50 protein-coding genes and 3 tRNA genes (2 of these 53 running past the window's edge) are annotated in these 57,019 nt (G+C 72.8%); 28 read left to right on the plus strand and 25 right to left on the minus strand.

Annotated features, from left to right (window positions below; translation table 11 throughout):
• The 4 genes from CFP65_RS11410 to CFP65_RS11430 all read right to left on the minus strand — a co-directional run.
• Positions 1-4: the beginning of a L,D-transpeptidase gene (locus CFP65_RS11410; protein WP_158702138.1), read on the minus strand. The gene continues 1,076 nt to the left of window position 1, outside the view; 4 of the gene's 1,080 nt are visible here — the first part of the coding sequence; its start codon is at positions 2-4; its stop codon lies off the left edge, out of view.
• A gap of 150 nt (positions 5-154) precedes the next feature.
• On the minus strand, positions 155-1,558 hold the full coding sequence (locus CFP65_RS11420; RefSeq protein ID WP_104816002.1) for a glutamate decarboxylase: 1,404 nt from the start codon (positions 1,556-1,558) through the stop codon (positions 155-157).
• A 119-nt stretch (positions 1,559-1,677) separates the two neighbouring features.
• Positions 1,678-3,216 (minus strand): cell wall metabolism sensor histidine kinase WalK, encoded by a 1,539-nt coding sequence (locus CFP65_RS11425; protein ID WP_254552344.1) that lies wholly within the window; start codon positions 3,214-3,216, stop codon positions 1,678-1,680.
• Positions 3,209-3,886, minus strand: a complete 678-nt coding sequence (locus CFP65_RS11430; protein ID WP_104816003.1) for a response regulator transcription factor — start codon at positions 3,884-3,886, stop codon at positions 3,209-3,211. The genes CFP65_RS11425 and CFP65_RS11430 overlap by 8 nt, the downstream gene beginning before the upstream one ends.
• A 166-nt stretch (positions 3,887-4,052) precedes the next feature.
• Between CFP65_RS11430 and CFP65_RS11435 the strand changes: the two genes are divergently transcribed.
• The 3 genes from CFP65_RS11435 (at position 4,053) to CFP65_RS11445 (ending at position 6,984) form a co-directional block, all read left to right on the plus strand.
• Complete coding sequence (locus CFP65_RS11435; RefSeq protein WP_104816004.1) at positions 4,053-4,721, plus strand: hypothetical protein; 669 nt, start codon at positions 4,053-4,055, stop codon at positions 4,719-4,721.
• A gap of 332 nt (positions 4,722-5,053) precedes the next feature.
• Positions 5,054-6,205: a glycosyltransferase gene (locus CFP65_RS11440; RefSeq protein WP_254552345.1), complete on the plus strand. Its 1,152-nt coding sequence runs from the start codon at positions 5,054-5,056 to the stop codon at positions 6,203-6,205.
• A complete protein-coding gene (locus CFP65_RS11445; protein ID WP_104816006.1) occupies positions 6,202-6,984 on the plus strand; it encodes a polysaccharide deacetylase family protein in 783 nt (260 codons plus the stop codon). The genes CFP65_RS11440 and CFP65_RS11445 overlap by 4 nt, the downstream gene beginning before the upstream one ends.
• A gap of 15 nt (positions 6,985-6,999) precedes the next feature.
• Here CFP65_RS11445 and CFP65_RS11450 read toward each other — a convergent pair whose 3' ends face one another.
• Positions 7,000-8,430, minus strand: coding sequence for an FGGY family carbohydrate kinase (locus tag CFP65_RS11450; protein WP_104816007.1), 1,431 nt, complete (start codon positions 8,428-8,430; stop codon positions 7,000-7,002).
• A gap of 189 nt (positions 8,431-8,619) precedes the next feature.
• Entirely contained in the window at positions 8,620-8,913 is a 294-nt protein-coding gene (locus CFP65_RS11455) for a hypothetical protein (protein WP_104816008.1), read from the minus strand.
• A gap of 279 nt (positions 8,914-9,192) precedes the next feature.
• On the opposite strand from CFP65_RS11455, the gene CFP65_RS11460 reads away from it, so the two are divergent.
• Both CFP65_RS11460 and CFP65_RS11465 read left to right on the plus strand, forming a co-directional pair.
• Positions 9,193-9,265, plus strand: a tRNA-Asn gene (locus CFP65_RS11460).
• A 40-nt stretch (positions 9,266-9,305) separates the two neighbouring features.
• A tRNA-Asn gene (locus CFP65_RS11465) sits at positions 9,306-9,378 on the plus strand.
• A gap of 100 nt (positions 9,379-9,478) precedes the next feature.
• Here CFP65_RS11465 and CFP65_RS11470 read toward each other — a convergent pair.
• Positions 9,479-10,243 (minus strand): serine protease, encoded by a 765-nt coding sequence (locus CFP65_RS11470; RefSeq protein ID WP_104816009.1) that lies wholly within the window; start codon positions 10,241-10,243, stop codon positions 9,479-9,481.
• 248 nt (positions 10,244-10,491) lie between these two features.
• Positions 10,492-11,358 (minus strand): serine protease, encoded by an 867-nt coding sequence (locus CFP65_RS11475; RefSeq protein ID WP_158702139.1) that lies wholly within the window; start codon positions 11,356-11,358, stop codon positions 10,492-10,494.
• Positions 11,359-11,713: 355 nt separating this feature from the next.
• On the opposite strand from CFP65_RS11475, the gene CFP65_RS11480 reads away from it, so the two are divergent.
• From CFP65_RS11480 to CFP65_RS11520, 9 genes are all read left to right on the plus strand, one after another.
• A tRNA-Ile gene (locus CFP65_RS11480) sits at positions 11,714-11,787 on the plus strand.
• A 415-nt stretch (positions 11,788-12,202) separates the two neighbouring features.
• The gene (locus tag CFP65_RS11485) at positions 12,203-14,290 is read left to right on the plus strand and encodes an alpha-galactosidase (RefSeq protein WP_104816010.1); all 2,088 of its coding nucleotides are present in this window, start codon (positions 12,203-12,205) and stop codon (positions 14,288-14,290) included.
• A gap of 161 nt (positions 14,291-14,451) precedes the next feature.
• Positions 14,452-15,354 carry an ABC transporter ATP-binding protein gene (locus CFP65_RS11490; RefSeq protein WP_104816011.1) on the plus strand — a complete coding sequence of 301 codons (903 nt, stop codon included), beginning with the start codon at positions 14,452-14,454 and terminating at the stop codon, positions 15,352-15,354.
• Positions 15,355-15,405: 51 nt separating this feature from the next.
• Positions 15,406-16,149 carry an ABC transporter permease gene (locus CFP65_RS11495; protein WP_104816012.1) on the plus strand — a complete coding sequence of 248 codons (744 nt, stop codon included), beginning with the start codon at positions 15,406-15,408 and terminating at the stop codon, positions 16,147-16,149.
• A gap of 41 nt (positions 16,150-16,190) precedes the next feature.
• Complete coding sequence (locus CFP65_RS11500; protein ID WP_104816013.1) at positions 16,191-17,546, plus strand: sensor histidine kinase; 1,356 nt, start codon at positions 16,191-16,193, stop codon at positions 17,544-17,546.
• Between the two features lie 46 nt (positions 17,547-17,592).
• A complete protein-coding gene (locus CFP65_RS11505; protein ID WP_104816014.1) occupies positions 17,593-18,237 on the plus strand; it encodes a response regulator transcription factor in 645 nt (214 codons plus the stop codon).
• Positions 18,238-18,526: 289 nt separating this feature from the next.
• Positions 18,527-18,901: a hypothetical protein gene (locus tag CFP65_RS11510; protein ID WP_104816015.1), complete on the plus strand. Its 375-nt coding sequence runs from the start codon at positions 18,527-18,529 to the stop codon at positions 18,899-18,901.
• 238 nt (positions 18,902-19,139) lie between these two features.
• A complete protein-coding gene (locus CFP65_RS11515; RefSeq protein WP_104816016.1) occupies positions 19,140-19,841 on the plus strand; it encodes a class F sortase in 702 nt (233 codons plus the stop codon).
• Between the two features lie 44 nt (positions 19,842-19,885).
• Positions 19,886-20,320, plus strand: a complete 435-nt coding sequence (locus CFP65_RS11520; protein ID WP_104816017.1) for a hypothetical protein — start codon at positions 19,886-19,888, stop codon at positions 20,318-20,320.
• Here CFP65_RS11520 and CFP65_RS11525 read toward each other — a convergent pair.
• Positions 20,317-21,063: a sirohydrochlorin chelatase gene (locus tag CFP65_RS11525; RefSeq protein ID WP_104816018.1), complete on the minus strand. Its 747-nt coding sequence runs from the start codon at positions 21,061-21,063 to the stop codon at positions 20,317-20,319. The two genes, CFP65_RS11520 and CFP65_RS11525, sit on opposite strands and share 4 nt — an antisense overlap.
• A gap of 162 nt (positions 21,064-21,225) precedes the next feature.
• On the opposite strand from CFP65_RS11525, the gene CFP65_RS11530 reads away from it, so the two are divergent.
• From CFP65_RS11530 to nirD, 4 genes are all read left to right on the plus strand, one after another.
• Positions 21,226-23,382, plus strand: coding sequence for a molybdopterin oxidoreductase family protein (locus CFP65_RS11530; RefSeq protein ID WP_104816019.1), 2,157 nt, complete (start codon positions 21,226-21,228; stop codon positions 23,380-23,382).
• Between the two features lie 143 nt (positions 23,383-23,525).
• Positions 23,526-24,866, plus strand: a complete 1,341-nt coding sequence (locus CFP65_RS11535) for an NAD(P)/FAD-dependent oxidoreductase (RefSeq protein WP_104820797.1) — start codon at positions 23,526-23,528, stop codon at positions 24,864-24,866.
• Positions 24,867-24,937: 71 nt separating this feature from the next.
• On the plus strand, positions 24,938-27,547 hold the full coding sequence (gene nirB / locus CFP65_RS11540; protein WP_104816020.1) for a nitrite reductase large subunit NirB: 2,610 nt from the start codon (positions 24,938-24,940) through the stop codon (positions 27,545-27,547).
• A 24-nt stretch (positions 27,548-27,571) separates the two neighbouring features.
• On the plus strand, positions 27,572-27,925 hold the full coding sequence (gene nirD, locus CFP65_RS11545; RefSeq protein ID WP_104816021.1) for a nitrite reductase small subunit NirD: 354 nt from the start codon (positions 27,572-27,574) through the stop codon (positions 27,923-27,925).
• A gap of 126 nt (positions 27,926-28,051) precedes the next feature.
• On the opposite strand, the gene CFP65_RS11550 is transcribed toward nirD, so the two are convergent.
• Both CFP65_RS11550 and CFP65_RS11555 read right to left on the minus strand, forming a co-directional pair.
• A complete protein-coding gene (locus CFP65_RS11550) occupies positions 28,052-29,002 on the minus strand; it encodes an SGNH/GDSL hydrolase family protein (protein ID WP_254552346.1) in 951 nt (316 codons plus the stop codon).
• Between the two features lie 20 nt (positions 29,003-29,022).
• Positions 29,023-29,967, minus strand: a complete 945-nt coding sequence (locus CFP65_RS11555; protein WP_104816022.1) for a proteasome assembly chaperone family protein — start codon at positions 29,965-29,967, stop codon at positions 29,023-29,025.
• An 865-nt stretch (positions 29,968-30,832) separates the two neighbouring features.
• Here CFP65_RS11555 and CFP65_RS11560 point away from each other — a divergent pair.
• Entirely contained in the window at positions 30,833-31,552 is a 720-nt protein-coding gene (locus tag CFP65_RS11560) for a GNAT family N-acetyltransferase (RefSeq protein ID WP_104816023.1), read from the plus strand.
• 97 nt (positions 31,553-31,649) lie between these two features.
• Here CFP65_RS11560 and CFP65_RS11565 read toward each other — a convergent pair whose 3' ends face one another.
• The 6 genes from CFP65_RS11565 to CFP65_RS11590 form a co-directional block, all read right to left on the minus strand.
• Positions 31,650-32,165, minus strand: coding sequence for a ribonuclease domain-containing protein (locus CFP65_RS11565; protein WP_104816024.1), 516 nt, complete (start codon positions 32,163-32,165; stop codon positions 31,650-31,652).
• A gap of 153 nt (positions 32,166-32,318) precedes the next feature.
• The gene (gene ppdK / locus CFP65_RS11570) at positions 32,319-35,027 is read right to left on the minus strand and encodes a pyruvate, phosphate dikinase (protein ID WP_104816025.1); all 2,709 of its coding nucleotides are present in this window, start codon (positions 35,025-35,027) and stop codon (positions 32,319-32,321) included.
• Between the two features lie 564 nt (positions 35,028-35,591).
• Complete coding sequence (gene dusB / locus CFP65_RS11575; protein WP_256387269.1) at positions 35,592-36,986, minus strand: tRNA dihydrouridine synthase DusB; 1,395 nt, start codon at positions 36,984-36,986, stop codon at positions 35,592-35,594.
• Between the two features lie 401 nt (positions 36,987-37,387).
• Positions 37,388-38,257, minus strand: a complete 870-nt coding sequence (locus CFP65_RS11580) for a DUF4097 family beta strand repeat-containing protein (RefSeq protein ID WP_104816026.1) — start codon at positions 38,255-38,257, stop codon at positions 37,388-37,390.
• Positions 38,257-38,901: a response regulator transcription factor gene (locus tag CFP65_RS11585; protein WP_104816027.1), complete on the minus strand. Its 645-nt coding sequence runs from the start codon at positions 38,899-38,901 to the stop codon at positions 38,257-38,259. The genes CFP65_RS11580 and CFP65_RS11585 overlap by 1 nt, the downstream gene beginning before the upstream one ends.
• Complete coding sequence (locus CFP65_RS11590) at positions 38,889-40,118, minus strand: sensor histidine kinase (RefSeq protein WP_104816028.1); 1,230 nt, start codon at positions 40,116-40,118, stop codon at positions 38,889-38,891. Before CFP65_RS11590 ends, CFP65_RS11585 begins: the two co-directional genes overlap by 13 nt.
• A 134-nt stretch (positions 40,119-40,252) precedes the next feature.
• On the opposite strand from CFP65_RS11590, the gene CFP65_RS11595 reads away from it, so the two are divergent.
• On the plus strand, positions 40,253-40,789 hold the full coding sequence (locus tag CFP65_RS11595) for a hypothetical protein (protein ID WP_104816029.1): 537 nt from the start codon (positions 40,253-40,255) through the stop codon (positions 40,787-40,789).
• Between the two features lie 143 nt (positions 40,790-40,932).
• On the opposite strand, the gene CFP65_RS41785 is transcribed toward CFP65_RS11595, so the two are convergent.
• Both CFP65_RS41785 and CFP65_RS11605 read right to left on the minus strand, forming a co-directional pair.
• Positions 40,933-41,061 carry a hypothetical protein gene (locus CFP65_RS41785; protein WP_256387270.1) on the minus strand — a complete coding sequence of 43 codons (129 nt, stop codon included), beginning with the start codon at positions 41,059-41,061 and terminating at the stop codon, positions 40,933-40,935.
• A gap of 544 nt (positions 41,062-41,605) precedes the next feature.
• Entirely contained in the window at positions 41,606-42,472 is an 867-nt protein-coding gene (locus CFP65_RS11605) for a helix-turn-helix transcriptional regulator (protein ID WP_104816031.1), read from the minus strand.
• A gap of 200 nt (positions 42,473-42,672) precedes the next feature.
• Here CFP65_RS11605 and CFP65_RS11610 point away from each other — a divergent pair, with 200 nt between their 5' ends.
• Positions 42,673-44,166 (plus strand): MFS transporter, encoded by a 1,494-nt coding sequence (locus CFP65_RS11610; protein WP_104820800.1) that lies wholly within the window; start codon positions 42,673-42,675, stop codon positions 44,164-44,166.
• Between the two features lie 219 nt (positions 44,167-44,385).
• Complete coding sequence (locus CFP65_RS11615) at positions 44,386-44,973, plus strand: NADAR family protein (protein WP_104816032.1); 588 nt, start codon at positions 44,386-44,388, stop codon at positions 44,971-44,973.
• A gap of 188 nt (positions 44,974-45,161) precedes the next feature.
• Here CFP65_RS11615 and CFP65_RS11620 read toward each other — a convergent pair whose 3' ends face one another.
• Positions 45,162-46,544, minus strand: coding sequence for a glycine--tRNA ligase (locus tag CFP65_RS11620; RefSeq protein ID WP_104816033.1), 1,383 nt, complete (start codon positions 46,542-46,544; stop codon positions 45,162-45,164).
• 202 nt (positions 46,545-46,746) lie between these two features.
• Between CFP65_RS11620 and CFP65_RS11625 the strand changes: the two genes are divergently transcribed.
• The 4 genes from CFP65_RS11625 (at position 46,747) to CFP65_RS11640 (ending at position 50,180) form a co-directional block, all read left to right on the plus strand.
• Entirely contained in the window at positions 46,747-47,748 is a 1,002-nt protein-coding gene (locus CFP65_RS11625) for a metal ABC transporter substrate-binding protein (protein WP_254552347.1), read from the plus strand.
• Between the two features lie 226 nt (positions 47,749-47,974).
• Positions 47,975-48,793, plus strand: a complete 819-nt coding sequence (locus CFP65_RS11630; protein WP_104816034.1) for a metal ABC transporter ATP-binding protein — start codon at positions 47,975-47,977, stop codon at positions 48,791-48,793.
• Positions 48,790-49,728 (plus strand): metal ABC transporter permease, encoded by a 939-nt coding sequence (locus CFP65_RS11635; RefSeq protein ID WP_371682404.1) that lies wholly within the window; start codon positions 48,790-48,792, stop codon positions 49,726-49,728. The genes CFP65_RS11630 and CFP65_RS11635 overlap by 4 nt, the downstream gene beginning before the upstream one ends.
• Positions 49,729-49,763: 35 nt before the next feature.
• On the plus strand, positions 49,764-50,180 hold the full coding sequence (locus CFP65_RS11640; RefSeq protein ID WP_104816035.1) for a Fur family transcriptional regulator: 417 nt from the start codon (positions 49,764-49,766) through the stop codon (positions 50,178-50,180).
• Between the two features lie 82 nt (positions 50,181-50,262).
• Here the strand turns inward: CFP65_RS11640 and CFP65_RS11645 are convergent, their stop codons facing one another.
• The 4 genes from CFP65_RS11645 to leuA all read right to left on the minus strand — a co-directional run bounded on the left by CFP65_RS11645 (position 50,263) and on the right by leuA (position 54,785).
• The gene (locus CFP65_RS11645) at positions 50,263-51,093 is read right to left on the minus strand and encodes an isoprenyl transferase (protein ID WP_104820803.1); all 831 of its coding nucleotides are present in this window, start codon (positions 51,091-51,093) and stop codon (positions 50,263-50,265) included.
• Positions 51,094-51,098: 5 nt separating this feature from the next.
• Positions 51,099-51,845: a DNA repair protein RecO gene (gene recO, locus CFP65_RS11650; RefSeq protein WP_104816036.1), complete on the minus strand. Its 747-nt coding sequence runs from the start codon at positions 51,843-51,845 to the stop codon at positions 51,099-51,101.
• 274 nt (positions 51,846-52,119) lie between these two features.
• Entirely contained in the window at positions 52,120-52,587 is a 468-nt protein-coding gene (locus CFP65_RS11655) for a TerB family tellurite resistance protein (RefSeq protein ID WP_371682405.1), read from the minus strand.
• 407 nt (positions 52,588-52,994) lie between these two features.
• Positions 52,995-54,785, minus strand: coding sequence for a 2-isopropylmalate synthase (gene leuA, locus CFP65_RS11660; RefSeq protein WP_104816038.1), 1,791 nt, complete (start codon positions 54,783-54,785; stop codon positions 52,995-52,997).
• 331 nt (positions 54,786-55,116) lie between these two features.
• Here leuA and CFP65_RS11665 point away from each other — a divergent pair, with 331 nt between their 5' ends.
• Both CFP65_RS11665 and CFP65_RS11670 read left to right on the plus strand, forming a co-directional pair.
• On the plus strand, positions 55,117-56,136 hold the full coding sequence (locus CFP65_RS11665) for a M4 family metallopeptidase (RefSeq protein WP_104816039.1): 1,020 nt from the start codon (positions 55,117-55,119) through the stop codon (positions 56,134-56,136).
• 116 nt (positions 56,137-56,252) lie between these two features.
• On the plus strand, positions 56,253-56,525 hold the full coding sequence (locus CFP65_RS11670; protein ID WP_104816040.1) for a protealysin inhibitor emfourin: 273 nt from the start codon (positions 56,253-56,255) through the stop codon (positions 56,523-56,525).
• A 12-nt stretch (positions 56,526-56,537) separates the two neighbouring features.
• Here the strand turns inward: CFP65_RS11670 and era are convergent, their stop codons facing one another.
• A protein-coding gene (era, locus tag CFP65_RS11675) for a GTPase Era (RefSeq protein WP_104816041.1) crosses the window boundary here: on the minus strand, positions 56,538-57,019 show its 3' portion. The gene runs 448 nt beyond the window's last position; the window shows 482 of its 930 coding nt (coding positions 449-930); its start codon lies off the right edge, out of view; it ends in the stop codon at positions 56,538-56,540.

Genomic DNA, 57,019 nt, shown 5'->3' on the forward strand with positions numbered 1-57,019 from the left:
GCATGGTTCCTCGTGGGATAGGGGGCTCGGGCGTCGGCCGGCGGCGGACGACCCGCAAAAGCTCCATGCTAGGCAGGCCCGTGCAAGGCCCGTCAGGGCCGAAGGTCCTGTGAGCCCGGCCACCAACCACGACGGAGACCGTCAGTGGGGCCCCTCAGTGGTGGAAGCCTGGGCGCGGCTGCACCCCCAGCTCCTGCAACGGCGCGGGCTGGCGGCCGAGTTCGGGCAGCAGCCGGGCCAGGTCGGCGAGCAGCAGGTCGGCCAGGTCGCGGGAGAAGCCGTTGCGGCAGACGATCCGCAGCACCGAGAGGTCGGTGCGGTCGGCGGGGAAGGTGTAGGCGGGCACCTGCCAGCCGCGCTCGCGCAGCCGCCGGGAGACGTCGAACACGTCGAAGGGCTGCCCCTCGGCCACCGTGAAGGCGAAGACCGGCAGTTGGTCGCCCCGGGTGAGCAGCCGGAAGCAGCCGAACTCCTCGATCGAGGTGGCCAGGTAGCCCGCCACGTCCCGGCAGGCCTGCTGCACCGCGCGGTAGCCGGCCCGGCCGAGCCGGAGGAACGTGTAGTACTGGGCGACCACTTCGGCCCCGGGGCGGGAGAAGTTGAGCGCGAAGGTGGGCATCTCGCCGCCCAGGTAGTTGACCTTGAAGACCAGCTCCTCGGGCAGCGCCTCCTTGTCCCGCCAGAGCGCCCAGCCGACCCCGGGGTAGACCAGGCCGTACTTGTGGCCCGAGGTGTTGATCGAGGCCACCCGGGGCAGTTGGAAGTCCCAGACCAGGCCCGGGTCGAGGAAGGGCGCGACCATCCCGCCGGAGGCCCCGTCCACGTGCACCGGGATGTCCAGGCCGGTGCGCTCCTCGAGGCCGTCCAGCGCGGCGCAGATCTCGGCCACCGGCTCGTAACTGCCGTCGAAGGTGGAGCCGAGCACCCCGACCACCCCGATGGTGTTCTCGTCGCAGAGGGCCGACGCCCGTTCCGCGTCCAGGTGGTAGCGCTCACCCTCCATCGGTGCGAGCCTCGGCTCGACCTCCCAGAAGTTGCAGAACTTCTCCCAGCAGACCTGGACGTTGATGCCCATCACCAGATTGGGCCGGGCCCCGGCCACGTACCGGTCCGCGTTGCGCCGCATCCAGCGGCGCTTGAGCGCCATGCCGGCCAGCATGCAGGCCTCGCTGGAGCCGGTGGTCGAGCAGCCGATCACCTGGGCCTGGTCGGGGGCGTGCCAGAGGTGGCCGAGGATCGCCACGCAGCGGCGCTCCAGCTCGGCGGTCTGCGGGTACTCGTCCTTGTCGATCATGTTCTTGTCGAGGCACTCGGCCATCAGCTTCTCCGCCTGCACCTCCATCGAGGTGGTCACGAAGGTGGCCAGGTTGAGCTTGGCGTTGCCGTCCAGCATCAGCTCGTCGTGGATCAACTGGTAGGCGGTGCCGGGCGGGATCGGCCCGTCGGGCAGCTGGTGCAGCGGCGGCGAGAGCCGCATCGACCCGAGCGGGTCGGCCGCGCCGAGCAGCGGGGGGACGTCGAGTCGGTGGTCGCGCGCGTCGCCGTGGTGCAGTGGCATCCGGTGAGCCCCTTCACGTCTGCCGTACGTGTCCTGGAAGCCCCGACAGCCGCCGGGGCTTCAGACTTCCACGCCGACCGGGCCGGCGGGCCGAGACCCGCCGTCCGCCGCACGGCGGGTCAGGCGAGCGGCAGGCGGGCCACCAGCCGGGCGCCGCGCGGGGCCTCCTCCGCCGTCAGACGGCCGCCCAGGCAGCCGGCCAGTTCGCGGGCGATGGCCAGCCCCAGGCCGGCCCCGCCCTCCTCGCGGCTGCGGGCGTCGTCGAGCCGGGCGAACCGCTCGAAGACCCGCTCGCGGTCGGCCGCGGGGATGCCGGGGCCGTCGTCGGTGACGGTCAGCACGGCCAGGCCGTCGGCCACCCGCAGGTCGAGCCCGACCCGGGTCTCGGCGTACCGCTGGGCGTTGTCCAGCAGGTTGGTCACCAGGCGGCCGAGCCAGAGCGGGTTGGCGAGCACGGTGACCGGCGGGCCCGGTGGGGTGGTGGCCGCCACCGGGTGGGGGTCGCCGCGGCGGGCCTCGGCGAGTTCGCGGACCAGCTCGGTGAGGTCGACGGGGGTGACGGGGGCCGGTTCGGCGGCGTCCAGCCGGGCGAGCAGCAGCAGGTCGGCGGCCAGCGCCTGCAGCCGGGTGGTGTCCTCCAGCGCGCCGGTGACCAGTTCGGTCCACAGGGCCGGGTCCGGGTGGGCCAGGGCCACCTCCAGCTGGGTGCGCAACACCGTGATGGGGCTGCGGAGTTCGTGCGAGGCGTCGGCGATGAACCGGCGCTGCCGGGCGCCGGCGGCCTCCAGCCGGTCGAGGGTGGCGTTCATCGTGGCGGCCAGCCGGGCGATCTCGTCCTGACTGGCCGGCACCGGCACCCGGCGGTGCAGGTCACGGTCGGTGATCTCGGCCACCTCGGCCCGGATCGCCTCCACCGGCCCGAGCGCCCGCCCGGTCACCCGCCAGGTGACCAGGGCCACGGTGAGCAGCAGCAGCGGCACCCCGACGGCCAGCGAGGCCGTGGTGGTGTCGTCCACCGCGTCCGCGTCGCGCAGCGAGGTGCCCGCGAAGACGGTGACCAGCCCCTGCGGGGTCCCGGTGGTGACCTCGACCACCCGCTGGCGGTGCTCGCCGTGCGGCAGCCCGGTGTCCCAGGTGGAGCGCTCGGTGCCGGTGCGCACCGGCCGCTTGGGGCTCAGCGCGGGGCGGCCGGCCAGGTTGGGGCTGGCCGCCAGCACCCGGCCGTCGGCGCCCACCACCTGGTAGAAGTCGGCCCCGTGCGCGGGCGGCGGCAGCGGGTCGAACCGCCCGGCGGCGGCCAGCGCGGCCACCGCGGTGGCCTGCTGCCCGGCGGCGCTCTCGGCGTTCTCCCAGAGGTTGGCGTCCAGCAGCCCGACCAACGCGACCGAGGCCGCCCCGAGCGCCACCGCCACCACGGCCGTCGCCCCGAGGGTGGCCCGCCCGCGCACCGACCTCGGCAGGCACCGCCGCAGCCCCGGCAGCTGCCCGAGCCACGAAGCCACCCGCCCGCACCACGCGGTCACCCGCCCCAGCCGCCGACCGGCCCGGCGGGCGGCCGACCGCAGCCGGTACCCGAGCACCGTCAGCCCGTACGGCACCCCGCGCACCCCGCGCACGGCGCGCCCGAGCGCTCCCGCTCCCGCTCCCGACTCAGCCACCGTCCACCGCCAGCCGGTAGCCGGCGCCGCGGACCGTCTCCACCGCCGCCCGCCCGAACGGCGCGTCGATCTTCCGCCGCACCGCGCTGACGTGCACCTCCACCAGGTTCAGCTCGCCCTCGAAGGCCGAATCCCAGACCTGCTCCAGGATCTCCCGCTTGGGCACCACCTCCCCGGCCCGCCGGGCCAGGTACTCCAGCACCGCGAACTCCCGCGAGGTGAGCCGGGCCTCGACCCCGCCCCGGGTGCAGAGCCGCCGGGCCGGGTCGATCACCAGATCGCCGAACTCCATCGTCTGCGGGGCCCGCCGCCCCGTCCGCCGGACCAGCGCGCGCAGCCGGGCGAGCAGCACCACGTACGAGAACGGCTTGGAGAGGAAGTCGTCCGCCCCGGTGTCCAGCGCCTCGGCCTCGTCGTACTCGCCGTCCTTGGCGGTCAGCATCAGGATGCCCGCCTCCACCCCGGCCGCCCGCAGCCGGGCGCAGACCCGGTAGCCGTTCAGCCCGGGCAGCATGATGTCGAGCACGATCGCGTCGTAGTCCTGCTCGGTGGCCAGCCAGAGCCCCTGCGGGCCGTCGTGGGCCACGTCCACGGTGAAGCCCTCGGCCTCCAACCCCCGCTGCAGGGCGGCGGCCAGCCGCCGTTCGTCCTCGACCACCAGTACGCGCATGGGGACAAGGGTCGCAAACCGAGCGACCGGGCGGCTGAAGAGGTCTTCAGCTCCCTTCAGCGCAGCTTCAGCTTCGCGCCCGCATGCTCTGCTCTCGGCCGGGCGCGGTGCCCGGCCGGTACGAGTCTCGGCCGGGCGCGGTGTCCGGCCGGTACGAGGAGCACAGATGTCCCAGTCCTTCCCGCCTCCCCCACAGCCCGAGGCCCCGTCCTCCGGCGGCGCCGGCCCGCGCAAGCGGCTGGCCCGCCTGGTGCCCCGGCGGCGCGGCGCCCGCTGGGCGGCGCTGGCCGCCGCCGTGGTGATCGTCGGCGGCGGCGTCGCAGCGGTCGCCGTCGCCGAGCACCACCACCGCGCCGAGCAGGGCGGCGCCTTCGCCGCCGGCCACGGCAAGCGCACCGCCGCCGCCTGCGGCGCCGGTCGGCAGCACCAGGGCGGCCACGGCGAGCACGGCCGGGCCGACCAGGGCGCCGAGCACGGCAAGCGCGGCGAGCGCCTCGGCATGAACGGCGCCGCGGCCTGCGCCCCGGGCCACCGCCCGGCCGGCACCGCCAAGCCCGCCCCCGGCACCGGCAGCGCCGGTCAGCTCGCCCCCGCACCGCTGCCCGCCCTCCCCGCCGACCAGGCCGCCGCCAAGGCCGCGGCCGCCGTGCCCGGCGGCAAGGTGGAGAGCCTGTCGGCCGTCGGCCAGCAGGGCGGCGGCAGCGCCTGGCTGGCCGTGGTGCTCGGGCCGGACGGCGTCCGGCACCGGGTGACCCTGGCCGGCGCCGACGGCACCCCGACGAGCAACATCGTCACCGAGCAGACGCCTGCCGGTGGCCCGGCTGTCACCCACTAGGCGGACCCTGTACCGGGCCGGCTCCGAGGGGATCTCGGAGCCGGTCCCACACCGGCCTCGATGGCCTCATCTTCCGCGCCCCGCACCATAGTTCGGACTCGTACCACCACGCACCTCACCGCACCGCGCACAGCCGTTCCCGCGTACCACCGATCTCGGCGTTCGGGGGCCGAGAGTCCATGGCCAGGCCCTTCCGCCGCGCTGAAGCCCCGAGAAGGAGCCTGATGCCATCACGACGGACTCGGATCACCCTGGTGTCGGCCAGCGTGGGAGCCGGACACGACGGGGCCGCCCGGGAACTCGCCAGGCGCCTCGGCGAGTTGGGGTACGCAGTGGACAGTCACGATTTCCTCGATCTGCTCCCGCCCGGCATCGGCCGACTGCTGCGCGGCAGTTACGCCTTCGAGCTGAAGGTCGCGCCCTGGGCCTGGGGCGGGCTGCTCCGTGCGCTGGAGCGGCACCGCTCGTTCGGCGGGCTGGTCGGCCGCCTGTTCGCCCGCGCGGCGGCCCGCCGCACCCGGGCCGTGATCGGCCCCGACACCGCCGCCGTGGTCTCCACCTACCCGCTGGCCAGCCAGGCGCTCGGCGGGCTCCGCGCCGAGGGCGCGATCGGCGTGCCGGTGGTCACCTTCCTCACCGACATGTCGGTGCACCCGCTCTGGATCGGCGCCGGGGTCGACCTGCACCTCGCCCTGCACCCGGTGGCCGCCGCCCAGGCCCGGCGGCACGGCGCGGCGGCCGTCGAGGTCTGCGGCCCACTGGTCGGCCCGGCCTTCCGGCCGGCCCGCTCGGCCGAGGAGCGGCAGGCCGAGCGGATCCGCTTCGGCCTCCCGCCGGACCGCCCGGTGGCCCTGGTGGTGGCCGGCTCCTGGGGCGTCGGCGAGGTGGAGCAGACCGCCCGCGAGATAGCCGCCTCCGGCCTGGCCGTCCCGGTCACCCTCTGCGGCCGCAACTCCGCCCTCCTGGCCCGCCTGCTGCGCGGCGCCACCGGCATCCCGCTCGGCTGGGTCGAGGACATGCCCGCCCTGCTGCGCAGCGCCGACCTGGTGGTGCAGAACGCGGGCGGCCTCACCTCCCTCGAAGCCCTAGCCAGCGGCGTCCCCGTGCTCAGCTACCGCTGCCTCCCCGGCCACGGCATCACCAACGCCGCCGCCCTCCACGAGGCCGGCCTGGCCACCTGGGTCCCCACCCCGGCCGCGCTCCCCCAGGCCCTCCGCGCCGCCCTGGCCGCCGGCAACGCCACGGCCACCCTCGCCGTCGGCAGCACCGGCCCGAGCAGCGACCGAGCCACCAGCCAGGGCCCGAGCACCGCGCCCACGGCCGCGTCCCTGCCCACGGCCGCCCCGAGCCCCATCGGTGCCCCCGCCCCGACCGCAGGCGACTGGCCGCCGGCCATCACCGCCGACCGGCACCTCGCCCGCCTCGTCGGGCCCGCCCGTTCCTCCGCCACCCAGCTCGGCCGAGCCCTCAAGGAGGCCGCGTGACCACCACGCTCCCGTCCACCAGGCCCCAGCCCCAAGCCCGCACCCTCGCCCGGGCCGCCGCGCGGCCCCGGGCACTCGTACTCGCCACCGGCGGGCTGGCCGCCGGGCTGGCGGTGGCGCACAGCCTGCCCGCGCTCACCTCGATCGGGCCGCTGCGCCCGCACCTGGCACCGGGCCTGAGCGGGGCCGGCCGCCGCGACCACGTGGCGCTCACCTTCGACGACGGGCCCGACCCCCGCTCGACCCCGCTCTTCCTCGAGGAGCTGGAGCGGGCCGGCGTCCGGGCCACCTTCTTCCTGCTCGGCCGGATGCTGCTCCGCGCCCCGGGCCTCGGCCGCGAGCTGGTGGCGGCCGGTCACGAGGTGGCCGTGCACGGCCTGCGGCACCGCCCGCTGCTGATCCGCTCGCCGCGCGCGACCCTCGACGACATTGCCCGCGCCCGCGACCTGGTCGCCGACCTGACGGGCCAGCAGCCCCGCTGGTACCGCCCGCCCTACGGGGTGCTCAACCTCACGGCCCTGGCCGCCGCCCGCCACCTCGGCCTCGCCCCGGTGCTCTGGACGCACTGGGGCCGCGACTGGACGGCCAAGGCCACCCCGGAGTCGGTGCTGCGCACGATCACCCGCACGCCGTTGAGCGGCGGCACCCTGCTGCTGCACGACTCCGACTGCACCTCGGCCCCGGGTGCCTGGCGCTCGACCCTGGGCGCCCTGCCCGGCGTCCTCGACGCCTGCGCGGCCCAGGGCCTACGCGTCGGCCCGCTGCGCGAGCACCTCTGACGCGCCGCTCCGGGGTCAGGCGGTCTCCGGGTGTGTCTGCACCCGGATCGTCGCGTACTGCTGCCGGACGGCCTTGCCGACCGCCGCCGAGTGGTACTGGTCGGGCTCCACCGTGACGGCCTCCTGGAGCTCCCAGTGCGGCGGCTCGACGGTGCCGGCCAGCGCCCAGGCGGCCTGCCGGGCGGCGCCGCGGGCCGCGTAGTCGCCGGCGGGCGGTATCACCACGGGCAGGTCGAAGAGCAGCGGCGCGATCTCCCGGACGGCGGCCAGCCGGCCGACCGCGCCGAGTAGGAAGACCCTCCGCAGCGGCACGCCCTGGGCCCGCAGCACGTCCAGCGCCTCGGCGATGTTGCAGAGCATGCCCTCCACCGCGGCCCGGGCCAGGTGCTGGGGCGCCATCGACTCGGCCCGCAGACCGGTCAAGGTGCCTGCGGCGCTGGGGAGTTTGGGGGTGCGCTCGCCGTCCAGGTAGGGCAGCAGCACCATCCCGTACGAGCCTGGGGTGGACTGCAGGGCCAGCTCACTGAGCCCGGCCAGGTCGGTGCCGAGGATGCCGGCCATCGAGCGCAGCACCTGGGCGGCGTTGAGGGTGCCGACCATCGGCAGGTGGTGGCCGGTGGCGTCGGCGAAGGAGGAGACGGCGCCGGTCGGGTCGACCACGGGCTGGTCGTGCACCGCGAAGACGGTGCCGTTGCCGCCCAGCGAGACCACGGCGTCGCCGGGGGTGAGGCCGAGGCCGAGCGCGGCGGCCATGTTGTCGCCCGTCCCGGCGGAGATCAGCAGGCCCTCGGGGGTGTGCCCGGCGGGCTCGTTGGGGGCCAGCACGTCCGGCACCCGGAGCTGGTGGCCGAGCGCGAGCTCGATCAGGTCCTGCCGGTACTCGCCGGTGACCGGCGACCAGTAGCCGGTGCCGGAGGCGTCGCCCCGGTCGGTGGTGCGGCGCTTGGGGTGGCCGAGCAGCTGCCAGACCAGCCAGTCGTGCGGCAGCAGCACCTCGGCGATCCGCTTGGCCGAGACCGGCTCGTGGTCGGCCAGCCAGCGCAGCTTGGCGATGGTGTACGTCGGCGCGGGCACCGAGCCGATCGCCCGCACCCACGGCTCGGGGCCGCCGAGCGCGTCGATCAGGGCGGCGGCCGAACCGGCCGAGCGCGGGTCGTTCCAGAGCAGCGCCGGGCGCACCAGCACCCCGCCCGCGTCCAGCCCGATCAGGCCGTGCTGCTGGGCGGAGACGCCGATCGCGCGGACGCTCTCCAACAGCCCGCCGGTGGCCGCCTCGCCGAGCGAGTGCAGCCAGTTCTGCGGATCGGTCTCGGTGGCTCTGGCGTCCGGGCCCTCCTGCACCGGGTGCGGAGCACGGCCGTCGCGCAGCACGGCGCCGGTGTCGGCGTCGCACGCGACGATCCTGGTGCGAGTGGTCGAGCTGTCGATGCCCGCGACGATGGCCATGCCGAGATCATGCCTCAGCACGGGGCCCGGATGTCGGCGGGTCGGGCAAGTGTTGCCCACTCGGTACCGGCGGGTAGCTCCCGCCGGTACCGAGCCGACCCGACCCGTCGCGGTCAGTGCCGGACGGCACGCCCGCGGCCCGGGCCGGGCCGGGCACCCTCGTGCCGCCCGGGCCGGGCACCCTCGCGGTCAGGGCCGGACGGTGCCCCAGCTGTCGTCCTCGGCGTGCTGGCGGTTGAACAGTGCGACCCGGTCGGTGACCGCGTTCGGCAGCCGGTCACCGACCTTGTCGGCCACCGCTCCGGCGGCCTTGCCGGCCACCGCACCCACCTGGTGCCTGGCCTTGCCGGCCGCGTCCTGCACCCGGGGGTCCTGGGCGATCTGCCGGGCCGTCTTGGAGATCTGCTCGTACCGCTGCCGCCCCGCCCGGGCGCCCAGCACGTAGCCGATCCCGACTCCGACGACCAAGCTCAGCTTCCACATGCTCGGCTTCCACCCTTCCTTGCGGACTCTGCCGCATTGCCCTACCCGTCCGTCCCGGCGGCGAACCACCGGGCCGCTGGCGGGTCCGGGCCACGCGCTCCCCCCGCCGTCCCCCAGCATCCCCGCCAGGCCCGCCGCCCGCCCACCGGGCGCGCCGAGCGGGGGTCGAGCAGGTCAGCCGGGAAAGCGATTGGCGGAGCACCCCCCTGAGTGCGCTAATGTATGTCCCGCAGCGAGCGCCGCAGGGCCGGGTGACCGACCCCCACAGCACCAGCTCAATCCCCCATAGCTCAATTGGCAGAGCAGCCGACTGTTAATCGGCAGGTTATTGGTTCGAGTCCAATTGGGGGAGCTCGGAAGGTCCACGTGGCCTTCCGGTGCTGCGCGTTCGATCCCCCATAGCTCAATTGGCAGAGCAGCCGACTGTTAATCGGCAGGTTATTGGTTCGAGTCCAATTGGGGGAGCTTCACCCTGTGAGGGGTGAGTTGCGCAGAGCGAAGGCCCTCCGGTCACCGGAGGGCCTTCGTGTTTCCCGGGCCTCCCCGGGCCCCTCGGGCCGGGGCCTCAGGCGCCGGTGGCCTGGCGGTAGAGCTCGGCCACCCGGCGGTCGAAGGTGATGCTGTACGAGGTCTGGTCGGTCGCCCCGCCCTGCTCGTAACCGCCGATCACGCCGACCACCTGGCCGGACTTGGTCAGCCAGGGGCTGCCGCTGGTGCCGTCGGTGTAGCCGTGGCAGTCGAACCGCTCCTGGGTGTCGCTGAACCGGCTGGTCCGGACGGAGCAGGTGATCGGGGTCTCGCTGGTGCTCGGATAGCCGGTGACGGAGACCCGCAGACCGAAGCCCTGGTCGGTGGCCAGCTCGTTGCCCCCGAGCACGTCCTGGATCTGCCGGCCGTTCCGGGCGTCCACGGTGATGAAGGCCACGTCGTACTCCGGGTCCTCGGAGGCCGTCCAGTGCGGGTCCACGAAACTCCCGGTGGCCGTCCAACTCCCGTACGGCGCCTGACCGTTGCGGTAGCCCGGCACGAAGACCAGGTCGTCGAGCCGACCGTTGACCGAGGTGTAGACGCAGTGCGCGGCGGTCACCAGAAGGTTGTGCCGGGGGCTGTCCACCACGCTGGCCGTGCAGCCGCGCTCACCACCCAGCTCGCCGAGGAAGAGGGTGCCGATCCGGTCGTCCGCCCCGCCCGCCTCGGCCGGCCGGGAGGTGGGCATGCCGTCCGGCCCGGCAGTGCCCGCGCCGGAGCAGCCGGCGAGCAGCGCCAGGGCGGCGGCCGTGGCCGCGCCGAGGCGGGCGGCCCGGCGGCCGAGGGACCGTACGCACGCCATCCGCCGCTCCTCCCTCCTGCCGCGCCGCCGGTCGACGCGTGCGGAGGCAAGGTCTACCAGCCGGGCCGCCCCGGGCGCCAGCCTCGGGCGCCCACCGGCCCGGAAGCCACCCCGCAGGTGCCCACCGGGGCGCCCGCCCGGCCCAACCCCGCAGGTGAGAGCCGGTCAGCCGCCGGCCAGGCAGACGGCTCCAGGCGATCCGCGGCTTCAACGCCGACCCGGCGCGCGGCGTCAGCCGATCCGCAGCTTCAGCCGGTGGCCCGGTCGTAGAGCTGCTGCACCTCGTCGCCGAAGTAGCTGCTGTACGAGGTGTCGGGGCTGTCCCCGCCCTCCTGGTAGCCGCCGATCACGCCCACCACCGTGCCGGTGTGGGTGTTCGGGTCGAGGTCGGTGATCCAGGGGCTGCCGCTGGTGCCGCCGGTGTAGTCGGGGCAGTCGATCCGCAGCTGGGTCGGGCTCTGCTCGGTGGTGTTGTTGACGCAGGTGATCGGCACGTCGCCGCTGCTCGGGTAGCCGGTCACCCGGACCGGCAGCCGGTAGCCCTTGTTGACACCCAGGGCGTTGGCCCCGAGCACCTGCTGCACCTGCTTGCCGCCCTGGGCCTGCACCACCGCGAAGGCCACGTCCAGGTCCGGGTTGCCCTGCTCCGACCAGCTCGGGTCCACCGTGATCGAGACCAGCGGCCAGACCCCGTTCGGGGTGTCGCCGTTGCGGTATCCGGGGATGAAGACGAGATCGCTGCGCTGGCCCGCGATCGGGTCGTAGACGCAGTGCGCGGCCGTGATGATCAGGTTGAGCCCGGCGCTGTCCACCACGCTCGCGGTGCAGAAGTGGTCGCCGTCGGCGTTGTGCGTGAAGACGGCCCCGACCAGGCCGTTGGTCGGGGTGGCCTTGGCCGTCCTGGTCGTGCCCGCGTGCTTGGCGATCGCGCTCAGGATCCGATCCCGGGACCACCCGTGCGCGTCCCCCGAGGCGCTCGCCCCGGATTTGCTCGCCACCGGCGCCGCGCTGGGCGGGCCCCCGGCCGCCCCCGAGCCGCACCCGGCCGCCCCGAGGGCCAGCACCCCGGCCAGCAGCCCGCTCGTCCAGCCCCGCACCACCGCTCGGCCCGCCATCCGCGCCACCGCCTCCGTCTCTCCGGCCCAAGCCGACGCCCCCAAGCCTCACCCGCCCGGGACGGCCCCGCACATCGACACCCCGGAGGCTCTTCGAGTGACCGGAACACCCGCCAAGGGATTATGAGTCCCTTGGCCCGCTCTCCGGCCGACCGCGCCGACGGCCCGGCGGGGTGGCGGCCCGGCGGCTCGACCCGAGGCCCGGCCGACCGCACCGGCCGACCGTCGGCGGCCTCACGCCCCCCGGATGCGCCCCCGGCGCGCACCACGGCTGATCGACCGGCTATGCTGCCGGGGACGGCCCTGAGGGGCCGTCTGCTGCTGCATCGGCTCGCGCCGCGCTGCACGGCGAACCGGGGCGGTAGCTCAGCCGGTTAGAGCAGGGGACTCATAATCCCTTGGTCGTGGGTTCGAGTCCCACCCGCCCCACCTCATGCCCGACGGGCCGTCAGCCGCCCGAGCCGTGCGCTCGCCCTGCCGCCCCCTCGGGGGCGCCGCTCTTGCCGGGAACACCTCACACTCCCTGGCGCAGATTCTAGAGCAGCCGAGCCTCCGGACCCCCTCCGCCGCCCCGGATTTCACCCCTTCGGGGCCCCCTGCGCGCGCTCCGGCCATCGGTGGCTCGATTTCAACACAATCCGCCAACAGCCAACAGAAGTCCCCGCACAAGCCTGTTGGTTATGTGACATGTGCCATTACACTCACCCATCAGCGCCTCCGGTCGAACCCCCACTCGGCCAGCTGACCTGTGCTCTCTTTCCCCGGATTCTCCCGGCTCCTCCACCTGTGCGTTCCTGTTCGACCCCGGCGCTCCCCCACTCGTACGCGTCCCCGGAGTCACTCCATGCGCGCTTCACGCGGCAGAGCCGCCCGCCTGCCCAGCATCCTGCTGGCCCTCTCGATGGCCCTCCCCGGCCTCGGCGCCCTCTCCCTCACCGCGGCCTCCCCGGCGGCCGCCCTCGGCAACGGCACCGCCCTCACCCCGCCGATGGGGTGGAACTCCTGGAACGCCCTGGGCACCCAGGTCAACCAGCAGCAGGTCGTGCAGACCATCGACTTCATGTCGGCCAACGGCCTGGTCGCCGCCGGCTACGACACCGTCACCATCGACGACGGCTGGTCGATGCTCTACCGCACCGACCAGAGCAGCTGGTTCAAGCGCACCGCCGACGGCGCGATGCAGCTCTACGACAACAGCGGCAACCCGGTCAGCGGCACCGACGGCACCGGCAACGACCCGACCTCGGGCCACCTCCAGCCGGACCCGCGCACCTTCCCCGGCCAGACCGTCAACGGGCAGACGCTGAACGGGATCCAGTACCTCTCCTGGTACGCGCACAGCAAGGGCATGAAGCTCGGCCTCTACGCCACCGACACCTACGAGACCTGCCAGATGCACCCCGGCAGCCTCGGCCACGAAGCCACCGACGCCACGGACTTCGTCTCCTGGGGCGTCGACTACGTGAAGTACGACGACTGTCCGTACGGCCCGCAGATCATCGGCCCGGACGGCCACAACTACTACACCCAGGGCGTGGGCAAGGAGCTCACCAAGTCGATCTACGCCCGCACCCAGGCCTTCCAGCGGGCGCTGGACGCGGCCTCCGCCGCCCAGGGCCGCCCGAAGGTCACCCTCAGCGTCTCGGCCCAGCCGGTGCACAGCGGCGTGCCGTACCTGCTGGAGGCGAACGACCCGGCCCGGACCGACCCGGTGATCCAGGCCGCGGGCACCCCCGCCTTCCAGTCGCCCGGCTACGCGCCGACCGGCGTCTGGTGCGGCCAGGTGGCCAACCTCTGCCGGATCGGCGGCGACCGCGACAGCGAGCTGGACGGCGTGCTGTACAACGGCCAGCTGCAGACGGCGCTCCGGTACCCGGGCAACGTGCACCCGGGCAGCTGGAACGACATGGACATGATGTTCACCGGCTGGAAGTACGCCTACGGCCTGTACGGCGTGACCGACAACTGCACCTGCCACAAGCCCTTCACCGACGACGAGTCGCGCAGCGAGCTGTCGATCCTCTCGATGATGGCCGCCCCGCTGATCTCCGGCGCCGACCTGCGCACCGCCGCCCAGACCCAGGTGAGCCAGAACGGCTACAGCTGGTCCACCGGCATCGACGCCGACAGCCTCTCCTTCCTGAAGAACCGCGACATGATCGCGATCGACCAGGACGCGCTGGCCAAGCCCGCCACCCTGGTCGGCGCCGCCCCGCGCAGCTCCACCGCGCCGGTGGTGCTGCGCCGCCCGCTCGCGGGCGGCGACACCGCCGTGCTGCTGGTCAACCAGGACCCGAACAACTGGCAGACCGTCACCACCACGCTGGCCGCGGCCGGCCTGACCGGCCCGGGCTACTCGTACAAGGAGACCTGGACCGGCGCCACCGGCACCACCACCGGCACCATCGGCGGCGGCTGGGTCGCCCCGCACGGCGTCGCGCTCTACCGCCTGACCCCGCTGGCCACCACCGTCCCGGCCACCGTGATCAACGACGGCAGGTACCACGGCCTGGCCGCGGGCGGCACCGCCGGCCTGGCCCTGGAGGCCTCCGGCACCTGCTCCGCCGCGGTCGGCCAGAACGCCGACGTCAACACCTGGTGGTCGGACCACACCTCCGAGCAGTGGACCTTCACCACCAACCCGGACGGCACCGTCCGGATCAGCGACAACTGCAACACCGGCACCCAGCAGCACACCGTGCTCGCCGCCGGCACCCAGCCCGGCAACAGCGCCTACCTGCTCAACTACTCGCCCGGCAACCCCTGGCAGGAGTGGAAGGTGGTGCAGAACAGCACCACCGGCGCGCTCACCATCACCAACGTGGCCACCGGCCTGGTGCTCGACGCCAACGGCACCGCCACCGGCACCACCGTGGTGACCAACAACGCCAACCCGGCCGCGCCCGGCCAGTCCTGGACGCTGCTCTCCTAGCACCGGCGGCCCACGAGGGGGGATCAACCGATCGGTTGATCCCCCCTCCACCGTTGCCGCCACCAGGTGGAGCCCACCGGTCGATGCCCGCACCCCGGCCCGCGCGGGAATCTTGAGGCAGCGGAGGGGAACGGCCCCACCGGGCGGGGAGCGAGGACGAGATGGCGGTCATCGAGGTGACGGGGTTGCGCAAGGCCTACGGGCGGCGCACCGTGCTCGACGGGGTGGAGTTCGACGTCGAGGAGGGCGAGATCTTCGGCCTGCTCGGCCCGAACGGCGCCGGCAAGACCACCACGGTGGAGTGCTGCGAGGGCCTGCGCCGCCCGGACGCCGGCACCGTCCGGGTGCTCGGCCTCGACCCCGTCCGGGACGCCCGGCAGCTGCGCCCGCTGGTCGGCGTCCAGCTCCAGCAGGCCCAACTCCAGGACAACCTGCGGCTGGTGGAGGCGCTGGAGCTCTACGCCTCCTTCTACCCCCGCCCCCGCCCGATCGGCGAGCTGCTGGAGCAGTGGGGCATCGCCGACCACGCGCAGACCAAGTTCGGCAAGCTCTCCGGCGGCCAGCGCCAGCGGCTCTTCATCGCGCTGGCCCTGATCGGCCGCCCCGAGGTGGTCTTCCTGGACGAGCTGACCACCGGCCTCGACCCGCAAGGGCGCCGCGACACCTGGGAGTTGGTCCGCCAGGTGCGCGAGGAGGGGGTCACCGTGGTGCTGGTCTCGCACTTCATGGACGAGGTCGAGGCGCTCTGCGACCGGGCCGCCGTGCTGGACGGGGGCCGGATCACCGCCCTCGGCACCCCGGGCGAGCTGGTCGCCCGCTCGGGCGTCGGCAGCGAGCTCAGCTTCCGCACCCACGAGGCGCTCAGCGCCGCCGAACTCCGCCTGCTGCCCGGCGTCTTGGCCGTCACCGAGCAGGACGGACGCACCGTGATCACCGGCACCGGCACCTTCGCCGACGAGGTCACCGGCCTGCTGGCCCGCCGGGGCGTGGTCGTCACCGGCCTGCGCGTCCACGAGCACACCCTGGACGACGCCTACCTGGCCCTGACCAACCGCCGGCGCTGACCGGCCCACCAGCGCCGGCCACCCTCTCCTTCCAGTCTCCCGGAGCCCGCCATGACCACCACCGCCCTGCGCCGCCTCGCCCTGACCGAGACCAAGCTCTTCCTCCGCGACCCCGTCGGCGCCTTCTTCAGCCTGGCCTTCCCGGTCGTCCTGATGGGCATCCTCGGCGCCATCCCGGCCATGCGCCGGCACACCGCCGAGCTGCACGGACACAGCGTGCTCGACCTCTACGCACCGATCCTCGCCGTCTTCGCCCTGCTCACCCTGGCCATGAACGGCCTGCCCCCGCTGCTGGCCGGCTACCGCGAGAAGGGCGTGCTGCGGCGGCTCTCGGTCAGCCCGGTCCGGCCCGCGCTGCTGCTGGGCGCGCTGCTCCCGCTCTACCTAGGCGTCGCGGTGGTCTCGCTGATCCTGGTCACCATCGTCGGCCAGATCTGCGGGGTCTCACTGCCGCAGGCGATCCCCTCCTTCCTGCTCGCCTTCCTGCTCTCCGCAGCCGCCCTGTTCGGCCTGGGCCTGCTGGTCGCCGCCGTGGTGCCCACCGGCAAGGCCGGCAACGCGATCGGCGCCACCCTCTTCTTCCCGCTGATGTTCTTCTCCGGCATCTGGATCCCCCGCGACTCGGGCCCCGGGTGGCTGCGCCGGATCGGCGACTTCACCCCGAGCGGCGCCGCCGTCCAGTCGCTCCAGGACGCCTGGCAGGGCCACTTCCCGCACGGAGTGGATCTCCTCACACTGGGGGTGTTCGCCCTCGTCACCGCAGGTGCGGCTGCCAAGCTGTTCCGGTGGGAGTGACCGAAGTGCCCCGAGGGGTCGATGTGACGGGTGAGGCCGAAATGATCAGCGTCCCCGCCGAGACCGGTTTGCCTGCCGAGACCAGTGTGCCTGTAGAGACCGGCGTCCCCGCCGAAACCGGCGCCGGCACCGAGACCCAGCGGCTCGACAGCTGGCAAGGCCGACTGGACCGGGCCCTCGGCCCGGTCGGGTACGCCTGCTGGGCGGTGGCCACCATCCTCGCCACCGCCCTCCCCTCCCCCCACGCCCGGCCGTTGACCACCACACTCCCGGTGGCCGCGGCCGCGCTGGCGTTCCTGCTGGCCCGCACCGCCCTGGACCGCTTCCCGGCCGCCGCCGGCCGCACCCGGTACAGCCTGCCGCTCTTCCTCGGCCTGCTGACCACCACCCTCCTACTGGTGCTCTGCGACCCCTGGTTCGGCTTCTTCAGCTTCGCCGGCTACGTGCACGCCGCGCGCTACCTGCACGGACCGGCCCGGCTGCTCGGGGTGGCCCCCGCCATCCCCGCCTCCATCTCGCAGACCGGCAGCCGGATCCCGAGCAGCGGCCCGCAGCTCGGCGGCTTCCTCGCCGTCCTCACCCTCAACCTCACCGTGATCGGCGTGATCAGCGCCCTCGCCAGCGTCAACGCCCGCCTCAGCCTGCGCCGCCAGCAGGCCAACGCCGAACTCACCGAGGCCAACCGCCGGTTGACCGAGACCCTGGCCGAGAACGCCGGCCTGCACGCCCAACTCGTCGCCCAGGCCCGGGAGGCCGGCATCATCGACGAACGGCAGCGGCTGGCCCGGGAGTTGCACGACACCGTGGCCCAGGGCCTGGCCGGGATCGTCACCCAGCTCCAGGCCGCCGACCAGGCCCGCGAACAGGGCTCCCCCGCCGAACAGTGGCAGCGCCACCTCGACAACGCCGCCCAGCTGGCCCGGCAGAGCCTCACCCAGGCCCGCCGGGCCGTCCACGCGCTGCGCCCGGAGGAGCTCGACCGGGCCGACCTGGTCCAGGCCCTCGCCGAACTCACCGAACGCTGGGGCGAGTTGCACCAGATCAGGGCCGGCTTCACGGTCACCGGCGAGGCCCGCCCGCTGCACCCCGAGGTCGAGGTCACCCTGCTGCGCACCGCCCAGGAGTCGCTGGCCAACGTGGCCAAGCACGCCGAGGCCGGCCGGGTCGGCCTGACCCTCTCGTACATGCCCGAGCTGGTCACCCTGGACATCCGCGACGACGGGGTCGGCTTCGACCCTCGCCGCGAGCCCGCCTCCCGCGCCACCGGCGGCGGCTACGGTCTGGGGGTGATGCGCACCCGGGCCCAGCTGTTGGCCGGCCGCCTGGAGATCGAGACCGAACCGAACGGCGGCACCACCGTCTCGGTCGCGCTGCCCGCCCTCGCGCGGGCCGAATGACCCCGCCGACCGGCACGGGGACCAACCAGCACGGGGAGAGACCGAGTTGACCATCAGAGTACTGATCGTGGACGACCACCCGATCGTCCGGGACGGGCTGCGCGGGATGTTCTCCGCCGCCCCCGGCTTCGAGGTGGTCGGCGAGGCGGGGGACGGCGCCGAGGGGCTGGTGCTGGCCGAGTCGCTGCGGCCGGACGTGGTGCTGATGGACCTGCGGATGCCCCGGATGGACGGCGTCTCCACCATCAAGGCGATCACCGAGCGCGGGCTGCCCTGCCGCGTCCTGGTGCTCACCACCTACGACACCGACAGCGACGTGCTGCCCGCCGTCCGGGCCGGGGCCACCGGCTACCTGCTCAAGGACGCCGGCCGCGAGGAGCTCTTCCACGCCGTCCGCTCGGCCGCCGCCGGCGCCTCGGTGATCGCCCCCACGGTGGCCGCCAAGCTGCTCGGCCAGGTCCGCGCCCCCGCCGAGGAGTCGCTCAGCCCCCGCGAGCTGGAGGTGCTCGTCCTGGTCGCCGGCGGCCACACCAACCGGGAGGCCGCCGCCGAGCTCTTCATCAGCGAGGCCACCGTGAAGACCCATCTGCTGCACATCTACGGCAAGTTGGGCGTCAAGGACCGCGCCTCGGCGGTGGCCGCCGGCTACGAACAGGGCCTGCTCGTCCCGGGCGGTGACCGCCGCCCCTGAGGCTACGCTCCGTCACCTTCCGCTCCGACGGCCCGGCCGCCCCCAGCACCCCCGCGACACGCCCGGCCGGGCCCGCCGACCACCCCAACGGCCGAAGCCGCACCGCCCACCGAGGTACCCGGCCGTCACCTGACGGCCCTTCGACTCCGGCCCACCGCCCGTCCTCCGGAAGGACCCCGACGGGTGGCGGCCGTCCACCGCGTGACGGACGGTGATGGAGGCGCGACCACGAACCCTCCGCCGGCGAAGGGCCGGCAGTCGTCCGTCGCCGCCGGAAGGACCCAAGCAGATGCGTTTCGATCGCTCCCTCCTCGCCGCAGCGGCCGCGACCGCCGTCCTGGCCCTCGCCTCCCCCGCCGCCCACGCCGAAGCCCAGCCCGTCCGCACGGTCGCCGACGGCCAGCCCGGCTGGCAGGACTCCCAGTCCGGCAAGGAGGAGCCGAAGAAGCTCGAGAAGTCCGAGGGCAGGGGCGAGGGCAAGGCCGAAGAGGTCGCCGAGGAAGCCCCCTGGCACAAGGACAAGAAGCCCCACGGCGGCGTCCACACCGGCGGCGGCGGCCTCGCCGTCTCCACCAGCGGCCTCGCCACCGGCGGAGCCCTCCTCGCCGGCGGCCTCGCCGTAGGCGCCTACTCCCTCCGCCGCCGCGGCAACTCCACCCCCTGACGCCCCACCCCACCGGACGGGCGCGGCCCCCTGTGTCCCGCGCCCGCCCACCGGCGGTCGGCCTCCCCGGTTCGGGTACCGCCCCGTCAGGTGACGGCCCACCGGCACTCGCCTTCGCCGGCTCAGCCCTCAGTCGCCCGGTCACCAGCGTCCCCGCTGCGGCGCGCCCTCCTGTGACCTCACGCCACTCGGACCGGCCCCGGCGCCCCGCCGGAGCGCACCCCACCCCAGGAGCGTCATGACCACCGAGCCCGGCAGCCCCGGCAAGCCCTTCCGCTGGGCGGTCGGCGCAGCGCTCCTCGGCCTGCTGGTGATCTACCAGTCGGTGGACGCCACCCCCGGCCAGCCCCCGGTGGCCGCCGCGCTGGCCCCGATGTCCCCCGCCGGCCCGGCCGCCCAGGCCCCTGCGCCGGCCGCCGCCCCCGGCGCTCCCACCGCTCCCGCCACGAAGCCGAAGCCCGCCACCCCGGCCCTCCCCCGCTCGCGGCCGACCCGGCTCCGCGTGCCCCAACTCCTCATCGACGCCCCGTTCGCCGAGCTCGGCCTCACCCCGGCCGGTGCCCTGGAGGCCCCCGCCCCGGACGACAAGAACCTGGTCGGCTGGTACCGCGACGGCGCCACCCCTGGCGAACGCGGCAGCGCCGTCGTCGCCGGCCACGTCGACACCCGCACCGGGCCGGCCGTCTTCCTGCTGCTCCGCCTCCTCACCCCGGGCAGCACCGTGGAGATCACCCGCGAGGACGGCACCGTCGCCAGCTTCCTGGTCGACTCCACCCAGACCTTCCCGAAGAACGCCTTCCCGGACGCCCAGGTCTACGCCGACACCCCCGACGCCCAGCTCCGCCTGATCACCTGCGGCGGCGCGTACGACAAGAAGGCCAAGGACTACACCGAGAACGTGGTGGTCTTCGCCCACCTCCAGTCCTCCCGGCCGGCCTGAAAACCCTTGTCGCCCCAGCCAGGTCGGCCCGTAGGGTGCGCCCCATGGCCCTCACGCACCTGAACCTCACCTCCGGCCGCACGGTCGACCTCAGCCGCATCTCCTTCTCCTCGACCTACTCCGGCCTCATCGAGGGCTACCCCTGCCGCCGCCTGAACGACGCCAAGCTCACCCACCTGCTCACGGCGGCCCGACGGGACTCCGCCCTCCCGGCCCACCTGATCGAGCCCGTCCGCCACCTCCCGGACGTCCCGGCCCCGGGCGGCCCGTTCGGCCCGGTCGAGGAGTTGCCGCCGGTGATCTGCACGGCCACCCTGTACTCCAACCCGGTGGACCCGGACCTCGACACGGTGGACCACTACTCGGGCCTCACCGTGGTCTGGTTCCAGGACACCCTCACCGTCCCCACCCACGAGGACACCGAGCACCCCCTCCTCGGCCTCCCCTGGGACGACCTCGCCACCGACCTGGAGCTCTAGGGCTTCTCACCCGCCCTGGCGCCTCCGGTGCGGGCCACCGCACGCACCCCCGCCGCGTACCGCTCCAACAGCACCCGCACCACCGCCGGATGCGCCCCCAGCGGGGCCGCCGTCACCCCGCTCCCGGCCGCCGCCGCCAACCGGGCGAAGTCCCCTGGCGCGGTGAAGTACCCGGCGACGGCCGCTCCCCCGCTCGCCACCTCCGCGACCCGCGGGCCCGCCCCGGCCACGTACCCGGGCGTCACCGCGACCCCGAGCCGCCGCGCCAGCAGCCGGGCCTGCGCCCGGACGTCCTCCGCCGCGGCCGGATCCCGCGAACCGGCGGCGGCCAGCACCACCGGTTCACCGGCCCAACCCGCCTCCCACAGCCGATCGGCCAGCGCCTCCGCGAGCAGCGGGTCCGGCCCGAGCGGCGGCGCGACCACGCCCCGGACCTGCGGTGCGCCGGCCAGGGCGGCCGGCAGGTCCACCCCCGCGTGGTAGCCCCGGCTGAGCAGCAGCGGGACGAGCACCGCCGACCCGGCCAGCCCGTCCAGCACTTCGGCCAACAGCGGACCGTCCAGGCCCAAGTAGGCCAGCCGTACGTCGAGTTCGGGTCGCGCGGCCCGGACGGCCGCCGCCACCTCCCGGGTCGTGCCGGCCGCCGCCGCGTCCCGTGAACCGTGCGCGACGAGCACCAGGGCCGGCCGCCGCGCCGCGTGCAACACCCGGGGCCGTGCCCCGCCGAGGGATACCAGGGTCATACCCCCCTACCCTCCCGGCCTCCTGTTTCCCACCCGTTGCGCCCGGATCACGACTGTCACCCGGCCCCCTCACACCGGCCCCCACTGCCGGTGAGCCGCGCGTACGCCCCCCGTAACCGCCGCACACCCGCTCCGGTAACAGCCTGCCCGCAGGGTGGCTCCATGGACGCCCCCACCACCGCCCAGAGCGCCTCCTCCGCCACCGCCCCGAACACCTCCGCCGCCCGGCACGCCTCCGCCACCTCCGCCACCGACACCCACTGCCCGTACTGCGCCCTCCAGTGCGGCATGGCCCTGCGCCCGGCCACCGGCCCGGGCCCGCACCCGGTGCCGCTCACCGTGGTCGAGCGGCCCGCCTTCCCGGTCAACCGGGGTGCGCTCTGCGGCAAGGGCGCCAACGCGGCGGCCGTCCTGGACGGGGCGGCCCGGCTGACCACGCCGCTGGTCCGCCGCTCGGGCGTGCTCACCCCGGCGAGCTGGCCGGAGGCGCTGGACCGGATCGCGGAGGGGCTGCGCGGCACCGCCGAGGCCCACGGCCGGGACGCCGTCGGGGTGTTCGGCGGCGGCGGGCTGACCAACGAAAAGGCCTACCTGCTGGGCAAGTTCGCCCGCACCGTGCTCGGCACGGCGACCATCGACTACAACGGCCGGTTCTGCATGTCCTCGGCGGCGGCGGCCGGGGTACGGGCCTTCGGCCTGGACCGGGGGCTGCCCTTCCCGATGGCGGACATCCCGCAGGCCGGCTGCGTGGTGCTGGTGGGCGGCAACCCGGCCGAGACGATGCCGCCCTTCGTCCGGTACCTGCGCGAACTCCAGCAGAACGGAGGCCGGTTGATCGTGGTCGACCCGCGCCGGACCCGGACGGCCGAGCTGGCCGACCTGCACCTGCAGCCCCGCCCGGGCACCGACCTCGCCCTGGCGCTGGGCCTGCTGCACCTGATCGTCGCGGACGGCCGCACCGACGAGGAGTTCATCGCCACCCGCACCACCGGCTGGTCCCAGACCCGGGCCGCCGCGATGGCGCACTGGCCCGAACACGTGGAGGCCGTCACCGGCGTGCCGCTACCCCGACTCCGCGAAGCCGCCCGGGTGTTCGGCGAGGCGACCACAGCCATGGTGCTCACCGCCCGCGGGCCGGAGCAGCACGCCAAGGGCACCGACACGGTCAGCGCCTGGATCAACCTCTGCCTGGCCACCGGCAACATGGGCCGCCCGTACGCGGGTTACGGCTGCCTGACCGGCCAGGGCAACGGCCAGGGCGGCCGGGAGCACGGTCAGAAGGCCGACCAGCTGCCCGGCTACCGCAAGTTGACCGATCCGGCGGCCCGCGCCCATGTCGCGGCGGTCTGGGGCGTGGACCCGGCGAGCCTGCCGGGGCCCGGCCCGAGCGCGTACGAGCTGCTGGACTCGCTCGGCAGCACCGTCCGGGCGCTGCTGGTGGCCGGCTCCAACCCGGTGGTCTCGGCGCCGGGTTCGGCCCGGATCACCGAGCGGCTGGGCGCACTGGACTTCCTGGCGGTCTGCGATGTGGTGCTCTCCGAGACGGCGGAGCTGGCTGACGTGGTACTGCCGGTCACCCAGTGGGCCGAGGAGACCGGCACCATGACCAATCTGGAGGGCAGGGTGATCCTGCGCCGCCAGGCGGTCGCACCGCCGCCCGGGGTGCGCAGCGACCTCGTGGTGCTGCACGAGCTGGCCGACCGGCTGGGCGGATCGACCAAGGGCTTCCCGACCGACCCGGAGGAGGCCTTCGAGGAGCTGCGGCTGGCCTCGGCCGGCGGGGTGGCCGACTACTCGGGCATCGACTACCGCCGGATCACCGCCGAGGACGGGGTGTTCTGGCCCTGCCCCAGCCCCGGACACCCGGGCACGCCACGGCTGTTCCTCGACCGCTTCGCCACCGAGGACGGCCGGGCCAGGTTCACCCCGGTCCAGCACCGACCCCCGGCCGAGGAGCCCTGCGCGGAGTACCCCGTCCGGCTGACCACCGGCCGCGTCCTCGCCCAGTACCAGTCCGGCACCCAGACCCGCCGCGTCCCCGCCCTCAACTCGGCTGCCCCGGGCCCCTTCGTGGAGCTCCACCCCCAACTCGGCGCCCGCCTCGGCCTGCGCGAGGGCGACCAGGTCGCCGTGGTCAGCCGCCGTGGCCGCGCGATCGCCCCGGCCCGCCTGACCACCGCGATCCGCCCCGACACCGTCTTCATGCCCTTCCACTGGCCCGGCGAGGGCAGCGCCAACCTCCTCACCAACCCGGCCCTCGACCCCACCTCCCGGATGCCCGAGTTCAAGACCTGCGCCGTCCGCCTCGAACTCCCCTGACCCACGCCGCCCCGGCCTCACCCCACTCCCGCCCCGCGTTTCCCTCTCCTCACCGCCCCCTCCCCTCACCGCTGAGCTTGAAGTTCCGACCGCGAAACAGCCGAACACCCGACGGGTAACACCCCTTGACCAGGCTGGTGACCATGACAGCGACCGAGACCCCCGCCCCCGCCCACCCCGTCGTGGTGGTCGGTGGCGGCATGGCCGGCCACCGGCTCGCCCAGCAGCTCGTGTCGCACGGCCACCCCCACGTGGTGCTGCTCGGCGAGGAGGAGCACCCGCCGTACAACAGGGTGCTGCTCGCCGAGGTGCTGGCCGGCCGCTACCGCCCCGAACTCGCCGCCCTCGCCGCGCTGCCGCCCCAGGTGGTCCGCCACCAGGCCCGGGCAGTCCGGATCGACCGGCTCCAGCGCCGAGTCCTCTGCGACGACGGGGCCGAGCTCACCTACAGCGCTCTCGTCCTCGCCACCGGCAGCAACCCCGTCCTACCGCCGCTGCGTGGCCTCTTCCCCCGGCCCACCGACCACGAACTCCCCTCCGGAGTCTGCACGTTCCGCACCATGGCCGACTGCGCCGAGCTCGAATCCCGCCTCCCGGCGGCCAAGCGCGCCGTGGTGGTGGGCGGCGGACTGCTGGGGGTCAGCGCGGCCCGCGCCCTGGCCGCCCGGGGCGTCCAGGTGCTCCTGGCCCATCAGGGCGAGCACCTCATGGAGCACCAACTCGACACCGAGGCAGCAGAGTTGATCAGGCATCACCTACTCGCCCAGCAGATCGAAATCCACACCGAGTGCCGCGTCCGCGTGGTCCTCACCGCCCCGGACCCGGACAACCGCCCCACCGACCCCCGCCACCCCACCGACCTCCGCCGCCTGACCGGCGTCGAACTCGCCGACGGCTTCCGCCTCGCCACCGAGCTCCTGGTGATCGCCACCGGCGTCCGCCCCCGCATCGGCCTGGCCCAGGCCGCTGGACTGACGATTCGTCAAGGCATTGTCGTGGACGACCAGTTGCGCACCAGCGACCCGCACATCCACGCCATCGGCGACTGCGCCGAACACGAGGGCACGGTCTACGGACTGGCCGGCCCCGCCCTGGAGCAGGCCGACCACCTCGCCCGCGTCCTCACCCGACCGGATGCCCCTCACCAGCTTGGCTACCGGGGCAGCCGTCTCCTCACCCGCCTCACCCTCACCCCACCCGCCGCCACCTCCACCGGTACGGCCACCGGCACCCCCGACCCGCTCGACCTGGCCACCTTCGGCGCCACCGAGCCCAGCCACCCCGAGGACAGCGTGGTCCGGCTGGCCGACGCCCACCGCGGCACCTACCGCAAGGTGATCGTCCGCCACGACCGCCTGATCGGCGGGGTCCTGCTGGGCGACCTCGACACCGTCGGCGACCTCGCCCACGCCTGGCAGGACGACCAACCCCTGACCACCCACCCGCTCCACCTCCTCACCACCCGGGCCACCCACCCCGCCTGAGCCCGAACCCCGGAAACCCCACCCACCCGAGCCCCGTCCGGCTCACCACCCCACCCCGGAGGGACACCCCGATGACCACCACCCCCCGGCCGACCCTCCTGCTGGTCGGCTACGGCATGGTCGGCCACCGCCTCCTCACCGCTCTGGCCGAGACTGGCGCCGCCAACCGGTACCACGTCCTCGTGCTCGCCGAGGAGCCCCGCCCGGCCTACGACCGGGTCGCGCTCACCTCCTACTTCGCCGGCCGCACCCCCGAACAACTGCTGCTCGCCGAGGCCGGCTTCGCCGAGCGGTACGGCTACGAGATCCGCCTCGCGACCCCCGCCACCGCGATCGACCGCGCCGCCAAGCGGGTCACCACCGCCGACGGCGGGGTGCTCGACTACGACGTGCTGGTGCTGGCCACCGGCTCGTACCCGTTCGTGCCGCCGGTACCGGGCAAGGACGGAGCGGGCTGCTTCGTCTACCGCACCATCGAGGACCTGCACGCGATCGAGGCGTACGCGGCCGGGGCGAAGGTCGGCGCGGTGGTCGGCGGCGGCCTGCTCGGTCTCGAGGCGGCCGGGGCGCTCAAGGGCCTCGGCCTGGAGACCCACGTGGTGGAGTTCGCGCCCCGGCTGATGCCGGTGCAGGTGGACGAGGGCGGCGGGGAGGCGCTGCGCCGCACCATCGAGGAGCTGGGCGTGATCGTCCACGCGGGCGTGGGCACCAGCACGGTCGAGCTCTCCGCCGAGGGCGCCGCGAACGCGATGACCTTCACCGACGGCTCCCGGCTGGAGACCGACCTGGTGGTCTTCTCGGCCGGCGTCCGCCCGCGCGACCAGCTGGCGCGCGACTGCGGCCTTGCCGTCGGCGAGCGCGGCGGCATCGCCGTGGACGAGTACTGCCGCACCTCCGACGCACACGTCTACGCGATCGGCGAGTGCGCCCTCGCGGTGGACGGCCGGGTCTACGGCCTGGTCGCCCCCGGCTACGAGATGGCCCTCACCGTCGCCCAGCAGCTGGCCGAGACCACGCCCAGGCCCTTCACCGGCGCCGACCTCTCCACCAAACTCAAGCTGCTCGGCGTGGACGTGGCCAGCTTCGGCGACGCCTTCGGCACCACGCCCGGCGCGCTCGACGTGGTCTACTCCGACTCCCGCGCCGGGATCTACAAGAAGCTGGTGGTCACCCCCGAGGGCGCGCTGCTCGGCGGCATCCTGGTCGGCGACGCCGAGGCCTACGCGACGCTGCGCCCGCTGGCCGGCACCGGCGAGCCGCTGCCCGTGCCCGCCGAATCCCTGGTGCTGCCCGCCGGGATGGCCCCGCCGGTCTCGCTCGGCGGCTCGGCGCTGCCGGACGAGGCGGTGGTCTGCAACTGCCACAACGTCACCAAGGGCCGGATCCGGGGCGCCGTCACCGAGCACAGCTGCACCACCGTGCCGCAGGTGAAGAGCTGCACCAAGGCGGGCACCGGCTGCGGCTCCTGCCTCAAGCTGGTCTCCACCCTGGTCACCGAGGAGCTGGAGGCCTCCGGCGTCACCGTCGACAAGGGCCTCTGCCCCTGCTTCGAGCACACCCGCGCCGAGCTCTTCGAGATCGTCCAGGTCACCGGCATCGCCACCCACGCCCGCCTGCTCGCCGAGTACGGCCGCCTGAGGGGTCGGGCCACCGAGGGCTGCGAGATCTGCAAGCCGACCGTGGCCTCGATCATCGCCTCGCTCGCCCCCGAGCTGCCGGCCAGCACCCACATCCTGGACGGGGAGCAGGCCGCGCTCCAGGACACCAACGACCACTTCCTCGCCAACCTCCAGCGCAACGGCTCCTACTCCGTGGTGCCGCGCATCCCCGGCGGCGAGATCACCCCGGAGCGGTTGATCGTGATCGGCGAGGTGGCCCGCGACTTCGGCCTCTACACCAAGATCACCGGCGGCCAGCGGATCGACCTGTTCGGCGCCAGCGTCGACCAGCTCCCGCTGATCTGGGCCCGACTGGTCGCGGCCGGCTTCGAATCCGGGCACGCCTACGGCAAGTCACTGCGCACGGTGAAGTCCTGCGTCGGCTCGACCTGGTGCCGGTACGGGGTGCAGGACTCGGTGGCGATGGCGATCGGGCTCGAACTCCGCTACCGGGGGCTGCGCAGCCCGCACAAGCTCAAGTCGGCGGTCTCGGGCTGCGCCCGCGAGTGCGCGGAGGCCCGGGGCAAGGACTTCGGGGTGATCGCCACCTCCAACGGCTGGAACCTCTACGTCGGCGGCAACGGCGGTGCCACCCCCCGGCACGCCGACCTGCTCGCCCAGGAACTGACGGACGAGCAGCTGATCAGGCTGATCGACCGGTTCCTGATGTTCTACATCCGCACGGCCGACCGGCTGGAGCGCACCTCCGTCTGGCTGGAGCGGATCGAGGGCGGGCTCGACCACGTCCGGGACGTGGTGGTGCACGACTCCCTCGGCCTGGCCGCCGAACTGGAGGCCCGGATGGCCCGCCACGTGGGCAGCTACCAGGACGAGTGGGCCGCCACCCTGGCCGACCCCGACCGGCTCGCCCGCTTCGTCTCCTTCGTCAACGCCCCGGGCGTGCCGGACCCGAGCATCCGCTTCACCCCGGAACGCGACCAGGTCAAGCCGGACCTGGCCGTGCTGGCCACCGCCGAGGACCTGCTCGCCCCGCTCGACCTCCCGCTGCTCGGCACCCGCTGACCACCCCCCTGACTTGGAGCCCCGATGACCACATCCGCCACGCTCACCCCGAAGGTAGCGCTGCACACCGACAACGGCTGGCTCCCGGTCTGCGACTGGGACCGGCTGACCCCCGGCCGGGGCGTCGCAGTGCTGCTCCCGGACGGCCGGCAGGCCGCCGTGTTCCGCGACGGCGCGGGCCGGCTCCACGCCCTCGGCAACCGCGACCCCTTCACCGGCGCCTACGTGCTCTCCCGCGGCCTGCTCGGCTCCACCCCCGAGGGCAGGGTCTACGTCGCCTCCCCGCTGCTCAAGCAGCGCTTCGACCTTGGCACCGGCGAGTGCCTGGACGACCCGGCCGTCCGCGTCCCGACCCACCGGGCCCGCCTCCAGGACTGACCCGTCGCACCGCCGCGCCTCTCGCGCCGGTCATCCCCCTGACCGACCATCCCTCCCACCGGCCATGCCTCTGACCCGCCGAACGAGATCTTGATCACTCCGGCTGCGGGCCCCGGCCGGGGGGCTTCACTCCCGGACGGCCCGCAGCACCGCCGCCGCCATCCCCTGCTGCCCCTGGGCATTGGGGTGCACCGGCGCCATGCCGGCCGCCGGCAGCGGCGGCTCGATCCACCGCACGCCCTCCCCGGCGCACATGTCGTGCCCGAGGGAGGGCGTGAAGGTGTCCACGTACGCCGCCCCGGCCGCCTTCGCGCGCTCGGCCAGCATCGCGTTGAGGGCGGTCTCCTTCTCCCGGAGGAAGCCCACGTCCCCGGTGCTCACCCCGCGTCCGAGCGTCTCGGCGCAGCCCGCGCCGTCCGCCGGGAAGAGTGACGGGTAGCCCACCACGTACACCCGGGCCTGCGGGGCCCGCGCCCGGATCTGCCGCAGCACGGCGTCCAGCCGGGACCCGGCGGTCTCCACCCGCTGCTCGAGCTCGTCCCGCCCGCCCTCGGTGTAGTGCTGCCGGCAGGGCGCGTCGCCCTTCACCAGGCCGAGCGCCGCCTTGAGGCCCTGGGCCGCGCACTCCGTGACCACCCCGACGAAGCCGGCGTCGTTGCCGCCGACCCCGAGGGTGACCAGGCGGGTGGCGGCGGAGAGCGCGTCCAGCTGCGGGGCGTTGGTGCCGCTCGCCGTGCGCTGGGACTCCGTCAGATCGGCGGTGGTCGCGCCGGTGCAGCTCACGTCGGTGAAGCCGGCCCCGGCCAGCCCGACGGCCTTGGCCACCAGTGCGGGGTAGTTCACACCCGAGCGGGCACACCCCGCGGGCTCGCCCACCTTCGGCGCGATCCCGAGCCCCGAGGTGTAGGAATCCCCCAGCGCCACGTACGGCCCCACCGGCGCCCGCGGGCTCGGGCTCGCGCTCGGCGCCGCCGCAGCTTTCGCCACCGGCCCACCGACCCCGGCGCTGCACCCGGCTCCGGCCAGCGCCAGCACTCCGGCCAGCCCGACCAGCAGCCCCGCCCGGCTCCGCCCCACGGCCCCTCCCCCCGCCCGGCTCACTCGGTGTCGCGCTCGTGCTCCGCCAGGAACTCCTCGAACCGGCGGCCCAGCTCCTCCGCCGAGGGCAGGTCGACCGGCTCGGCCAGCAGGCTCTCGCGGCCCTCGGCCCCGGCCACCGCGTCGTACTGGCTCTCCATGCCCCGGATGGCGGCGCGCAGCTCGTCGTCCCCGCGGGCCAGCTGCTCCTCGATGTCGGCGTAGACCTCGCCGACCCGGTCGCGCAGCTCGGTGCCGGGCAGCACCAGGCCGCTGGCCGACTGCACGGACTCCAGGATCAGCACGGCGGCCGCCGGGTAGGGCGAGCGGGCCACGTAGTGCGGCACGTGGACGGCGAAGCCCAGCACGTCGTGGCCGGCGTCGGCCAGCCGGTACTCCACCAGGGCCTGGGCGCTGCCGGGCACCTGGGCCTGGTCGAACCAGCTCGGGTGGCCGGGGGCCAGGTCGAGCCGGGTGCCGTGCGGGGTGAGGCCGACCGGGCGGGTGTGCGGCACGCCCATCGGGATGCCGTGGAAGTCGACCGAGAGCCGCACCTCGAAGCGCTCGACCAGCTCGCGGACGGCCGCGGCGAAGAGCTCCCACTCGGTGTCCGGCTCCGGACCGGTGAGCAGGAGGAAGGGCGTTCCGACAGAGTCGTGTACCAATCGGAGCAGGATCTCGGGCGGCTCGTACGCCGTCCAGCTGTCCTTGGTGAAGGTCATCACCGGGCGACGGGCCCGGTAGTCCACCAGCCGGTCGTGGTCGAACCGGGCCACGACCTGCGGCGACCCGTGCTCCAACAGGTGCGCCACCACCTGACCGCCGGCCTCACCGGCGTCCATGAAGCCCTCGAAGTGGTACAGCAGCACCAGCCCGGCCGCCTCGGGCCCGGCTGCGGCGTCGGCGGCGACCAGCGCGGCCACACCCTGCGGCTCCAGCTGGTACAGCTCCTTGGGTTCCCGCACTGCGCACCCAACCCCGTTCTGTCTCGTCCGTCGTGTCCGGCTGCCGTCCGCTCGGGATCGACCGCCTGACCTGGCCTTTCGAACCGCGCTGCCCGTTCGGGCAGGCGCGGGTCGTCCGCTCAGTCCAGCGTGCCGGAGGCCGCCGACATTCCCGGTGACTGACGAGGTAACGGAGATGTCCCCGCCCAGGTTCCGTCCCGGGCCTTGTGTCCGGCTTCAGGGCCGGGCGCACGCCCCCCGCCGGCCCCGGCCACGCCCCCGTCATCATCGCACCCGGTGCGAAACCGCTGGTGAGCGCCGTCCCGGTGGCCTTAGACTGCGGTGGCGACGATCACTCCAGGAGCCGCGCCGGACACCTCCGGACGGCTCCGCCAGGGCCCCGCCGGGGCCACCGAGCAGCCGCGGGCGGGGGCCCCTCCACCCCGTTGGCGCGCCGCGAGGTGACGCACCGCGTTCTGGCGGGTATCGTCCTCTCGCTGACCCGCATCGCCGCGCCGTCGTCACGTCGTTCGTCACGCCGTCGTCCCGGCCCGGCCAATGTGCGGTCAGCCACTCGCACCGCACCTTGCCTTCACCTGGCCGCCTGCTTCCCTTCGCGCTCTCATTCTCCTCTCGGCCATCTCGCGGACGCACACTGTCCCCTCCGCTCGTCATGCCGGACCGGTCCGTAGACCCGTGTCCGCCCGGCAACGAGCCGCCCGCTTCCGGGCCGCCTTCTCCGCCGCACGACCGGGCCCTGCCGGCGTGAGCGATCCGCCCCCCACGGCGGCCGGCGGCGCGCGCCGGAGCTGGGGCGAAACGACCACCGCCCTCGTGCCGTACCCCGGTACGAGGTCCCTCCGACCGCCGAAGGACCGAAGGTTCCGTGCCCGTACCCGTAACCCTCATCGGCCGCACCACGCGGCTGGAGCCCCTCGCCGAGCACCACGCGGAGGCTCTCGCCGAGGCAGGCGCCGAGGATCGTACGACCTACGCCTTCACGCCCGTCCCGCACAGCCTGGAAGCCGCCCGGGAGTACATCGCCCGCGCGCTGGCCGACCAGGCGGCCGGGCGTTCGCTGCCGTTCGCCACGGTCAGCGTCGCCGACAACCGGGTGGTGGGCTCCACCCGGTTCCAGGAGCTCGACTACTGGCAGGGGCCGATGGTCTGGCCCCCGACCCCTGGCGTGCCCCACGGTGACCCGCTGCTGGCCGTGCCCGACGCCGCCGACCTGGGCGGCACCTGGCTCTCCGCCCGGGCCCAGGGCACCGGCATCAACACCGAGGCCAAGCTCCTGATGCTGCGCCACGCCTTCGAGACCTGGGGCGTGCAGCGGATCTCGCTCCGCGCCGACGCCCGCAACCTGCGCTCGCGCACCGCGATCGAGCGCCTGGGCGCCACCTGCGAGGGCGTCCGCCGGGCCCACTCGCGGGGCCTGGACGGGATCGTCCGCTCGACGGCCTTCTACTCCATCCTCGACGAGGAGTGGCCGGCCGTCCGCGACATCATCGAGCTCCGGATCGCCGCGGCCACCTCGCCGAGCGCCCCGGACCCGGCCATCTCCCAGGAGTGTCTTAGACACGGCGTCCCGCTGATCACCCTGTGATCCTGCCCTGACGCCGAAGGCGCCGGCCCCCAGCCCAGGGGGTCGGCGCCTTCGGCGTAGCCCGGCTCACGGGCCTCCGGCACGGCTCCACGACCGCTCAGCAGCGACCGTCGATCTCCTGGAAGGTCGCGTAGTGGTCGCTGGTCCAGTACTCCTCGCCGACCGAGCCGGTGACGACCCGTCGGGCCCCGCGGTCGTCCGAACCGGGGGTCACCACGGTGTACTCGTGGTAGTACCCGGTGGCCTGCTTGGGCAGCCGGCTCTCCCGGTTTTCGAACACGATGCCGTCGTTCCGGTACGGGTACGGGCCGCCCTTGTCGATCAGGGTGAGGGTGTCCCGGGCCTGGCTGGGCAGCTTGCTGCGGCAGACGTCGGCCAGCGAGGGGTTGTCGGGCACCCAGCTGCTCCTGCTGCCGGAGGCGGCGGGCGTGCCCGGCTTGGCGGGCGGCGGCGAGGGCTTGGCGGTGACCCCGGTACCGGTCCGGGCCGGGCTCGCCGTGCTGGCGGCCGCGGCGGGCTTGGCGGCGCCGCCCGAGGAGGCACAGGCGGACGCCCCGACCAGGGCGAGGACAACGAACGCCGGAACGGCGATCAGACGGTTGCGACTGCTCATACGGCATACCTTGCCGGATGGAGCACACAAGCAGGTAAACGACGCCGGGGCGGGAACGGACGCCATTGTCCGTTCCCGCCCCGGTGTCCACGTACGGCGGCTCTCCTGCGCCGAGCTCCGCCGTACTACCCCTCCCCGGTAGGAGGGGAGCGGTCAGCGCGAGTCGCTGCCCGCGGTCTCGAGGGCGGCGCGGCCCGCTTCCAGGCGCGCCACCGGGATGCGGAAGGGGGAGCAGGAGACGTAGTCCAGGCCCACCTCGTGGAAGAAGTGCACCGAGTCCGGGTCACCGCCGTGCTCGCCGCAGACACCGAGCTTGAGGTCCGGGCGGGTGGCCCGGCCGGCCTCGGCGGCCTGCTTCACCAGCGAGCCGACACCGTCGCGGTCGATGGTCTCGAACGGGCTGACGCCGAAGATGCCCTTCTCCAGGTACGCGGTGAAGAAGCTGGCCTCCACGTCGTCCCGGGAGAAGCCCCAGACGGTCTGGGTCAGGTCGTTGGTGCCGAAGGAGAAGAACTCGGCGGCCTCGGCGATCTGACCGGCGGTCACCGCGGCGCGCGGCAGCTCGATCATGGTGCCGAGCTTGATGTCGAGCTCGACGCCGGTGGACTTGGCCACCTCGGCCAGCACCCGCTCGCACTCGTCCCGGACGATCTCGAGCTCCTGGACGGTGCCGACCAGCGGGATCATCACCTCCGGACGCGGGTCGCCGCCACCGAGCTTGCGCTCGGCCGCCGCCTCCGCGATGGCGCGGACCTGCATGCCGAACAGGCCGGGGATGACCAGGCCGAGGCGCACGCCGCGCAGACCCAGCATCGGGTTCTGCTCGTGCAGCTTGTGCACGGCCTGGAGCAGGCGCAGGTCGTTCTCGTTCGGGTCCTTGCGGGCCTCGGCGAGGGCGACGCGCACCGACAGCTCGGTGATGTTCGGGAGGAACTCGTGCAGCGGCGGGTCCAGCAGACGAACCGTCACCGGGAGCCCGTCCATCGCCTGGAAGAGCTCGACGAAGTCGCCCTTCTGCAGCGGGAGGAGGGTGGAGAGGGCCTGCTCGCGGTCCTTGTCGTTGTCCGCGAGGATCAGGTGCTCGACCTCCTTGCGGCGCTCCTCACCGAGGAACATGTGCTCGGTGCGGCAGAGGCCGATGCCCTGGCCGCCGTACCGGCGGGCGCGGTTCGCGTCCTCGGCGTTGTCGGCGTTGGCGCGCACCGCGAGGCGGCGACGGCCGTCGGCGTGCGACATCAGGCGGTGCACGGCCTGGACCAGACCGCCCTGGACGTCGGCGCCGGCGTGCAGGGTGCCCTCGAAGTACTCGACCACGGGGGAGGGCAGGACGGGCACCTCGCCGATGTACACCTTGCCGGTGCCACCGTCGATGGAGACCACGTCGCCCTCCTCGATGACCAGGCCGTCGGCCGTGATCATCTTGCGGCGCTTGGTGTCGACCTCGAGCTCCTCGGCGCCGCAGACACAGGTCTTGCCCATGCCGCGGGCGACGACGGCGGCGTGCGAGGTCTTGCCGCCGCGGGAGGTCAGGATGCCCTCGGCGGCGATCATGCCGTCCAGGTCGTCCGGGTTGGTCTCGCGGCGGACCAGGATGACCTTCTCACCGGAGCGCGACCACTTGACGGCGGTGTAGGAGTCGAAGACCACCTTGCCGACGGCGGCACCCGGCGAGGCGGCGATGCCGCGGCCGATCTGCTTGGAGTTCGCGTCGGGGGCGAAGCGCGGGAACATCAGCTGGGCCAGCTGGCCGCCGGTGACGCGCTTGAGCGCCTCGTCCAGGTCGATCAGGCCCTGGTCGACCAGCTGGACGGCGATCCGGAAGGCGGCGGCGGCGGTGCGCTTGCCCACGCGGGTCTGCAGCATCCAGAGCTTGCCGCGCTCGATGGTGAACTCGATGTCGCAGAGGTCGCGGTAGTGCGTCTCGAGCTTCTGCATGATCGCCATCAGCTCGTCGTACGACTTCTTGTCGAGCTGCTCCAGATCGGCCAGCTGGAGGGTGTTGCGGATGCCCGCCACCACGTCCTCGCCCTGGGCGTTCTGGAGGTAGTCGCCGTAGACGCCGGCGGTGCCGGTGGAGGGGTCGCGGGTGAAGGCGACACCGGTGCCGGAGTCCTCGCCGAGGTTGCCGAAGACCATGGAGCAGATGTTGACGGCGGTGCCCAGGTCGTTCGGGATGCGCTCCTGGCGGCGGTACAGCCGGGCGCGGTCACCGTTCCAGGAGTGGAAGACGGCGTAGATCGCCAGGTCCATCTGCTCGCGCGGGTCCTGCGGGAAGTCCCGGCCGGTCTCGGTCTTGACGATGCCCTTGAAGGTCTCGACCAGGCCCTTGAGGTCCTCGGCGGTGAGGTCGAGGTCGTTCGTGGTGCCCTTGGCCTCCTTCGCGTGGTCCAGGGCCTCCTCGAAGAGCTCGCCCTCGACGCCCAGCACGGTCTTGCCGAACATCTGGACCAGGCGGCGGTACGAGTCCCAGGCGAACCGCTCGTTGCCGGCCTGCGCGGCCAGACCCACCACGGAGGCGTCGGAGAGGCCGATGTTGAGGACGGTGTCCATCATGCCGGGCATCGAGAACTTGGCGCCGGAGCGGACGGACACCAGCAGCGGGTCGTCGGCCTGGCCGAGCTTCTTGCCCATCTCCTGCTCGAGGGAGACGAGGTGCTCGCTGATCTCGGCGTGCAGCGAGGAGGGCTCGCTACCCGTCTCCAGGAAGACCTTGCAGGCCTCGGTGGTGATGGTGAAACCCGGGGGGACGGGGAGGCCCAGGTTGGTCATCTCGGCGAGGTTGGCACCCTTACCGCCAAGAAGGTCCTTGAGGTCCTTGTTTCCTTCAGTGAAGGAGTAAACAAACTTCTGCTCGGACGGCACGGGTCGGTCTCCTCGTACGCGGTTGCCCTGACGCCGGAGAACATACCCATTTCGAAGGCACTTTCGCGCCGCCAATAGGCCGTACGAATCTCACAGTGGGCGAGGACCCAGCAGATCGAATGCCCGTCAGGGCGTTCACCTCTGTTGGCGAAATCGTCCGGCTGACGCTAGGTAGCGTTCAAGTAGTGAACGTATCGAAACGTCGTGATCATAAGAATCGGACAGAGAGTAGCGGCCTGGCGTCCGCCATGTTGCCCCGGCTTGATTTCCTGAGGCCAGCCGAGCCGATCCGCGCCAGAGCCCTTCGGGAAGCGATTTAGGACCTGATGTCCAACGAACCCACCTGACCGGCCGTCAATCGCCACCTTATGTGGCCAGCGTCACGGACGCATCTCAGCCATCGGGCCGATCCGAATCCCACACTTCGTCACCTTGCGTCGATGTCATGTCTGCTTGCCGTAAGCATAACCTGACACAAAGGAGCCCTCTTGGCCAGATTGTCCAAGAGGGCTCGGACGGACCGGCAGTCCGCCCTTTCGGCTCATTTTTGCCGCTACGTCCTACTCAGCCGCCGGATGTATCCGATTCGGCATCCAGGCTCGGCAGGGCGCAGTCATACGGATCGTCCAACCAGCCCTCCGGCAGGACCACCCGGTTGTTCCCGCTCGTCCGACCCCGGGGGCCGTCCGCCCCGGCGGGCCAGAGCTGGGTCTGCTCCACCTGGGCGAGCACCTCCTCCAGCTCGGCCAACGAACTCGACATCGCCAGCTTCACCCGCAGCTCGGACCCGACCGAGAAGCCCTTGGTGTACCAGGCCACGTGCTTGCGGAAGTCGACCACGCCACGGGACTCGTCGCCCATCCACTCCCCCAGCAGCTGGGCGTGCCGCACCATCGCCCGCGCCACGTCGGCGAAGGCCGGACGGGCGTAGTCGACCTCCCCCTCGAAGATCGAGACCAGGTCCTTGAACAGCCACGGCCGCCCCAGGCAGCCGCGGCCGACCACCACGCCGTCGCAGCCCGTCTCCCGCATCATCCGCAGCGCGTCCTCGGCCGACCAGATGTCCCCGTTGCCCAGCACCGGGATCTCGGCCGGCACCGACTCGCGCAACCGGGCGATCGCCGACCAGTCCGCCGTACCGCCGTAGTGCTGGGCCGCCGTCCGTCCGTGCAGCGCGATCGCCGACACCCCCTCCTCGGCGCCGATCCGCCCGGCGTCCAGGTAGGTGAGGTGGTCGTCGTCGATGCCCTTGCGCATCTTCATCGTCACCGGCAGCGCCCCGGCGTTGCCCACGGCCTCGCGCAGGATCTCGCGCAGCAGGTTCCGCTTGTACGGCAGCGCGGACCCGCCACCCTTCCGGGTCACCTTCGGCACCGGGCAACCGAAGTTGAGGTCGATGTGATCCGCCAGGTTCTCCTCGGCGATCATCCGGGCCGCCTTGCCCACCGTCACCGGGTCCACCCCGTACAGCTGGATCGACCGGGGCTTCTCGCTCGGGTCGAAGCGGATCAGCTGCATGGTCTTGGCGTTCCGCTCGACCAGCGCCCGCGTGGTGATCATCTCGGAGACGTACAGCCCCTTGCCACCGCTCTGCTCCCGGCACAGCGTCCGGAACGGCGCATTGGTGATCCCGGCCATCGGCGCCAGCACCACCGGCGGCCACACCTCGAGCGGACCGATGGTGAGCGGCTTGAACTCCGCCCCGGCGGCGGTACCGGCAGTCGAGGCCTCGGCCGAGGCCGAGGCCGAGGCCGAGGCCGAGGCGGTACCGCAGGTACCGCCGATGCCGCTGGTCGTGCCGACGGTTGCGGCACCGGCGGGGGTGGCCGCGGGTGGGGTGGCGGCGGGCGTGGCCGTGCCTGTGGCGGTGGCGGTGGTGGCGGTGCCGACGGCAAGGGTGGCGGAGGTCAAGCCGGTAACGGTGTCGTGGTCGATCTCGGGCTCGGACGAGGTGGTCATGCGTGGCGGTCCTCAACGGGTGGGCAGCACGGCGGTGCGGGACTCTTCATTGTCCCCCACCTGGCGCAGTGGCCCGGGTGGAACGATGATCACCTGGGCCGAACCGGACCGAACCGGGCAAGCGGAGCTGGGCCTGACCTGGTTGGGCCAGCTTTGGCCAGGCTGGTTCGGCCGGCCCTGGGCTGGGCCTACCTCGGCTGGGCTGGTGCGGTGAACCGGACCGGGCGGTTGGCCCCGTATGCCCCGGTCCACTCCCCTTGGGTTGGGCTACTCACTCCTCGTCCCCTGTCCACTTACTACCCGGGTCCCTTGTCCCCTTACTACCGGCTCTGCCTACCCCGCCTCTTCTCCCCCTCCCCTTGCTCCCCTCTACTCCGTTATCTCTTCAACGATCGAACCCGTCAGCCACCCGTCGCCGTCGACCGGGGCGACGGTGCTCCGGATGCCGGGTCGGCCGGAGGGGCGCTCTGAGCGTCGGGGCCGGAATCCGTCCCCGGGTCGGGTTGGAAGGGCACGACCCGGACCAGACCGGAGGTGGCCGTCGCGTCGATGGTGCGGGACGAGGCACTGTTGACCACGCTCGGGTCGACGGACCAGGTGCCGGAGGTGACGTGCCCGTCCACCCGGTAGCCACCCTGGCCGGTCGGGAGCGTGACCACGACGGTGCCCGAGGTCGCCGTGGCCGTGACGCTGTCCGGCGGTCGGGAGAAGCCCAGCTGGACCCGGCCGGAGGTGATGGCGGCCTGCACCTGGCGCGAGGTGAGATCGGTACCGGTTATCTGGCCGGAGGTGCTCTGGGTCCAGACCGGACCGCTCAACCCCTCCAAGGACACCTCCCCGGAACCGGCCTGGGCCCGGACCGCGCCGGACAGCCCGCTCAACTCGGTACGCCCGGAGCCGCTCACCGTCCGCACCGCCGTACCGGCCGGCACCTGGACGGTCAGCTGGACCGCACAGGTCACCGAACCGAACGGCGACCGGCACTGCACGCCGACCTTCAACGTGTGGCCAGTGAGGTGCAAGCTGACCGAGGGCCGTCGGAACGCCCACTCCATCGACTCCTGGACCGTCACCCGGTCAGCCGCACCGGCGGCCACCCGGACCGCGGCGTCGCCGCTGTCGACCTCCACCGCCGAGACCGGCTGCCAGTAGGTGTGCTGCTCGTGGTGGCTCTGGTCGGACAGCCAGACCCAGGTGCTGATCCCGCCGAACAGCACCGCCGTCACGATCAGCATCCGCCCGATCGTCCGCCAGGCGTGGCTCTCGCTCACTAGCCCACCTCCAGGAAGCGGAGCACGGCCAGCACCCTCCGGTGGGTCGCGTCGGCCGGGGGCAGGTCAAGCTTGGTGAAGATGCTGTTGATGTGCTTGGCGACAGCGCTGTCGCTGATCACCAGAGCCGAGGAGATGGCCGTGTTGGAGTGGCCCTCGGCCATCAGCGCCAGCACGTCCCGCTCCCGCGGGGTGAGTCGCTCCAGCGGATCGCTGTGGCGACGGATGAGCAGTTGGGCCACCACCTCCGGATCCAGGGCCGTGCCGCCCTCGGCCACCCGCTGGAGCGCCTCGACGAACTCGTCCACATTGGCCACCCGCTCCTTGAGCAGGTAGCCGACCCCGCTGGTGTTGCCGGCCAGGAGGTCGGCGGCGTACCGCTCCTCCACGTACTGCGAGAGCAGCAGGACGGCGATGCCCGGCCACTGCCGCCGGATCAGCAGAGCTGCTCGGACGCCCTCGTCGGTGAGACCGGGCGGCATCCGGACGTCCGTCACCACCACGTCGGGGGTGTGCTCCTCGACGGCGGCCAGCAACGCCTCGGCGTCGCCGACGGCGGCGACCACCTCATAGCCGACCGCCTCCAGGACCTTGACCAGCCCCACTCGCAGCAGGACCGAGTCCTCGGCGATCACAGCTCGCACGGCAACTCCACAGTGATAATCGTCGGTCCCCCGAGGGGGCTGGATATGGCGAGGGTGCCGTCCACCGAGGCTGCGCGTTTTCGCAGGCCCGTGAGGCCGGTGCCCCGGGTCGGGTCGGCGCCGCCCACACCGTCGTCCGTCAGGACGATCCGTAGCCGGCCGCCCTTCTGCCGGAGCGAGAGGTCGACCCGGGAGGCGCGGGCGTGCTTGGCCACGTTGGCCAACGCCTCGGAGACGGTGAAGTACGCCACCGCCTCGATGGTCGGCGCCATCCGATCCGGCAGGTCTGCGGTGAGCCGGACCGGGACAGGCGACCGGGCGGCGATGCCGGAGAGCGCGGCGTCCAGACCACGGTCTTCGAGGACCACCGGGTGCAGCCCCCGGACCAGGTCGCGCAGCTCGGCGATGGCGGCCTGGGCCTCCTCGTGCGCCTCGACGATGACCTGCATGACCTCCGGCGGGACGTCCTTCAAGGTGCGCCTGGCCAGGCCCAGGTTCATCGCGAGGGAGACCAGACGTTGTTGGGCCCCGTCGTGCAGATCCCGCTCGATGCGGCGGCGCTCCGCGTCGGCGGCGTCGACCACCCCGGCCCGGCTCTCGGCCAAGTCCTCCACCCGGCGGGCGAGCAGCTCGGCCCGGTTCGGCCCCAGCAGGACCCGGGCCAGCAGCTCGTCGAGCTGGGCCAGCCGACGGATCAGCAAGGGGACGGCCACCAACAGGACCAAGCCCCCGACCGTGACCAGGACGTCATCGGTCGCCCAGCTCCGCCCCGTCCGGAGGGCGCTGCCCACCGGCATCAGGGGAACCCAGGCGTAGATGGTGACCATCACCAAGCCGGCGCCCAACCCCGCCAGCAGCACCGCCCCGGAGAGCGCGAGGAGGGGGGCGAGCACGAGGTGGTAGGTGGCCTGCCGCCAGGTGAAGCCGGCCCGAAGCCGGGGCACCCAGCCGGCCCCGGGCGGGAGCCGGCCCGGTACCTCGACCCCGCGCACTGCGCGGAGCCGACTGCGCTGGGCGGTCGTCAGCAGATCGAGACAGGCGACGATCAGCAGGGCTTGGAGGAAGAGGGTTTTCTTCGGACTGAGGAAGATCAGGAAGGCCGGGGCCCCGAGGGGCACCCCGGCTGCAACGAACAGGGCATCGCGCCGAGCAGCCCCCAACCACGAGGCGTGCTCGGCACCCCGGGCAAGCACGCGGCGGAGAGCGGAGATCGACATGCCGGACAGCCTAGGACCCCGGATCGGAAGGTGACCATGAAGCCAAGTACCGACTTGGGGTGTACCTAGCTACACCCCAAAGACGGCAGTGGGCGCTACCGACTGTCCATCAGTTCTTCGCGAACCTTGAGGGCATGACGACGAGGACACCGCAGACCAGGGCCGAGACAGCGGCCCACCCGACCATCCGTCCGACCACCGACCCCTCCGGCCCCTCCGACCCCTCCGGCCCCTCCGGCCACGCCGACCCGGACCTCGTGCACGAGGTCGGCCCCGTGGGTGAGGGCTCCGACGACACCCCCGCTCACGGCCCCTGGTCGGTCCGGCTCGCGCAGCAGCCCAGCGGCCGGGCCGCCCTGGAGGTCTACGAGCAGGGCGAGTTGCTGGACGTCATGGTGGCGACCGCGCTCAGCCCGGCCCTACTGCGGGGCGCTCGGCGCTGCACCGGCACCGACGCTCCCACCGGTTTCGCCTGGGGCCGACTGCCCGAGGGCGGCGCCCACCCCAGCGTGACCTTCACCGAAGGCCGGCTGAAGCGGCGCCAGTTCCCCGCCCGGGTGGTCCCGCTGGCCGGCGAGTTCTGGCTCGCCTGGGCCGACGGCCCGTGCGACAGCGTGCTGGTCGAGCACTCCACGGGCAGCACGGAACGGCTCCGCACCCAACGGATATGACGGCCTCGACTCCGAGGCCCCCACCCCGCACCCCACCGCACCAGACCGGCCCCGCCACGCCCCGCTCCACCCCGCTCTACCCCACCCCCAGGTCGCCTTGAGGCGGCGGCACCCGCGAAGGAGGCGAGCAGCATGCAATTCCGTCACCCGATCCCCTCGGCACCGGGAGCCGGGGCCAGTGCCTGGGCCGGAGCCAACACCCGGGCCAGCGCCGAGGCCAGGGCCTTGGCCAGCCCTTTGGCCAGCGCTTGGCCCGGAGCGTCGCTCCGCACGCTGTCGCCCCGCCAAGCGGGTCGCCCTACCGGTCAGCTCGGGCGGCACCGCCGGGCCGCACCGGGCCGGACGGGCGAGGAGCGCATCCAGCGGCTGCTCCTAATCTCCGGGCTCCTGCTGCTGCCGTGGCTCGTCCTGCTCGCCACCCTTCCCGGCGGCGCCGGTTGGGCCGCGCTCGACGCGGCCGAGGCCTCCGCACTCCTCACCACCGCCGTCCTGCTCCGCCGTGGCAGCGACTCCCACCGCTGGAGCGCCGCCTTCGCCGCACTGCTCCTCACCGCCGACGCCTGGTACGACCTCCGGCTGGCTGCCCCCGGCACGGAGATGGCCACCGCCCTGGCGATGGCGCTCTTCGCCGAGCTCCCCCTGGCCTGGCTCTGCGCCGCCCTTGCTCTGGGCGGTCTCACCCCCAACGGGCTCGGTCCGGGCAGCGCCGCCCGCATCACCACCACCGTCATCACCACCCCCACCGCCGCCGCCAGCACCACTCAGTCGAAGCCCCGGCAGCGATCGCGGCGTCGCTCCTCGACATTCCTCGCCCTCCTACTCAGGGCCACCGGACTCCGCCGAGTCGCCCAGGGATTCGAGATGCGCCCGGGTCGCGTCGTCGGCAGGGGTGTACGTGACCACGCGGGTCCCGCCGTTGGGCCCCAGCCAGAGGTTGGTGTAGTCGAAGCGGAGCAGCCCCGCGCCGGGGATCAGGAAGCGCTTCATCCCGTTGCCCAATCCCTCGACCTCGTGCCGCGCCCAGAGCGCCTCGAACTCGGGCGAGGTCTGGCAGAGCCGCTTCAACAGGTCGGTCCAGGCCCGCTCGGAGCCGTGGTCGGCCATCGCCGCACGGAAGCGCGCCACGATCGACGCCCGCGCCTCCTCACGGTCCACCAGCACCGAGGCGAAGTAGGAGTCGGTGAAGGCGAGCCAGAGGACGTTCCGCTCCTCGGGCGGCATGGCGTCGAGATCCCCGACGATCCCGGTATAGGTCCGGTTGTACGCCAGGATGTCGTACCGCCGGTTGATCGCCGCTGCAGGCAACGGCGACAGCTGATCCAGCACCAGGCGGACGGCCGGCGTGATGGTCGGGCAGTCCATCACCTGCACCGGGTCTTCGACCCCGGCGAGCGCGAAGAGGTGAGCCCGCTCGTTCCGGTCCAGCAGGAGGGTCCGGGCGACGGAGTCCAGCACCTGCGTGGACACCTGGATCGCCCGGCCCTGTTCGAGCCAGGTGTACCAAGTGACCCCCACGGCGGCGAGCAGCGCGACCTCTTCCCGGCGCAGCCCGGGAGTCCGTCGGCGGCCGGTCGGCGGAAGCCCCACCTGTTCCGGCGAGATGCGCTCGCGGCGGCTGCGGAGGAACGCCGCCAGCTCATGGCGGCGGGTGTCGGCGGGTGCGACAGGGATGGCGGTGGTCATGAGCCAAGCATGCGCCATCACGAAGCCTGTTTCCAGGTAGTCCTGATACCTGGATAAACACTGTCTGGTACCAGGGTAAGGAAGGGGCCATCGTAGTGGTCGTGACCCAGCAGCGAACGCTCACCAAGACAACGCCCAGGGCGGCCCGACCCGCCACCGCCACCTCCCCCACCCACCCGACAACGACGCCCACCCGTCCCATCCCGGCAACCACCGCCACCACCACGGCCACCACCACGGCCACGGCGGCAGCCATCGCGCCCAACGCCAGGGCCACCGGATCCCCCGCCCCGGCAGGAGTCACCCGCCTCAGCATCGCCGGTCTCATCACCGTGCTCCTCGGTGCCTTCCTCCCGATGCTCGACTTCTTCATCGTCAACGTGGCGCTCCCGACCATCGACCACGACCTCTCGGCGGGGCCCGCCGTGCTGGAGCTGGTCGCGGCCGGCTACGGCATCACCTTCGCCGTGCTCCTGGTCCTCGGTGGCCGGCTCGGCGACACCTTCGGGCGCCGGAAGCTGTTCATCGTCGGGGCCAGCGCCTTCGCGATCACCTCCCTCCTCTGCGGGGTGGCGCCGACGGCCTGGACGCTGGTCGCGGCCCGGGCCGCACAGGGAGCCTCGGCCGCCCTGCTGATCCCGCAGGTCCTGGCCACCATCACCGCGGTCGGTCACGGTCCGCAGCGGGCCCGGGCCCTCAGCATCTACGGCGCGGTCGGCGGCATCTCGGTGGTCATCGGTCAGGTGCTGGGCGGCATGCTGGTCTCCGCCGACCTGTTCGGCAGCGGCTGGCGGGCGGTCTTCCTCCTGAACGTACCCTTCGCCCTGCTCACCGTGGTGCTCGCGCTGTTCTTCGTCCCGGAGTCCCGCTCGCCCCAGGCCGCCAAGGTCGATCTGCCCGGCACCGTGCTGCTCACCGCCACCCTGGTCGCCCTCTTCGTCCCCCTGATGGAGGGACGCGCGATGGGCTGGCCGCTCTGGTCCTGGCTCCTTCTGGGCGCCTCCCCCTTCCTCGCCGCCGCCTTCCTCTTCGTCGAGCGGCGGATCGAGCGGAGCTCCGAGCAGACCGGCCGGGTGCCGCTGGTGCCGCTCTCCCTGCTGCGGATCCCGGAGATGCGGCGCGGGCTGGGCATCGCCGTCCCGTACTTCACCGGGTTCGGCGGGTTCATGTTCGTGATCGCGGTCATGCTCCAGCAGGGGCTCCACTTGGGCCCGGTCGCCGCAGGCTGGGCGCTGGTGCCGATGGCCGTCGGCTACTTCTTCGCCTCGCTGAGCGGGCCGCGGCTGATCGGCCGGTTCGGCAGCCGGGTGATCACGGTCGGCGCGGTCATCCAGGGCCTGGGCCTGGCCACCCTGGTCGCCACCGTCCTCGCAGACTGGGCGCACTTCTCGCCACTGCGAATGCTCCCGGGCGTCGCCCTCGCAGGCATCGGCCAGGGCCTGATCGGCACCCCGCTGTTCCGCGTGGTGCTCTCCAAGGTCCCGGTGGCCCGAGCGGGCGTCGGCAGCGGGGTGCTGGCCACCACCCAGCAGTCCAGCCTCGCCCTCGGCGTGGCCACCCTCGGCACCCTGTTCATCTCCCTCACCCCCTCCCTGGGCATCGCCCACGCCCTCGCCCTGATCCTGGCCATCCAGTTGGCCGGCTCCGCCGTGATCTTCGCCCTCAGCAGCCGACTCCCCCGCCGCGTCGGCTGACCATCCCGGCACCACCCACCCACCCCGAGCACCTCACTCCTCACTCCTCACCCATCCCACCCCGAAAGCCCGCCCCCCGAAGGCCCGCCCCACGAGAGCCCGCCCCTCGAAGGCTCGCCCCACCCCGAAGGCCCGCCCCACCCCGAAACCCCGCAGGGCGAAGACTCTCCTCGCGAAAACCGATGGGCCGCTGTCAGTAGTTAATGTCAGGATGACGATATGACGACCACCAAGCCCCTCAACCCCGCCGACGCCCGCACCCGAGAAGAGCTGACCGCGCTGGTGGCGCAAGGCGCGCAGCCGAAGTACCTGCTCTTCTGGGGACACCAACCACGGCAGGACGGCCGGATCGGCACTGGGTCACTCAGCCAGTGGTGGCCGTCCGAGTTCACGGTGGACGGGGTGGGCTACGCGACCGCCGAGCACTGGATGATGGCCGGCAAGGCGCGGCTGTTCGGTGACGAGGAGATCGTGCCGCGGATCCTGGCCGCACGGACTCCGGCCGAGGCCAAGAAGTTGGGCCGGCTGGTGCGGGGCTTCGAGGACGAGGTGTGGGCCGCCGCCAGGTTCGAGCTGGTGGTGGCGGGCAACGTGGCCAAGTTCGGACAGGACGAGGCGCTCCGGACCTACCTGCTGAACACCGGTCAGCGCGTCCTGGTCGAGGCGAGCCCGATGGACCGGCTCTGGGGCATCGGGCTCGCCGCCGCCGACGACCGGGCCACCGCCCCCGACCGCTGGCGCGGGCTCAACCTGCTCGGCTTCGCCCTGATGGAGGCCCGCACCCGTCTCGCCGCCACCAACACCTGAGCAGCCGGACGGCAGCAGCGTCCGGGCCGACCACCGCACGGCCTCCGCCGGCCCGCGCACGACATCAGCCCCTCCGCGAAGCGATCACGGAGGGGCTGATGTCGTGCCGGCATTCAGCAGCTGACGGCCCAGCGGCCGCTGGCTCAGCAACTAACGGCCCGGCGGCCGCTGGCTCAGCAGCTGAAGGTTCAGCAGCCGATCAGGCGGGTGGCCAGGTAGGACTTCACCTGGTCCAGGGAGACCCGCTCCTGCGCCATGGTGTCGCGCTCGCGGATGGTGACCGCGTTGTCCTCGAGGGTGTCGAAGTCGACGGTGACGCAGAACGGCGTGCCGATCTCGTCCTGGCGGCGGTAGCGCTTGCCGATGGCGCCGGCGTCGTCGAACTCGACGTTCCAGGCCGTCCGGAGGTCGGCGGCCAGGCCGCGCGCCTTCGGGGAGAGGTCGGCGTTGCGCGAGAGCGGGAGGACCGCGACCTTGACCGGGGCCAGGCGCGGGTCGAGCCGCATGCCGACGCGCTTCTCCATGACGCCCTTGGCATTCGGCGCCTCGTCCTCGAAGTAGGCGTCGAGCAGGAAGGCCAGCATGGCGCGGTTGAGACCGGCTGCCGGCTCGATGACGTACGGGAAGTACCGCTCGCCCGACTCCTGGTCGAAGTACTTGAGGTCCTGGCCGGAGTGCTCGCTGTGCACGGTGAGGTCGTAGTCCGTACGGTTGGCGAGGCCCTCGAGCTCGGAGAACTCGGTGCCGCCGAAGTTGAAGCGGTACTCGATGTCCACCGTGCGCTTGGCGTAGTGGGAGAGCTTCTCCTTCGGGTGCTCGAAGAAGCGCATGTTCTCGGTGCGCAGACCGAGGTCGACGTACCAGTCCCAGCGCTGCTGGAGCCAGTACTCGTGCCACTGCTCGTCCTCGCCCGGCTTGACGAAGAACTCCATCTCCATCTGCTCGAACTCGCGCGTGCGGAAGATGAAGTTGCCGGGGGTGATCTCGTTGCGGAAGCTCTTGCCGACCTGGGCGATGCCGAACGGCGGCTTCTTGCGCGAGGTGGTCTGGACGGCCTTGAAGTTGGTGAAGATGCCCTGCGCCGTCTCCGGGCGGAGGTAGGCCAGGCCGGACGCGTCCTCGGTGACACCGAGGTGCGTCTTCAGCATGCCCGAGAACTCCTTGGGCTCCGTGAAGGCGCCCTTGTTGCCGCAGTTCGGGCAGTTGATGTCGGCGAGGCCGTTGGCCGGCAGCTTGCCGTGCTTGGCCTCGTACGCCTCCTCCAGGTGGTCCGCGCGGTAGCGCTTGTGGCAGGAGGTGCACTCGGTCAGCGGGTCGTTGAAGGTCGCGACGTGGCCGGAGGCCTCCCAGACCTCGCGGGCCAGGATCACCGACGAGTCAAGTCCGACGACGTCCTCACGAGCGGTGACCATCGCACGCCACCACTGGCGCTTGATGTTCTCCTTGAGCTCGACGCCCAGTGGTCCGTAGTCCCAGGCGGCACGGGTGCCGCCGTAGATCTCGCTGCAGGGATAGACGAAGCCACGGCGCTTGCTCAGGCTGACGATCGTGTCGATCTTGTCGGCTGCCACAGTGCTCTCTTCAGTACGACGTCGTACCCGGTACGACGGCACGGTCAAGGCGCGGCTGGTTGCACGCACCCGAATACCTCAGGTTACCGGGCACGTGGGGAGGGGGTTCAAATCGGTTTCGCCCTGGCGGAGACCAGCGGGCCAAGCGTCCCCCGTTCGAGTGAGTTGACAATCATTTCCATTTAAGATGAGAATGGTTGTCATGATGCTTCGACTGCCCCGCACCCAGAATCGCCGTTCCGCCGCGATAGCCATGGCCGCCACCGCCCTGGTGGGCGCCCTGGCGCTCACCTCCTGCGGGGGCGCGAGCAGCGCGGCGGACGGCGGCAAGGGTGGCAAGGGCAGCGGCAAGCTCGACGTCGTCGCGTCCTTCTACCCGATGGAGCACCTCGCCGAGCAGATCGGCGGCGACCACGTGCACGTCACCGACCTCACCGCCGCCGGCGTCGAGCCGCACGACCTGGAGCTGACCGCCAAGCAGGTCGGCACGGTCCAGAAGGCCGACGTGGTCCTCTACCTCAAGGGCCTCCAGCCCACCGTGGACCAGGCCGTCGCGCAGGCCGGCACCAAGTACAAGGTGGACGCGACCGCCGCCTCCCCGCTGGTCGACCACCACCTCGACGAGGGGGAGGTCGAGACCGGCCAGGACGCCCAGGCCCACGACGGCCACAGCCACGGCCAGGGCGACCCGCACATCTGGCTGGACCCGACCCGCTACGCCGCCGTGGCGAAGAGCGTCGGCAGCGAGCTGGCCAAGGCCGACCCGTCCCACGCCGCCGACTACCAGAAGAACACCGACGAGCTGGTCGGCAAGCTCGGCACCCTGGACAAGGAGTTCCAGGCGGGCCTGAAGGACGCCAAGACCAAGACCTTCGTCACCAGCCACGCCGCCTTCGGCTACCTCGCCGACCGCTACGGCCTGGAGCAGATCGCGATCAACGGCGTCGACCCCGAGTCCGAGCCCACCCCGGCCCGCCTCGCCGAGATCCAGAAGGCCGCCAAGCAGAACGGCGTGACCACGATCTTCTTCGAGACCCTGGTCAGCCCCAAGCTCGCCGAGACCGTCGCCAAGGACCTGAACCTCAAGACCGCCGTGCTCGACCCGCTCGAGGGCATCAAGGACCCGGGCAAGGCCGACTACTTCTCGGTCATGCGGCAGAACCTGGCCAACCTGAAGGCCGCCCTCGGCGCCCCCGCCAGCTGACACCCGCCCCTCACCCGCACCAACACTTCCGCAACAACTCCGCCGTACGACCGCCGCCGCACCAACACCGCCGCGCAGCACCCGCACCACCGCGCCGCACCCGCACCACCGCGCCGCACCAACACCGCCGCGCAGCACCCGCACCACCGCGCAGCACCTGCAGCACCGCGCTGCGGCGTCACCGCCGCAGCACCCGCACCGCCCACCTGCCGAGGGGACACCACCCATGAGCTCCGTCACAGTCGAGGCCCCGCGCCCCACCACCACCCCCGGCGGCTCGCCCGAGACCGTCGTCAGCCTCCGCGGCGCGGTGGCCTCGCTCGGCGGCCGGCCGGTGCTGCGCGGGGTCGACCTGACCGTCCGCCAGGGCGAGGTCGTCGCCCTGCTCGGGGCCAACGGCTCGGGCAAGTCCACCACCGTCAAGACCGTGATCGGCTCGGTCGGGCTGGACCAGGGCGGGCTGGAGCTGTTCGGCACCCCGTACGGCAGGTTCCGGCAGTGGCAGCGGATCGGCTACGTGCCGCAGCGCACCACGGCCGCCGCCGGAGTGCCGGCCACCGTCCGCGAGGTGGTCTCCACCGGGCGGCTGCCGCTGCACCGGATGCTGCCGTTCCGGCGGCGGGACCGGGCCGCCGTGGACCGGGCGCTCGCGGCGGTGGGGATGCTGGACCGGGCCGAGGACGGCGTGGCCGCCCTCTCCGGCGGCCAGCACCAGCGGGTGCTGATCGCCCGCGCGCTGGTCGGCGTGCCCGACCTGCTGATCATGGACGAGCCGATGGCCGGGGTGGACATGGCCAGCCAGCAGGTGCTGGCCGACACCCTGCGGACCGAGGTGGCCCGGGGCGCCGCCGTCCTCCTCGTGCTGCACGAACTCGGCCCGCTGGAGCCGCTGATCGATCGGGCCGTGGTGCTGCGCGACGGCTGCGTCGCGCACGACGGCCCGCCACCGCCGAGCGCCGGGCAGCACGCCCTCCCCGGCCACGACCACGTGCACCCACACGCCGACGACCACCGCTCCACCAACACCCCTGGACTGCTGGCATGACCGAGATGCTGAGTTACGACTTCATGCAGCGGGCCCTGCTGGCCGCCGTCCTGGTCGGGATCACCGCCCCCGCCGTGGGCATCTACCTGGTGCAGCGGCGCCAGGCGCTGATGGGCGACGGCATCGGCCACGTCGCGCTGACCGGTGTGGGCCTCGGCTTCCTCTTCCAGACCAGCCCGGTCTGGATGGCCGTGGTGGTCTGCGTGCTCGGCGCCGTGGTCATGGAGCTGGTCCGCGCCCGCGGCAACAACCGGGGCGACATCGCCCTCGCGATGCTCTTCTACGGCGGCATGGCCTGCGGGAAGCTACTGGTCAGCGTGAGCGCGCAGGCCGGCAGCGGCAGCCTGGAGAGCTACCTGTGGGGCTCGATCCTCACCGTCTCCCCCGGCGACCTGGCCACCATCGCCGTGCTCGGCGCGGTGGTGATCGCCGTCACCCTCGGGCTGCGCCGCCAGCTCTTCGCGATCTGCCAGGACGAGGAGTTCGCCCGCGTCACCGGCATCCCGGTGCGGGTGCTCAACCTGCTGCTGGCCGTGATGGCCGCCGTCACGGTGACCGTGGCGATGCGGGTGGTCGGCCTGCTGCTGGTCAGCGCGCTGATGGTGGTCCCGGTGGCCGCCGCCCAGCAGCTCACCCGCTCCTTCGCCGCCACCCAGGCCGCCGCGATCGGGCTCGGCGTGGTCGTCTCGCTGGCCGGCGTGGCCGGCTCCTACCAGGCCGACATCCCCTCCGGCCCGGCCATCGTGCTGCTCGCGATCGCCGTCTTCGCCGTGTTCAGCGCCATCGCCGCCCCGCTGGCCCGGCGCCGCCACCGGGCGGCCACCCCGGCCGGCCCCACCGTCTGCGACGTGACACTGCCGGAACAGCGTGAGGGCGCCGGAACGGACCGTTCCGGCCGGGAGGACCCGGTGCCAAGTCGGGGGCTGGCACAATGATGTGCGAAAAGCCCCCACTTCCAGGAGGACCCACGGTGACCACCGCAGGCCCGTCGCCGCGCGCCCGATCCACTCGGCAGCGTGCCGCCGTCTCGGCGGCCCTGGACGAGATCGAGGACTTCCGCAGCGCCCAGGAGCTGCACGACATGCTCAAGCACCGGGGCGACTCGGTCGGCCTGACCACCGTCTACCGCACCCTCCAGTCGCTGGCCGAGGCCGGCGAGGTGGACGTGCTGCGGACGGCCGACGGCGAGGCCGTCTACCGCCGGTGCAGCAGCGGTCACCACCACCACCTGGTCTGCCGCCACTGCGGCGCCACCGTCGAGGTCGAGGGCCCGGCCGTGGAGCGCTGGGCCAACGCGGTGGCCGCGGAGCACGGCTACAGCGACATCGCGCACACGCTGGAGATCTTCGGCACCTGCGGAGAATGCGCCGCCAAGGCCGACCACTGACGCAAGGGGCGCGGGGAACTGCGCTGCCGACCATGCACCTCCTGCGCGGCTGGTCGCGCAGTTCCCCGCGCCCCTGAAAAGATCAGCGCTGAGCGGGCAGCTCCGCCGCCACCTCGTTCGGGATCGCCCCGCCGAACCGGCGGTCCCGCATCGCGAACTGCTCGCAGGCCCGCCACAGGTCACGCCGGTCGAAGTCCGGCCAGAGCACGTCCTGGAACACGAACTCGGCGTAAGCACTCTGCCAGAGCAGGAAGTTGGACGTCCGCTGCTCGCCGCTCGGCCGCAGGAAGAGGTCCACGTCCGGCATGTCCGGGTGGTACATGTACTTGGCCAGGGTCTTCTCACCGACCTTGGCCGGGTCGAGCTTCCCGGCGGCCACGTCGCGGGCGATGGCCGCGGTGGCGTCCGCGATCTCGGCCCGGCCACCGTAGTTGACGCACATGTAGAGGGTGACGGCGTCGTTGCCCTTGGTCTGCTCCTCGGCGACCTGGAGCTCCTGCACCACGCTCTTCCACAGCTTGGGCATCCGACCGGCCCAGCGGATCCGGACGCCCATCGCGTCCATCTCGTCGCGGCGGCGGCGGATCACGTCCCGGTTGAAGTTCATCAGGAACTTCACCTCGTCCGGCGAGCGCTTCCAGTTCTCGGTGGAGAAGGCGTACAGCGAGACGTTCTTCACGCCCAGTTCGATCGCGCCCTTGAGCACGTCGAGCACCACCGACTCGCCGATCTTGTGGCCCTCGGTGCGCGGCAGCCCGCGCTCCTTGGCCCAGCGGCCGTTGCCGTCCATCACGATCGCGACGTGGTTCGGCACCAGCTCGCCGGGGAGCTTCGGCGGCCGGGCACCGCTCGGGTGCGGGGTCGGGGGCACGTAGTCCCGCTGCTTGCTGCCGAAGAGCCGTCGCGCTGCCATGGTGCTCACTTCTCCACGTATCTCATCGAGCGGATGCCCCGCTCCAGGTGCCACTGCAAGTAGGCGGCGACCAGACCGCTGCCCTCCCGCCAGTACCGCGGCTCGCAGCTGTCGGCCGTGTGCCAGTCGCCGGACAGCAGTGCGCCGAGCAGTACCAGTGTCTCAGGGGAGGGTACGGCACTTCCCGGTACCCGGCAGTCCCCGCAGAGCACCCCGCCCGCCTGCAGCGAGAAGAAGCGGTTCGGGCCCTCCAGGCCGCACTTGGCGCAGTTGGTGAAGCTGGCGCCGTAGCCGTTGACGGCCAGCGAACGGAGTAGGAAGGCGTCCAGCACCAGGTGCGACTCGTGCAGGCCCTGGGCCAGCGTGCGCAGTGCGCCGACCAGCAGCAGGTACTGCTGGACGGCCGGCTCGCCCTCGTTCTCGGCGAAGCGCTCGGCCGTCTCCAGCATCGCGGTGCCCGCGGTGTAGCGGCCGTAGTCGGTGACGATGGTGCCGCCGTAGGGGGCGATGGTCTCGACCTGGGTGCAGAGCGGCATCGAGCGGCCGACCAGTTCGGTGCCCCGGCTGAAGAACTGCACGTCCACGTGGGAGAACGGCTCAAGCCGCGCGCCGAACTTGGACTTGGTCTTGCGGATGCCCCGGGCCACCGCCCGCACCTTGCCGTGCTGGCGGGTGAGCAGGGTGATGATGCGGTCGGCCTCGCCGAGCTTCTGCACGCGCAGCACGACGCCGTCGTCGCGGACGAGGCTCATCGCGCGCAGTCCGCAAACAGAGCGGCGGAGCCGACAGCCAGCGTGGCGCAGCCCGCAAGCAGAGCGGCGGAGCCGGCAAGCAGAGTGACCATCCCACCATTGTCCCGCATCGAGGACCACCGCCGGACCGGGAGCCCCCACCGGAGGAGCACAGCCGTCCGCCCGCACCCAGGTCCGTGGGGGGACACCGCAGGTGCGGGTGACGGCGGGCCCCGAGGGGGGAATCGGGCCCGGCCCGTGGGGGTCCACAGAGGACCGCGGGATCTACCGAGGGTCAGTGCGGGGCGCTGGTGGCCAGCTCCATGAGTTCGTCGACCCGGCTCTCCGGGAGTTTGAGGCAGCGGCCCACGGCCGCCAGTGCGGTGCGCTCCTGCGGGAGGTAGCGGCCGTCCGCGAGGGCGATCCAGGCGCCCTGCAGCAGCAGCCGCTCGCGGCCCTGCTGGGCCAGGTGCGGGGCCAACGGCTCCAGGGCGGCGTGGAGTTCGACCACCAGGCCGTGGCCGGCCTCGTCCAGGTCGACCGGGGCCTCACCGCCCTCGCCGGAGAGCGCGGCCAGCGCGGCCAGCACGTGCCCCTCGCTCGAGTCCTCGAAGCCGGCCTCCCGGACCACCGCGCAGGCGGCCTCCCGGGCGGCCCGGCCACCGGTGCCGCCGGCCGCCAGGGCGGTCAGCGCGACGGTGTACTGGGCGTCGCGCAGCATGGACGCAAGCCGCACGCAGGTGAGCTGCTCCAGAGTTTCCACACCGTACCTGCCGTGGCAGTTGGTGCACTGCACACTGCCCAGCACCGGACCGACCGGAAGGACCGGAGTGCCGACCAACCGCAGCCACCGCCGGCCGTGCTGCCGACGGTAGTTGCGATCCCCACCACAGCCCGGGCAGAAGAACTCACCGAGGACGTCCGTCCGCCACCGAGGGCGAACACCCCACAACCCTGTCACGGCGCCAACTCCCCAGACATGGCAGGCGGCCTGCTCGACAGTGGGCAGGTCACGCGACCGGAGCCACGGAGCCGTCCCACCGACCCCGGTAACCGGTGGATAGATGCTGCCACGGTTAAGGGAATGTGTCAGCACCCCGAACGGGTAAAAGTGTGGCGCGGAACACATCAGTTCCGCGCCACACCAGACCCTTCCGTCACCCGCCCAGGTCAGCCCCGCTGCGCCCGGTTGACGGCGCTCACCATCGCCTTGAGCGAGGCCAGCACGGTGTTGGAGTCGATCCCGACGCCCCACAGCACCTTGCCGTCCACGGCGCACTCCACGTACGCGGCGGCCTGGGCGTCGCCGCCCTCGCTCAGCGCGTGCTCGGCGTAGTCCAGCACCCGTACGTCCACGCCGATCCGGGCCAGCGCGTCGCCGAAGGCGGAGACCGGGCCGTTGCCGGTACCGGTCAGGGTGACCGGGGTGCCGTCCACCACGGCCTCGGTGGTCAGCTGGTCGCGGCCGTCCTCGGTGGTCAGGCTGCGCGAGCCGTGCAGGCTGACCCGGCCCCAGGGGTTCGCCGGGGTGGGCAGGTACTCGTCCTGGAAGACGCCCCAGATCGCGGCCGGGGTGACCTCGCCGCCCTCGGCGTCGGTCTTGGTCTGGATGATCTTCGAGAACTCGATCTGCATCCGGCGCGGCAGGTCCAGCTTGTGGTCGTTCTTCAGGACGTACGCGATGCCGCCCTTGCCGGACTGCGAGTTGACCCGGATGACGGCCTCGTAGGAGCGGCCGACGTCCTTCGGGTCGATCGGCAGGTACGGCACGCCCCAGGTGTACTCGCCCACCGGCACGCCGGCCGCGGCCGCGTCGGCCTCCAGGGCGTCGAAGCCCTTCTTGATCGCGTCCTGGTGCGAGCCGGAGAAGGAGGTGTAGACCAGGTCGCCGGCGTAGGGGTGGCGCTCGGGCACCGGCATCTGGTTGCAGTACTCGGCGGTGCGGCGGATCTCGTCGATGTCGGAGAAATCGATCATCGGGTCCACGCCCTGGGAGAACAGGTTCATCCCGACGTTGACCAGGTCCAGGTTGCCGGTCCGCTCGCCCTGGCCGAACAGGCAGCCCTCGACCCGGTCCGCACCGGCCATGACCGCCAGCTCAGCCGAGGCCACGCCGGTGCCGCGGTCGTTGTGCGGGTGGGTGGAGAGGCAGACGTACTCGCGGCGGGACAGGTTCCGCGACATCCACTCGATCTTGTCGGCGTAGACGTTCGGGGTGGAGCGCTCGACCGTGGTCGGCAGGTTCAGGATGATCTCGCGGCCCTCACCCGGCTGCCAGACGTCCATCACCGCCTCGCAGACCTCCAGCGCGAAGTCCAGCTCGGTGTCGATGAAGATCTCGGGCGAGTACTCGTAGCCGAGGACAGTCGAGTCGCTGCCGGAGCCCAGGATCTTGTCGGCGTACTCCATCACCAGGCGGGTGCCGTCGGTGGCGATCGCCTTGATGTCCTCGCGGGAGCCCTTGAAGACCACCCGGCGGAACAGCGGCGACGTCGCGTTGTACAGGTGCACGGTGGCCCGGGGCGCGCCGCGCAGCGACTCCACGGTGCGCTCGATCAGGTCCTCGCGGGCCTGGGTCAGCACCGAGATGGTGACGTCCTCGGGGATCGCGTCGCCCTCGATCAGCGAGCGGACGAAGTCGAAGTCGGTGGCGCCCGAGGACGGGAAGCCGACCTCGATCTCCTTGTAGCCCAGCTTCACCAGCAGGTCGAACATCTTGCGCTTGCGGGCCGGCGACATCGGGTCGATCAGCGCCTGGTTGCCGTCCCGCAGGTCGGTGGAGAGCCAGCGCGGGGCCTGCGTGATGACCTTGCTCGGCCAGGTGCGGTCCGGCAGGTCCACGGTGCCGAACGGTACGTACCGCTGGAACGGCATCCCGGAGGGCCGCTGGCGCACCGAGGCGGCGGTGATCGGGGTGGGGCGGTCGGTGAAGGCGCGGGCGATGGAGGACTGCTCGGTCATGGAGAGACTCTCGGCTTCCGTCGATTGGTGCGGGCTGAGGTCGGGGTGGTGGACACCCGACTCGGCCGACTACTGCGCCGCTCGGTGAGGCATCAGCTCTGATGCGCGTACGGGCACAGCACGATCCCCGCGGCGAGGGAGCCGGCCTTCGTGGTCTACAGGCCCTCGCCGCGGCAGCTAAGAAGAAGCAGCCAGGCACGCATGATGTGTCCCAGCGTAACCCACCTCACCGGTCACGGGCCGTGAACCCGGCCACCATTCCACCCTTTGAGACGACCGCTGGACGACCCGAGTCGTGACAACTGGTCACCGATGCCTCACGCTTGGCGACATGACACCTGCCGCGCACCTCTGCAGCATCGTCCCGCCCTACGTGCTCGACCACCTCGCCGAGCAGGGGCACGAGCCCGCGCAGCGCTCCCTCGCACTGGACGCCGCGCACCGCGCCGCCCGCCTGACGGCCCTGCCCGTCAAGGCCCCGGCCCACCAGCTGACCCGGATCATCGGGGACGCCCACCACACCCAGAAGACCCCCGGCGCCACCGTCCGCAAGGAGGGCGGCGCGCCGGTGGCGGACGGCTCCGTCAACCGGGCCTACGACGCCCTGGGTGACACCTTCGCGCTGTACCAGGACGTCTACGGCCGTCACTCGATCGACGGAAACTGGCTGGCCCTGGACGCGACCGTCCACTACGGGGTGAAGTACGACAACGCGTTCTGGGACGGCTCCCGGATGGTCTTCGGCGACGGGGACGGCGTGATCTTCAACGACTTCACCGTCTCGGTGGACGTGATCGGCCACGAGTTGACGCACGGGGTCACCCAGTACAGCGCCGGCCTGGACTACCAGGACCAGTCCGGCGCGCTCAACGAGTCCTGCTCCGACGTGTTCGGGTCGCTGGTCAAGCAGTACGCGCTGCGGCAGTCCGCCGCCGAGGCGGACTGGCTGATCGGCGCCGGGCTGCTCGCGCCCGGCATCCAGGGCGTGGCGCTGCGCTCGATGAAGGCCCCCGGCACCGCCTACGACGACCCCAAGCTCGGCAAGGACCCGCAGCCGGCGAACCTCAGCGACTACGTGGACACCTCCGACGACGAGGGCGGGGTGCACATCAACTCGGGCATCCCCAACCACGCCTTCTACCTGCTGGCCACCGCGCTCGGCGGCAACGCCTGGGAGCGGGCCGGGCAGATCTGGTACGACACGCTGACCGGCGGCACGCTGGCGCACAACTGCGACTTCGCCGCCTTCGCCCAGGCCACGGTGGCCGCCGCCCGGGCCCGGTACACCGACGCCTCGGTGGCCACCACGGTGATCGCCGCCTGGTCGCAGGTGGGGGTCAGCGCCACCTGAGCGCCGGGTGACGATCCGTCAGCGAGTGTGCGCGAGTGCTGCACGAGCGGGTGGCACTCGCGCATACTCCGTGAAGAACCGCACCCCCACCGTCACTTCCTCACAGACTGGCGACCATGCAGATCCAGGTGACCCGCACCGGCGGCTTCGCCGGCCGCACCCTCCGCGCCGAGTTGGACACCGACGAGCGGGCCGACGCCCCGCACGTGCACGCGCTCGCCCGCGAGGCGGTGGCCGGCGGGCTGCGTGCACCCTCGTACGGGGTGCCGGACGGGTTCCACTACGAGATCACCGTGGACGGCCGCACCGTGCACTGCGCCGACCCGGCGCTGACCGACGCGCAGCGGGAGCTGGTCTCCCTGGTGCTGCGCGAGGGCCGGCCGCAGTGATCCGCTGACGGCTCAGAAGCCGAGCTTGCGCAGCTGCTTCGGGTCGCGCTGCCAGTCCTTGGCCACCTTGACGTGCAGGTCGAGGAAGACCGGGGTGCCAAGGAGGGCCTCGATGTGCTTGCGGGCGGTGGAGCCGACGTGCTTGAGCCGGGCGCCCTTGGCGCCGATCACGATGGCCTTCTGGCTCTGCCGCTCGATGTAGACGTTGGCGTGGATGTCGAGCAGCGGCCGGTCGGCCGGGCGGCCCTCGCGGGGGATCATCTCCTCGACCACCACGGCCAGCGAGTGCGGGAGCTCGTCCCGGACGCCCTCCAGGGCGGCCTCGCGGATCAGCTCGGCGACCATGATCTGCTCGGGCTCGTCGGTGAGGTCACCGTCCGGGTAGAGCGGCGGGCCCTCGGGGAGCAGCTTGGTGATCAGATCGCCGACCAGCTGCACCTGGCTGTCGCCGACGGCCGAGACCGGGATGATCTCCGCCCACTCGATGCCGAGCT

Origin of the sequence: Kitasatospora sp. MMS16-BH015 (genome assembly GCF_002943525.1) — a bacterium.
GTDB lineage: Bacteria > Actinomycetota > Actinomycetes > Streptomycetales > Streptomycetaceae > Kitasatospora.

Bases quoted from the DNA above. Each gene is read 5' to 3' on its own strand.
- CFP65_RS11420 (WP_104816002.1), bottom strand. From the start codon at position 1,558: ATGCCACTGCACCACGGCGACGCGCGCGACCACCGACTCGACGTCCCC.
- CFP65_RS11430 (WP_104816003.1), bottom strand. From the start codon at position 3,886: ATGCGCGTACTGGTGGTCGAGGACGAACGGCGGCTGGCCGCCGCCCTG.
- CFP65_RS11435 (WP_104816004.1), top strand. From the start codon at position 4,053: ATGTCCCAGTCCTTCCCGCCTCCCCCACAGCCCGAGGCCCCGTCCTCC.
- CFP65_RS11450 (WP_104816007.1), bottom strand. From the start codon at position 8,430: ATGGCCATCGTCGCGGGCATCGACAGCTCGACCACTCGCACCAGGATC.
- CFP65_RS11455 (WP_104816008.1), bottom strand. From the start codon at position 8,913: ATGTGGAAGCTGAGCTTGGTCGTCGGAGTCGGGATCGGCTACGTGCTG.
- CFP65_RS11470 (WP_104816009.1), bottom strand. From the start codon at position 10,243: ATGGCGTGCGTACGGTCCCTCGGCCGCCGGGCCGCCCGCCTCGGCGCG.
- CFP65_RS11475 (WP_158702139.1), bottom strand. From the start codon at position 11,358: ATGGCGGGCCGAGCGGTGGTGCGGGGCTGGACGAGCGGGCTGCTGGCC.
- CFP65_RS11485 (WP_104816010.1), top strand. From the start codon at position 12,203: ATGCGCGCTTCACGCGGCAGAGCCGCCCGCCTGCCCAGCATCCTGCTG.
- CFP65_RS11490 (WP_104816011.1), top strand. From the start codon at position 14,452: ATGGCGGTCATCGAGGTGACGGGGTTGCGCAAGGCCTACGGGCGGCGC.
- CFP65_RS11495 (WP_104816012.1), top strand. From the start codon at position 15,406: ATGACCACCACCGCCCTGCGCCGCCTCGCCCTGACCGAGACCAAGCTC.
- CFP65_RS11500 (WP_104816013.1), top strand. From the start codon at position 16,191: ATGATCAGCGTCCCCGCCGAGACCGGTTTGCCTGCCGAGACCAGTGTG.
- CFP65_RS11510 (WP_104816015.1), top strand. From the start codon at position 18,527: ATGCGTTTCGATCGCTCCCTCCTCGCCGCAGCGGCCGCGACCGCCGTC.
- CFP65_RS11515 (WP_104816016.1), top strand. From the start codon at position 19,140: ATGACCACCGAGCCCGGCAGCCCCGGCAAGCCCTTCCGCTGGGCGGTC.
- CFP65_RS11520 (WP_104816017.1), top strand. From the start codon at position 19,886: ATGGCCCTCACGCACCTGAACCTCACCTCCGGCCGCACGGTCGACCTC.
- CFP65_RS11525 (WP_104816018.1), bottom strand. From the start codon at position 21,063: ATGACCCTGGTATCCCTCGGCGGGGCACGGCCCCGGGTGTTGCACGCG.
- CFP65_RS11530 (WP_104816019.1), top strand. From the start codon at position 21,226: ATGGACGCCCCCACCACCGCCCAGAGCGCCTCCTCCGCCACCGCCCCG.
- CFP65_RS11535 (WP_104820797.1), top strand. From the start codon at position 23,526: ATGACAGCGACCGAGACCCCCGCCCCCGCCCACCCCGTCGTGGTGGTC.
- nirB (WP_104816020.1), top strand. From the start codon at position 24,938: ATGACCACCACCCCCCGGCCGACCCTCCTGCTGGTCGGCTACGGCATG.
- nirD (WP_104816021.1), top strand. From the start codon at position 27,572: ATGACCACATCCGCCACGCTCACCCCGAAGGTAGCGCTGCACACCGAC.
- CFP65_RS11565 (WP_104816024.1), bottom strand. From the start codon at position 32,165: ATGAGCAGTCGCAACCGTCTGATCGCCGTTCCGGCGTTCGTTGTCCTC.
- dusB (WP_256387269.1), bottom strand. From the start codon at position 36,986: ATGACCACCTCGTCCGAGCCCGAGATCGACCACGACACCGTTACCGGC.
- CFP65_RS11590 (WP_104816028.1), bottom strand. From the start codon at position 40,118: ATGTCGATCTCCGCTCTCCGCCGCGTGCTTGCCCGGGGTGCCGAGCAC.
- CFP65_RS11595 (WP_104816029.1), top strand. From the start codon at position 40,253: ATGACGACGAGGACACCGCAGACCAGGGCCGAGACAGCGGCCCACCCG.
- CFP65_RS11605 (WP_104816031.1), bottom strand. From the start codon at position 42,472: ATGACCACCGCCATCCCTGTCGCACCCGCCGACACCCGCCGCCATGAG.
- CFP65_RS11615 (WP_104816032.1), top strand. From the start codon at position 44,386: ATGACGACCACCAAGCCCCTCAACCCCGCCGACGCCCGCACCCGAGAA.
- CFP65_RS11625 (WP_254552347.1), top strand. From the start codon at position 46,747: ATGATGCTTCGACTGCCCCGCACCCAGAATCGCCGTTCCGCCGCGATA.
- CFP65_RS11630 (WP_104816034.1), top strand. From the start codon at position 47,975: ATGAGCTCCGTCACAGTCGAGGCCCCGCGCCCCACCACCACCCCCGGC.
- CFP65_RS11635 (WP_371682404.1), top strand. From the start codon at position 48,790: ATGACCGAGATGCTGAGTTACGACTTCATGCAGCGGGCCCTGCTGGCC.
- CFP65_RS11645 (WP_104820803.1), bottom strand. From the start codon at position 51,093: ATGGCAGCGCGACGGCTCTTCGGCAGCAAGCAGCGGGACTACGTGCCC.
- recO (WP_104816036.1), bottom strand. From the start codon at position 51,845: ATGAGCCTCGTCCGCGACGACGGCGTCGTGCTGCGCGTGCAGAAGCTC.
- leuA (WP_104816038.1), bottom strand. From the start codon at position 54,785: ATGACCGAGCAGTCCTCCATCGCCCGCGCCTTCACCGACCGCCCCACC.
- CFP65_RS11665 (WP_104816039.1), top strand. From the start codon at position 55,117: ATGACACCTGCCGCGCACCTCTGCAGCATCGTCCCGCCCTACGTGCTC.
- CFP65_RS11670 (WP_104816040.1), top strand. From the start codon at position 56,253: ATGCAGATCCAGGTGACCCGCACCGGCGGCTTCGCCGGCCGCACCCTC.